Genomic DNA, 57671 nt, shown 5'->3' with positions numbered 1-57671 from the left:
ATTGTCAAAACCACAAGTTCAAGCGTGACTGCAGAAGAGGCTGAGCGGATCAGTGATTATGTGATGAATCAAGCAAGTGCTGCCCCAACAACCAAAAAAAGATCCAAAACCACCAAACCACCAGCAGAGGCAGAGCCAGAGAAAAAACCCAAAAAGAGCACAAAAGCAAAGAGTCCAAAACAAGAAGCACAACAAAAAACACCAGCAAGTGAGCCAAAAGAGGAGCCCAAACAAGAACAAACACAAGCCCCTCAATCTGTAGAGAACGAAGAGAAGCAGTTGAGTTCTAAACGCATAGGCTTGACTATCGTCAAAAAGGGGAGCAAAGCCACCCCTAAAACACCTCAAGAAACAGAAGGGACAAAAACAACTCAAGCAATGCCAAGTCTCAAAGATTTGTTCCAAGGAATCGGGCAACAAGATGAGGAGTATAAGCCAAAGTCAAAGAAAAAAGAAAAGCCCAAAGTCCATATTTCCCACAAGCAAAATGAACAAAAAATGGATTTTGAGCGGGAGTTTAGAAGTCTTGATGATGAACGCGATGATGATGAAGTGATGCTGTTTGATCTCAATGAGCAAGAGCTAGTCAATGAAGATGAAGAAAACAGAAAGCGACAGGCGATTGTCGATCGTGTGCAGATTCAAAAACGCAATAAGTGGGTCAATGAAGGGGGAATCAGGCGTGACAAGAAAAAGCGTAGGGCTCCTGTGATCCAGCAAGTTGTGAAACATACGCAAAATCAAATCAGTATTCCTGAAGAAATACGCGTATATGAGTTTGCAGACATTTCAGGTCGCGAGCTCAAAGAGGTCATCGGGGCATTGTTTAAGCTTGGCGTGTTGGTGACAAAAAATGATTTTCTAGATCGTGATGCGATTGAAATTTTGGCAGAGGAATTTAGCATTCAAGTCTCTTTTACCAATATTGTTCCAGAGTTGGAGAGTGTGGAGGAAGAGGAGGATTGGGAGTTGTTTGAACGCCCAGCAGTTGTCACGATTATGGGGCATGTGGATCACGGGAAAACCTCATTGCTAGATTATATTCGCAATTCTAGAGTGGCAAGTGTTGAAGCAGGCGGAATCACTCAACACATCGGTGCATATATGGTTGAAAAAAATGGAAAAATGATTTCTTTTATCGATACTCCGGGACACGAGGCTTTTACGCAGATGAGAATGCGTGGAGCACAAGTGACAGATATTGCTGTGATTGTCGTGGCAGCTGATGATGGGGTCAAGCAACAAACGATTGAGGCACTCAACCACGCAAAAGCTGCAGGGGTGCAAATCATCATTGCAATCAACAAAATGGACAAAGAAAGTGCCAATCCAGACAAAGCAAAAGCAGAGTGTGCAGAGCTTGGATTCACTCCGAGTGAGTGGGGCGGGGAGTATGATTTCATCCCATTGTCTGCTAGGACAGGAGAAGGGGTGGAGGCTTTGCTAGAAACGATTTTGGTGCAGGCTGAATTGATGGAATTGAGGGCAAATCACGCTCCACGAGCCAAAGCTGTGGTGTTGGAGGGAAGCTTGGAAAAAGGGCGAGGTCCTGTAGCCACAGTGATTGTGCAAAATGGAATCTTAAAAGTGGGGGATTCGATTGTGGCAGATACGGCTTTTGGGCGTGTTAGGGCATTGCTTGATGATAGAGGAAATCAAATCAAAGAGCTTTATCCATCGGGCGTTGCGGTGGTGACAGGACTATCAGAGGTGCCAAGTGCTGGTTCTAGCTTGATTTGTGTGGAGAACGATGGGATTGCGCGCGATCACGCAATGCAAAAGGCAAGTTATTTGAGGCAAAAAGAATTGAGCAAAAGCACAAAAGTCAGCTTCGATGAGTTGGGCGAAATGGTTGCAAAAGGTCAGATCAAATCCCTCCCTGTCATTGTCAAAGCAGACACGCAAGGCTCCCTTGAGGCAATCAAGGCAAGTTTGCTGAAACTCAATAACGATGAGGTGGCGATACATATCATTGGCTTTGGTGTCGGAGGCATTTCTGAGAGTGATATTTCTTTGGCGAGTGCCTCAGAGAATTGTGTCATTTTGGGATTCAATGTGCGTCCAACAGGTGTTGTCAAAAACAAAGCCAAGGAATTGCAAGTTGAGATCAAAACTTATTCCATCATTTATGCTTTGATTGATGATATGGAGGCATTGGTTGGAGGAATGATGTCGCCAGTCTTTGAGGAAGAAAACACGGGACAAGCTGAAGTTAGAGAAACTTTCAGTATTTCCAAAGTTGGCACGATTGCAGGGTGCTTTGTCGTAGATGGAAGTATCCAGCGTGGAATCAAAGTGAGGCTAATCCGCGATGGAGTGGTTGTGCATACAGGCTCCATCTCCTCGCTCAAGCGTTTCAAAGATGATGCAAAAGAAGTCAGCAAGGGATATGAGTGCGGGATTATGCTTGAGGGCTACAATGATGTGAGGGTGGGTGATGTGTTTGAGACATACCGAGAAGTTGCCAAAAAGCAAACAAAATGACAGACATCAAACTTGCACGCTCACAAGCTTTGCTCCAAGAGCTTTTGACAGAGGCTTTGGGGACTTTGAGCAATCCCAATCTCAACACTTTGAGCGTCACTCAAGTGAGATGTTCAAAAGGGAAATACCACGCAGAGGTTTTGTTGCACCCTAGTGATTTCACAACGCAAGAACAGGCTCTAATCCTTAAAGAGCTCAATAAAGCAAAGGGGATTTTGCAAGAATATGTGCTGAATGCAAGTGGTTGGTTTAAATGCCCAAATTTTGCTTTTGGATTTGATGAGAGCCTAGAGGGGTTAAATCGTTTGGATCAGATTTTTGCTCAACTCGCACAAGAAAAAGACAAAAGCTAGCAGCTTGCACAATGCTGGCATAATCCATAAAAAATAATAGACAAATCAGAGTATTGAAAATGTTGGGGTAGATTTTGATTGAAAATCAAGTCGCGAGGGTTGCAGTCGAGGTCTGTAATCATTCCACATTGTGTGCATACAAGATGGGGGTGATTGTTGTGCAAAATTTCATAGCGCGCCTTGTTGGATGGAGTTTTGATTTCTTGCAAAACCCCAACTCCACAAAGCGTGCAAACATTTTTGTAGATTGTCGCAAGGGAGATTGATGGGTGTTTTTGTTGGATATGCTCATAAATTTCCTCTATCGTCGCGTGTCCTATGTTTTGTATGGTTTCAAGGATATTGAGGCGTTGCGGTGTGACTTTGAGATTTGTGTTTTTAAGAAGTTGTTCGTATTTTGACATTTTGCACCTTGTTTTGGATACTGAGAGTATTTAATTGCTTGTGTAAAGGTTACCAAAAGAGAAAAAATAAGGCAATAACTTAAGTAAAATATTTTTTATATTTTTTAGATAAAGGATAGATAATGTTTGAGGTTTTTAGTGATTCTTTTCGCAGTATTGCCAACAAGATCCGCTTCAGCGATGATCAGAAGGCTTTGAGCAAAGCTATTGATGAGCTAAAAAAAGCGATGCTCCGCAATGATGTGCATCACAAAGTGGTCAAAGAGATTTTGCAACAAGTTGAAAAGCAGACGATTCAAGAGGGAATCGGAAAACAAAATTTTTTGAAAGCCTTGCAAGATGCTTTGTCAGGAGTGTTGCAAACCAAAGGTAATCAGGGGTTTGTCTTCGCTCCAACTGCTCCAACAAAAATTTTGATGGTTGGATTGCAAGGAAGCGGGAAAACAACAACAACAGCAAAACTTGCCAATTATCTCAAAAACAAAAACAAAAAGGTTTTGCTCGTGCCTTGCGATTTGCAAAGAATGGCAGCGGTGGAGCAATTAAGGCAACTTGCCAAACAAATCGATGTTGATTTTTTTGAATCCGCTCACAAACGCCCTCAAGATGTGGCACAAGAGGCACTTAACTATAGTGCAAGTAGATTCTATGATGTGATTTTGTTTGATACCGCTGGGCGTTTGGCGATTGATGAGGAGTTGATGGAGGAGCTCAAAGAGGTCAAAGATATCGTGAAACCTTTTGAGGTGTTTGATGTGGCTGATAGTTTGAGTGGGCAAGAAGGCGTGAGAAATGCTGAAATGTTTAATCAAAAGATTGGAATCGATGGGGTGATTTTGAGCAAATTTGATAGTGATAGCAAGGGGGGTATTGCCCTATCAATCGCCTATCAATTAGGAATTGCTTTGAGATTTATCGGAAGTGGTGAAAAAGTAGCAGATTTGGACATATTTTTGCCCGATCGCGTCGTTTCAAGATTGATGGGTGCTGGTGATATTGCAGGATTGGCTGAAAAAACAGCAGAAGTGTTTTCAGAAAAAGAGAGCAAAAATATTGTCAAAAAGATTAAAAAAGGGCAGTTTGGTTTTGAAGACTTTTTGGCTCAGATTGAAAATGTCAAAAAGCTTGGGAATCTCGGCAATCTCGTGGGAATGATCCCCGGTATGGGGGGTATGGCTGGTGCATTGAAAAATGTGGATTTGGATAATTCTGCAGAAATCAAAAACATTCGTGCGATGGTCAATTCGATGACAAAAAAAGAACGAGAAAATCCTGATTTACTCAATGGTTCGCGTCGCAAAAGAATCGCGCTTGGCTGTGGGTTGGAAGTGGCAGACATTAATCGCATTATCAAGCAGTTTGACAATGCCTCAAAGATGGCTAAACGCCTTGGAAACAAGGGGGGAATGCAGGATTTGATGGGAATGATGCAACAAATGCGTATGAATGGCAGATTTCCAAAATAAATATAAACTTTGTTTTTTTGTGTAAAATAAAGAACCCTCACAAATTGGGAGTCTATCGCAAGGAGTTTGTATGCAATTCGATTTTTATTCGACTTTTGTCTGTTTGGTGATTGTGTTGTTTTTGGGACGCTTTTTGATTGCTAGAATCAAGTTTCTAGATGATTACAATATCCCTGAACCTGTCGTTGGTGGGTTGCTTGTAGCAGCAGTCATCGCGGTTTTATACAAGGTTTTTGATTTTCATATCACTTTTGCTCCGGAGTTGAAAAATTTTCAAAAAACAATGATGCTTTTTTTCTTTGCTGCAGTGGGCTTGAGTGCAGATTTTGCCTCGCTAAAAAAGGGTGGAATCACATTGGTGAAATTTCTAATCGTAGTGAGCGTGTTTTTGGTGGTCCAAAATCTTGTGGGTGTGGCACTTTCTATGGGAATGGGGCAAGATCCTCTGATGGGAATGCTTGGAGGCTCTATCACGATGAGTGGGGGACACGGGACAGGGACTGCTTGGGCAGGTATTTTTAAGGAAAAATATGGATTGTCTAATGGTCTTGAGATTGCTATTGCTTGTGCAACTTTTGGTTTGATACTTGGAGGTTTGATTGGTGGTCCTGTTGCAAGATATTTGATCAAAGCACATCGGCTCCAAACACCGGGAAATTCTAGTATTTCTGAAAATGTCTCAGGTTTTGAAACCCCCAAAAAACAAAGGCTCATCACTCCCTCAAGCTTTTTGGAATCACTAGCTCTCATTGCTATTGCTTTGTTTGTTGGAACAAAGATTGACACGGCAGTCAAGGGAACTTTTATGGAGCTTCCGACTTTTGTATGGTGCTTGTTTGTCGGAGTTGTTTTGCGTAATTTGTTGTCCTTTTTCAAAGTGCATCAGGTCTTTGATCGTGAAGTTTCTGTGATTGGCAATGTTTCTCTTTCTCTGTTTTTGTCTGCGGCATTGATGACACTCAAAGTTTGGGAACTTGCTGATTTGGCACTTCCGCTTTTGATATTGTTGATTGTCCAAACGATAGTGATTATTTTTTATACGATTTTTGTCACCTTCCGCGTAATGGGCAAAGACTATGACGCCGCTGTTTTGGCTGCTGGGCATTGTGGGTTTGGATTGGGGGCGACACCTACAGCAATCGTGAATATGCAAGCTGTGACACAGCATTATGGCTCAAGCCATGTGGCATTTTTGGTTGTGCCGATGGTTGGTGCTTTTTTTATTGATATTGCAAATGCCTTTGTGATCAATTTCTTTTTAGCTTTGCCAATTTTTGGTTGATATGCAGAAGCTTGTTATCACTGGTGGTGGGACAGGGGGGCATTTGGCAATCGCCAAAGCAATGTTGCAGGAATGTCAAAAAAGAGGGGTGGAGGTGTTTTATATTGGATCGACTTCTGGACAAGACATTGCGTGGTTTCAAAATGAAGAGGGGTTTGAGCAGAAGTATTTTTTGGAGACTTATGGCGTAGTGAATCAACGGGGGCTAAAAGTTTTTCAATCTTTGTATGCACAGATGAAGTCCATCTATCAAGCCTATAAGATTCTAAAAACCATCAAACCGGATGCTTTGATAAGCGTGGGGGGGTATAGTGCAGGACCCGCCTCGTTTGCTGCATTGCTGCATAGAATCCCGCTTTTTATACACGAACAAAATGCGATTAGGGGGAGACTAAATCGTATTCTCTCACCTGTTGCAAAGTGTATTTTTGGGAGTTTTGAAAGCAGTGAAAAGCACTTCATCAAGACTTCTTATCCTGTGAGAGAGGAGTTTTTTGCCAATATGCGTTTGCGTCAAGAAGTCAAATGCGTTTTGTTTTTGGGTGGATCACAAGGTGCTGTGGCAATCAATGATTTTGCACTCAAGATCGCTCCAATATTGGCACAAAGAGGGATGAAGATTTTGCATCAAAGTGGAGAGAAAGATTTGGCAAGAGTGCAAAAAGCCTATGCAGAACTTGGGATTTCAGCCGAAGTGTTTGGATTTAGTGCAGATATGGCGTCTTTGATGCAACAGGCGGATTTGTGTTTTGCAAGAGCGGGAGCTTCTAGTGTGTGGGAGATGTGTGCCAATGCTTTGCCCTGTGTGTATATCCCATATCCCTACGCTGCCGGCAATCATCAATACCACAATGCGATGTATTTTGTCAAACGAGGATTGGGAATGTTGTGTGAGCAACAAGATTTGAATGAAAGCGTAGTAGAACAAGCTTTCAATCTTCCCATTTCTACAATCTCTTCAAAACTTTCTACAGAGATATGTTTTGGCGGAGCAGATGAGATTTATACACATCTCAAGCACCTGTTGCAATGATTTAGGATTTGAGTAAGGATTTGATGAATCTATAGGGGGCATATAAGAATTGTAGAGTGTCTCTGATGAAGCTGATGTAAAGATTGGTGGTTTTGATTCCTCCCATTGCTAGAGCTTTGGCAATATATTGCTTAACAGGCTGTGTTTTGCGGGGGGGGGGGGTGAAATCTATAAAGTCACAGATAAACCCATCAGGTTTATCCACAAGCTCAAAGTGATTCTCATTCAAAGGAGCAAGTGGAACAAACTCAGTAAGAGGGCTTGTGGGTGAGAGATTGTAGATTTTGACTTCAGGCATTTGCAGGGCGAGCTTGAGTGCTTCTGCATCTACATTTTGTGTATGTGCAGGATCTTTAAAATCTTTTTGATCGAAAAATGGAAGTTTGGAGTTGATGTTTTTTTTTCCTTCAACTTCAAAAGCATAGCTAGTGCCACCATCTTGATAGAAATCAATGCCTGTAAGATAGATTTCTTTGTATCCTTGTGCTAGGGCAACGACCAACATCACAATAGCTGAAGTGAAACGCTTCTCATAATAGAGGGCATAGAATTTGTGGAGTGCATTGAACTCTTGCATTTTTTCAAGATAGGGATAGGTGTTTTTCACACTCGGATAATCATATCTTAGCCAACTCTCCAAATCTCTAGGTTTTCCATTGATTTCCCTATCCCAAAGCCCCATCGTGATATTGCAATAAACATCTTCTACAATATATTCTTGGCGTTGTTTGAGATGATGAAGTGTGAAAAACTGCTCTTTGAGAACAAAGGGATTGAAAAACACCCCTTTGATTCTTTTGCCCAAAAAATATTTGGGCTCAAAATAGAATTGATTGCATCGAAATACATCAAAATCTTTGGGCAGACGCATATAGTCAATCTGTGCCAAAGAGGGTCCATTGCCAGCAATGATGATGGGCTTCATCACCAGCACTCTGTATTTTGGATACCCAATTTTTTGGGATCAAAAACAGGTTCTTTGCCTTGGCGTCTTTGCGCTTGAAAATCTTTGAGAGTTTTATGCACAATGGGTGCCAAGAAAAAGATTGCAACGATATTGAGTGTCGCCATAATCGCCATCAGTACATCAGCAAGTTCCCAAGCAATTTCAAGCTTCATTTGTGAGCCAATATAGACAGCCAAAACTGCCAAAACATTGAAAAGAAACATCACGGCTTTAGAATCTGTGAGATATTTGATATTGGCTTGTGCATAGTAGTAGTTTCCTAGAAGAGAAGTGAGTGCGAAGCACACAACAGCAATGCTAACAAAATGCAATCCTATTGGACCAAAAAACCCTTCCATCGCTTTTTGGACTAGAGGCAATGCGGTGCTTCCTCCATCGGCATAGGCTTGAGAGAAGAGCACCAAGAAAGCGGTGCTAGTGCAGATGGTAACCCCAATAAGCACGCTGATGGCTTGCACTAGTCCTTGTTTGACAGGATGTGTTGTGTCAGCAGCAGCAGCAGCATTTGGAGCAGAACCCATTCCTGCCTCTGTCGCAAAAAGTCCTCTTTTGATACCAATCACAACAGCACTTCCAGCAAATCCTCCAAAGATGGCTTGAAAATCAAATGCTTTGGAAAAGATGTCTGCCAACACCGCAGGAAGTGAAGAGAGATTCATAAGTGTGACAATAAGAGCTAGAGCGATATAAAAGAGTGCCATTGCAGGGACGACATAGGCGTTGATTTTGCCAATGAGTGTGCTTTTGCTAAAAAACATAACCCCAGCAATGACAGAGGAAGCGATACCAATGACAATCGTCCAGTGACTATGTTCAAATGCGTTTGGATCGGGATAATACACTGCAAATGCAGAAGTCATTGTATAGGATTGCAAACCATTGAATCCAAAGGCATAAGTTAGAATGAGAGAGATTGCAAACAAAATGCCAAGCCATTTTTGGTTGAGTGCTTTTTGCATATAGTAAGCAGGACCCCCTTTGAAGCCATCGCCATCGCGTGTTTTGTAAATCTGTGCGAGCGTGGATTCTGCAAAAGCACTTGCTCCTCCAAAAAACGCCATCACCCACATCCAAAACACTGCACCAGCACCACCTGAAGCAATCGCTACTGCAATCCCTGCGATATTTCCGATCCCAACGCGAGAAGCTACAGAAATCGCAAGAGCTTGAAACGAGCTGATTCTGTCGTGATTGCCATCTCGTTTTTCCATAATCACTTTGAAGCCTTCTTTGAGCATACTCAATTGAACAAACCCAAGTTTGAAGCTATAAAATACGCTGACTGCAATCAGTAAAATAACCAAATAGTAACCATAGGCAAAAGTGTTGATACTTCCCAAAAACTCGATAATTCTTTCTTCCATTTTACAGATCCTCCATTTGAGATTTAGATTGGCAAATCATTTGCTAAACCTTTTTAGTTTAGCAATTTTTTATGCGAAAAATACAAAAAATTGAAATACAGAGTGTTTGTTGTATAAAATTACACATTTTAATCAAACGATAACAGGGAGTCATCAATGCAGGTTTTTGAGATTGCGAATCGAAAAATTGGGCTAGAGTATCCACCACTTGTGATTGCAGAGCTTGGGATCAACCACGGCGGGAGTTTGGAGGTTGCCAAAGAAATGGTGGATTCTGCTTTTAGGGCAGGTGTGGAGGTGCTCAAACACCAAACACATATCATAGAAGATGAGATGAGCAAGCGTGCGTTGGAAGTGATACCCGGAAATAGCCAAAAAAGCATTTATGAGATTATGCAGGAGTGTGCCCTTGGTGAAGAAGAAGAGTGGGAGCTAAAACATTATGTGGAGAGCAAAGGAATGATTTTCCTCTCTACGCCATTTTCGCGTGCTGGTGCAGATCGATTGGAAAGAATGGGGGTGAGTGCATACAAGATTGGTTCAGGGGAGATGAATAATTTGCCTTTGCTGAAGCACATCGCAAATTTTGGCAAACCTATGATTCTTTCTACAGGAATGAATGATTTGGAGAGTGTGCGTAGGAGTGTGCAGATTTTGCAAGAATATCGCGTGCCATACGCACTTTTGCATACCACAAACCTCTATCCAACCCCTCCACACCTCGTGCGTTTTGGGGCAATGCAAGAGATGATGGAAGAGTTTATGGGCATTCCAATCGGACTAAGTGATCATACTCTCAACAACAATGCGTGCAAGGGGGCAATGGCGTTGGGTGCAAGTATAGTGGAGCGTCATTTTACAGATCACAAAAACAGAGTGGGTCCTGATATTGTCTGCTCTATGGACGAGATGGAATGCAAAGATTTGATTGAGAGTGCTCAAGAAATTTTTGTGATGAGGGGTGGAAAAAAAGAAGTAGCAAAAGAGGAGCAAATAACGATTGATTTTGCATTTGCGACTTGTGTGAGTATCGCAGACATTGAGCCTGGCGAGGTATTGAGTGCCAAAAATGTATGGGTGAAGCGTCCGGGTGTGGGGGAGATCAAAGCAAAAGACTATGAGGGGATTCTAGGCAAAAAAGCCAAAGTTGCGATTGGGCGTGATACACATTTGACTTGGGAGATGTTTGATTGAGAAAAATTGTTTTTGTGAGTGGGACGCGTGCGGATTGGGGGAAAATCAAGCCACTGATACAAAAAGTCAAGGAATGCAAGAAGTTTGAATACAAGATTTTTGCTTGTGGTATGCACCTTTTGGAGCTTTATGGCAAAACTTTTATTGAGATTTTCAAAGATGGGTTTGATGAGGTGTTTTTGGCAAAACCTTATGAGGCAAATGAAAAGATGGATTTGGCTCTTGGGGATTGTATCAAGCAGTTTTCAAGGTTTGTATCAGATTATCAGCCCGATTTGATTGTGGTGCACGGAGATCGTTTGGAGGCTTTGGCAGGGGCGATTGTCGGTGCGTTTAATAATATCTTTGTTGCTCATATTGAGGGGGGTGAGTTGAGTGGAACAATTGATGAAAGCATACGCCATAGTATCAGCAAGCTTGCTCATTTGCATTTTGTGGCAAATCAAGTGGCTCAAAAGCGTTTGTTGCAGCTAGGGGAAAAGGAAGAGAGTGTGTTTGTGATTGGCTCTCCTGATTTAGATGTGATGTGTTCAGATTGTTTGCCTAGTTTTCAAGATTTGGAGGAGCGTTATTATCAGATTCAATCTTTTGGTGGGAAGTATGCGATATTCACATACCACCCCGTTACTACAGAAAATGCCTATTTGGAGGAGAAGCTAGAAGTCGTTTTTGAGGCAATAAAAGAATCAAAAGAAAACTTTGTCATCATTTATCCCAACAATGATTTGGGCTCTAGTCTCATTATCCACAAAATTGAGCAGTGCCGCAATACCCCACATTTTGTTGCATTTAGCTCGATTAAGTTTGAATACTTTTTGACTTTGCTCAAAAATGCAAGTTTCATCATCGGCAATAGTTCTGCAGGAGTGAGAGAGGCACCTTTTTTTGGCATTCCTTGTGTCAATATTGGGACAAGGCAAGAGGGGCGATTTGCCCCAAATGAGGGAATCATCGAAGTGGCAGAGGATAAACAAGAGATTCTCCAAGCAATCAAGAGGGCAAAAGTATTGCAATTAAGCCCTTCTCAAGAGTTTGGTGAGGGCAAAAGTGCCTCAAACTTTATGCAGATTTTGGAAAATGAGGATTTGTGGAATCTCCCATTGCAAAAGAAATTTGTGGATTTTTTATGAAAGTGTTGGCACTTATTCCTGCACGCAGTGGCAGTAAGGGAATCAAAGACAAAAACATCACATCATTTCAAGGAATGCCTTTGATGGCACATACGATTCAAAGTGCGATAGAGAGTGGGGTTTGTGATGAAGTGTTTGTATGCACGGATAGTCAATATTATGCTGATATTGCTAAGGATTATGGAGCGAGCGTGCCGTTTTTGAGAAGTCAAGAGAGTGCTACAGATGAGAGTAGAAGCATTGATTGTGTTTTGGAGTCGTTGCAACGCTACAAAGAAATGGGCAAAGAGTTTGATGTGCTTGTGTTGCTCCAACCCACCTCTCCATTACGCAACGCTAGACATATTCAGGAGGCATATAGGCTTTTTGAGCAAGAGGGCTTTAGGAGTTTGGCGAGTGTGTGTAGAGTGAGAGAGCACCCATTGTTTATGAGAACATTGCAAAATCATCGTTTGGAAGCTTTGCTAGATATGCCTAGCTCTGTGCGACGCCAAGATTTGCAAGAGGTTTATCGAATCAATGGAGCGATTTATATAAATCTTGTATCAATGATGACTTTGCAGACAAGTTTCAATGACAATCAAATCGGCTATGTGATGCAAGAAGCAGAGAGTTTGGATATTGATTCAGAGCAAGATTTGATGTGGGGTGCATTGTGTGTGACATCTCAGAAACAATCAGGAAAAATGTGAAATTAATTCCAAAAACAATATGTTTTTTGAAAAAAATGCTAAAAATACTCTATAATGCCGACTTCATTTCAAATATCTCTCATTAAGGATTTTTCTTGAATATCGAGCATTTTGCCAATCTCTTGGTCCCTATTAGTGTTTTTGTGTTGGTGTTTTGGACAAAACGCATCATCTTGTCTCTTGTGGTTGGAATCTTGGTCGGAGCGTTGATTGTAAATTGGGCGGATGTTTTGCATATACCTGTATATATTTTCCAAAAAGTCTTGTCTGTTTTTTATTTTCCTGCAGAAAATGGCGGGATTGAGATTAATTGGTATGCGATTTATATTTTTATATTTTTGATTATTCTTGGGATTTTGCCGCAGATGTTTATCCACTCTGGGGGTATTGATGCTTTTGTGGCGTGGGCAAGGAATAAAGTCAAGGATACACGGAGTTCGGAGTTTTTGATTTTTTTTGCCGGAATTGTGATTTTTATTGATGATCAATTCAATGCTTTGACATTGGGGCGTTCTGTGCGTCCATTGAGTGATGTGAGCGGGATTAGCCGTGAGCGATTGGCTTATATTATTGATAGCACTTCTGCTCCTGTTTGTATTTTGATACCACTCTCTAGCTGGGGGGCGTATATCATCGGCATTTTGGAGGGAAGTTTGCCCAAGGGAGTGGAGCAGATACCATTGATCGTGCTGATTGAGAGTATTGGCTTGAATTTTTATGCGTGGTTTGCTCTGCTGATGGTGTTTTTGACCATTCTTTGGAGAATCAATCTACCGGTTATGCACCGCAACATCAATGTCAATATTGAGCAGGGGCAAGTCGGAGAAATCAATCCTGATGGCTCGATTTGGGCACTTGTGATACCTATCATAGCATTGGCTTTTGGGACTTTGGCGATGATATTTCTCACAGGCTATCTCAATACACATAGCACCGAAATTTTTATGATTTTGAGCAACACCAATACTGCTTTTTCTGTATTTTTTGGGGGCATTTTGGCACTTTTGAGCAGTTTGGTGATTTCTAAAATCAAACGGAGCGAATACAAAAATATTTTCAAAAATGGCGTGCGTATTTCTTTGCCCTCTGTTGTGATTTTGATTTTGGCTTGGGCGATTGGAAGCATTGTGAGAGATGATTTGCAAACAGGAGAATATCTTTCAAGCTTGGCAAAAAGCTTTTTGGGTGGCGGGGGTATGGATTTTGTCCCATTGTTTTTGTTTGTTGTTTCTATTTTTATTGCTTTTATGACAGGAACTAGCTGGGGGTGTTTTGCAGTGATGATTCCTATTGGTGTGGATTTGGCTCTCTCCAATGGAGGCAATGTCTCACTTGCACTCTCAGCGGTTTTGGCTGGAGCAATTTTTGGGGATCATACTTCGCCTATTTCAGACACAACGATCCTCTCCTCTGCTGGAACTGGGTGTTCTGTCCAAAGCCATTTTATCACTCAGTTGCCTTATGCTAGTATTGGAATGTTTTGTAGTCTCGTGTCCTTTGTGGTTTTTGCAATCACACAAAGCCCGATTCTTTCTTTTGTCATCGGAGGGACACTTCTTGTGTTGGTTTGTTATGTTTTGAAACGCTGTTATGGTGATGAATTGAAGATTGGCTAGAAGGCAAGAGTTTAGGGTAAAATATGCCCTCTAAACAAAAAGGACAAAAATGATTATTGCCGGAAACTTCAAAACTCATCATACGCGTTCAAGCACTCTAGCCTATGCTCAAGAATTGGATTCTTTGTTGGTTGGGCATCGTAGTGAGGTTGTGCTTTTCCCCCCTAGCAGTAGTGTGCCATACAATCAGTTTGAGCATTTGCAGATTGGTGTGCAAAATGCTTATGGCGTTGTCAATGGTGCTTTTAGTGGAGAAATCGGACTAGAGCAAATACTAGAGCTTCAAGTCCAAACCTTGATGATTGGGCATAGTGAGAGGCGTAAGATTTTTGGTGAAAGCAATCAAGAATGTTTTGATAAGTTTAGGTTTTTTGCACAAAACAATATTAAGATATTTTTCTGTATCGGAGAGGATTTGCACACTAGAGATGATGGCAAAACTCAAGATATGCTTAGAGCTCAACTTGAAGGCATTGATTTGGATTATGCACATCTTGTCGTTGCTTATGAACCGATTTGGGCGATTGGCACTGGCAAAAGTGCCTCTGTGGAGGAGATTTGGCATACGCATAGTTTCCTCAAAAATCTTGGTGTGCGTGTTTTGCTTTATGGGGGGAGTGTCAAGCGGGACAATGTGGCAGAGATCTTAGATATTGATGGAGTGGATGGAGTGCTTGTCGGGGGTGCAAGTTTGAAAATAGAGGATTTTTATCCAATTATTCAAGAGGGAGAGAAAAGATGCTAATGCAAGGAAAAAAAGGACTAATCGTTGGAGTGGCAAATCAGAAATCTATCGCCTATGGGATAGCAAAGGCTTGTAAGGAGCAGGGGGCAGAACTTGCTTTTACATTTTTAAATGAAGCGATCCATAAGCGTGTGCAACCGATTGCCGAAGAGTTTGGCAGTGCCAAATATGTCTATGAGCTTGATGTGAGTCAGCCTGAACATTTCAAGAAGCTCAAAGAGGATTTGGAGGCTGATTTTGGAAAACTTGATTTTGTCGTGCATTCTGTGGCGTTTGCACCAAAAGAAGCTCTTGATGGAGAGTTTCTTGATACTTCCAAAGAAGCTTTTGGGACGGCGATGGAGATCTCTGTATATTCGTTGATTGAACTAACTCGAGAGCTCAAAACCTTGCTCAATGAGGGGGCAAGTGTTTTGACATTGAGCTATCTTGGGGCACAGAAGTACGTTACGCATTACAATGTGATGGGGGTGGCAAAAGCAGCATTGGAATCAAGTGTGCGTTATCTAGCTTATGATTTGGGTAAAGATGGGATTAGGGTCAATGCTATATCAGCTGGACCGATTAAAACTTTGGCATCTTCTGGCATTGGGGATTTTAGGATGATTCTCAAATGGAATGAAGCCAATGCTCCATTGCGTAAGAATGTCAGTATCGAGGAGGTGGGGAACTCTGCGATGTATTTGCTTTCGCCTTTGGCAAGTGGCGTGACGGGCGAGGTGCATTATGTGGATTGTGGCTACAACATTATGGGAACTTGTGCGATGGAAAAGAGGGATGGCAAACTAAAACTTGTATATGATGAGGAGACACATTGAGCAAAAAACTTCATTTAATCTCTCTAGGTTGCACCAAAAATCTTGTCGATAGCGAGGTGATGCTAGGTAGGCTCAAAGATTATGCTTTGACTGATGAGGTGAGCGAGGCTGATGTCATACTTGTCAATACTTGCGGGTTTGTTTCAGCAGCCAAGGAAGAGAGCATACGCGTGATTTTGGAGGCTAGTTCTAGGCGTAAAGAAGGGGCTTTGTTGGTAGCAAGTGGTTGTTTGAGTGAGCGTTATCGCCATCAATTGCTTGAAGAAATGCCAGAAATTGATTTGATTACAGGGGTGGGGGATTATGACAAAATTGATGAGCTAATTGCCCAAAAAGAAAATGCTGTTTTTAGCCCAAAGGTTTTTTTGTCTGATAATCATCAAAGGGTGATTACAGGATCAAATATCCATGCTTATGTCAAATTGAGCGAGGGGTGCAATCAAACTTGTAGTTTTTGTTCGATTCCAAGTTTCAAGGGCAAGTTGCATAGTCGCTCGATCCAATCTGTGTTGAAAGAAGTGGAGCAACTCTCATTGCAGGGGTATCAAGATGTTTCTTTTCTTGCACAAGATAGTAGCTCGTATCTGCGTGATTGTGGAGAGAAAAATGGACTGATTGGGTTGATACAAGCCCTAGAAGAGCAGAATCGTGTCAAGAGTGCAAGGATTTTGTATCTTTATCCCACCACCACTACACTTGAGCTGATCGAACAAATCGCAAACTCCAAAATCGTCCAAAACTATTTTGATATGCCAATCCAACACATCAGCTCCTCAATGCTCAAAAGAATGAAAAGAGGGGCAAGTAAAGATCGTCATATAGAGCTACTCAAAGCGATGAGAGAGACCAAAGATTCTTTTTTGAGGACGACTTTGATCATCGGACATCCACAAGAGAGCGATGAGGAGTTTGAAGAACTCTGTGAGTTTATCGAGGGATTCAGGTTTGATGCTGTGAATCTGTTTGCTTTTTCTAGCGAAGAGGGAACTTTGGCTCATCAAATGGATGGACATATTCCAAGCAAAATCATCAATGCAAGAATTGCAACAATCAACAAAATCATTCAGAAGCAACAACAAGAACACAGGAAGCACAATGTGGGCAAGGTGTTGCCTGTGATTATTGAGGGCAAAAGCGAAGTGAGCGAGTATTTTTATAGTGCTAGAGCCGTGCAGTGGGCACCTCAAATTGATGGGGAGATCCTCATCAATCAGATTGCAATCGATGGAGTTACGCAACTTCCAACGGGGTATTACCAAGCAAGAATCACAGAGACAAAAGGAGAGTATGTGTTTGCAGAAGTTGTGGGGGTTGGGATCTAAACCTCTCTGCCCACAACCACTTCAATCTCCACTTTTGCCCCTTTTGGCAGATCTTTGACTGCTATCGCACTTCTTGCAGGATAGGGTGCAGAAAAATATTCTTGATAAATTTCATTCATCGCCTCAAAATCCGCAATGTCTGCCAAGAATATTGTGGTTTTGATGATGTGTCGTAGATCTAGGTTGAGTTCTTGGAGGATGGCTTGAATGTTGAGAATAGATTGTCGCGTTTGCTCTTTGATTTCATCGCTGACTAATTGCATCGTGTCAGGATTGAGTGGTAGCTGACCGGAGACAAAGATTAGATTGTTGTATTCCCTATAGGTGCTGTAGGGTCCAATGGCTTTTGGGTAAGACATATTTAATTCCTTGAAATAAAATTTGTAAATTATAAAATGAAATTTTTTATGAAGGCATAAAATGAAGCATAAAATCAATGAACTTCCACAGGGGCGTTTTCTGTTGGGATTTTCTGGTGGAGTGGATAGCAGTGCATTGTTTTTTATGCTCTATCAATGTGGTATCGAGTTTGATTTGGCGATTGTTGATTATGGGGTAAGGGAGCAAAGTGCGTTGGAGGTGCAGTATGCTCAAGAATTGGCAAGGGTTTATCAGAAACGATGCTATGTGCACAAAGCTCCACAAATTGTTGGGAATTTCGAATCTGAAGCAAGGGCAATCCGCTATAGGTTTTTCCAAGAGATTGTTTTGGGGGAGGGATATGCTGGAGTGATTTTGGCTCATCAACTCAATGATCGTTTGGAGTGGTTTGTGATGCAGATGTGTAGAGGTGCTGGGCTAAATACGATTTTGGGGTTTGATTTTTTGGAGAAGTGGCAAAAGATCTCTATTTATCGCCCATTGCTTGAGGTGAGTCGGGCAGAAATTGAAGAATATTCTTGTCAAAACAGCATCAAAAGCTTCCAAGATGCAAGTAACCAAGATATGTCTTTTCAGAGAAATTATGTTCGCACGCTTTTGGCTCCGTTGATTCAAAAACACCACCATAATATCGCCCAAACTCTAGCTTATCTTTTCGAGGACAAAAAACGATTGTATCGTGAGGTGCAGACGCACAATCTAGGTGATATTGTTGCATTTGCACGCAGTGAGGTGGCTAATGATTTGCACTGCCTTGATCAGTTGCTCAAGCAGCGAGGATATGTGCTATCGCAAAAGCAAAGAGATGAAATATCGAGGTGTGATTTTGAGTGTGAAATCGCAGGGTGGGTGATTGCTTCTTGTGCGGAGTGGGTTTGGATTGCCCCAAAAATCAAGGTCGATCAAATGGAAAAAAAGTTTAGAGAATCAATGCGTCTAGAATCTATCCCATCAAGATTGCGTAAAAATATTTATCAACTGATACAAGAGGGAAAAATTGAGCTTGATGAGGTGAAAAAATTTTTCAAAATATAGAAATGTATCCTACCAAGCGTTAATTTGGAATTTAAGAAGGGCTGTGAAGTGGTATAATGAACGGCTATGCTTTAAATCAAAAATCGGAGGGATCAATGCAAGAGCATACATCAGTGAAGTATGATTATTCTATTGCAAGATTATTTGTTTTGACAATCTTGTTATTTGGGCTTGTTGGATTGCTTGTCGGTGTGATCATCGCATTTCAAATGGCATTCCCAAGTCTCAACTATTTGGCATCGGAGTATGGGACTTTTGGGCGTTTGCGTCCATTGCATACCAATGCTGTCATTTATGGTTTTACGCTAAGCGGGATTTGGGCTGGATGGTATTATCTTGGGCAAAGAGTTCTCAAGATTTCTTATGTTGAACATCCATTTTTGCGTTATGTGGGTTATGCACATTTTTCAGTGTATATTGTTGTGATGATTTTGGCGGTTGTGACATTGCTTGGAGGCTTCACACAATCCAAAGAATATGCAGAACTGATTTGGCCCCTTGATTTGCTAGTGGTAGTTGTTTGGGTGCTTTGGGGGATTAGTTTATTTGGAAGTATGGGGGTTAGACGCGAAAAAACCATCTATGTTTCACTTTGGTATTTCATTGCGACTTTTATTGGGATTGCCACGCTTTATATTTTCAACAATCTTGCGATCCCCACTTACTTTGTTGCAGGAGTTGGAAGCATTTGGCATTCTATTTCTTTGTATTCTGGCACTAATGATGCGATGATTCAGTGGTGGTGGGGACATAATGCTGTGGCGTTTGTTTTTACTTCAGGAGTTATTGGACTAATTTATTATTTTTTGCCAAAAGAATCAGGACAGCCTATTTTTTCTTATAAATTAACTATTTTTTCATTCTGGGCTTTGATGTTTGTGTATATCTGGGCTGGGGGACACCATCTGATTTATTCAACGATCCCTGATTGGATTCAAACTTTGGGATCTGTGTTTTCCGTGATTTTGATTTTGCCTTCTTGGGGAACAGGGATTAATATGCTTCTGACAATGAAAGGGCAGTGGCATCAACTTAGAGAATCCCCGGTGATTAAGTTTATGATTTTGGCTTCGACTTTTTATCTCCTTACAACGCTTGAGGGACCAATCCAGTCGATTAAATCCGTGAATGCTTTGGCTCACTTTACAGATTGGATTATCGGGCATGTCCATGATGCGGCTTTGGGATGGGTTGGCTTTATGGTTATTGCAGCCACTTTCCATATGGTGCCAAGAATATTCAATCGTGCAATTTATTCCAAAAAGCTTGTTGAAGCACAATTTTGGATTATGACTATTGGGATTGTTTTGTATTTCTCTAGTATGTGGATTGCTGGGATTACTCAAGGTATGATGTGGATTGATCGAGATGAGTATGGTGTTCTTTCTTATCAGTTTATAGATACGGTGGTTGCTATTGTTCCTTATTATGTGATTCGTGGAATCGGTGGCTTGATGTATCTAGTTGGTTTTGTGATGTTTGTTTATAATATTTTGATGACAATCAGTGCGGGCAGAGTGTTAGACAAAGAGCCTCGATATGCTACGCCTATGGATTCTTAGGAGGGTGTTATGTTTGGTTGGTTAGAAAAAAATCCATTCTTTTTTTCATTGGCTTTTATCTTTGTGTTTTCAATCGCAGGGCTTGTGGAGATTTTGCCAAGTTTTGCAAAAACTGCTAGACCCTTGGAGGGATTGAAACCTTATAGTGTGCTTGAGACAGCAGGAAGACAAGTTTATATTGAGGAGGGTTGCTACAACTGCCATTCTCAACTTGTGCGTCCTTTCAAATTCGAAACAGATCGCTATGGGGCTTATAGCTTGAGTGGTGAATATGCTTTTGATCGCCCATTCTTGTGGGGCTCTAAACGCACAGGTCCAGATTTGCATCGTGTGGGAGATAGTAGAACTACAGATTGGCATGCTTATCATATGTGGGATCCTACTAGCGTGGTGCCAGGTTCGATTATGCCTGCTTATCGCCATTTGTATTTCAATAATGCTGATTTTGATACAGCATACGCTGAAGCATACACACAGAAAAAGATTTTTGCTGTGCCTTATGATGTTGAGGGAGGCGTGAAGCTTGGCACTTTGGAAGAGGCAAAAGCAGAATATCTGAAAGAAGCACAGGTGATTGTGGATGATATGAACGCAATGGTGGCTAATCATCTCAAGAGTGTAGGAGACACTCAAGGCTCTGTAGATATGAGCGAAGCACTCAAAAAGGGAGAGGTGAGGAAGATTGTTGCATTGATTGCTTATCTCAATAGCTTGAGTCAATCTAGGCGTATGCACACAGAGGGGAACTAGTATGGACATAGCAATGATTCTATCCCTTCAAAAAATAATTTATTTGATTGTGACAATCATTTTGTGCGTATTTCTTTATTCCTATATTATCTATATGTATCGCATTGAAAAAAAGGGTGAGAAAAATTATGAAAAATATGCGAGATTGGCTTTAGATGATTCTATGGAAGATGAAATTATTGAAAGAAGATAAAAAAGGAGAGTGAAATGTTTGGTTTAAACCTAAGCGATCATGTTATTTTTGCCGCTTTGACCGCTGCTTTTGTGATTTTGGCACTGACAGCTTATGTGGTGAATTTGTATATCAAGAAAATGAAAGTTACAAGACCAGAGGGCAAATTGGCAGAAGAAGAATGGGATGGAATCCAAAAATTCAAAAACAATCTACCTCTTGGTTGGACAATTTGTTTTGTGGTGGCTATTGTTTGGGGATTTTGGTATATCTTTGTGGGTTATCCGATCAATGCCTTTTCTCAAATTGGGCAATACAATGCTGATGTTGCAGATTACAACAAACAATACAGCAAGAAACTTGCAAATTTGACACAAGAACAACTTGTGGAAATGGGGCAAAATATATTCCTAGTCCAATGTTCTCAATGCCACGGAGTGACTGCTAATGGTTTGGCAGGGAAGGCTCAAAACTTGACACAATGGGGCAAGGAAGAGGGGATTATGAATACTATCATGCACGGATCAAAAGGTTTGGATTTGCCACTTGGTGAGATGCCTCCTGTTGAAATGAGCGAATCTGATGCACGTGCTGTGGCTTCATATATAATGGCAGATATTTCAGATGTCAAGCATACCAAATATCCGACTGATGTGGCTAAAGGCAAGGAAGTGTTTAATACCGCAGGTTGTACAGGTTGTCACGGAGAAGATGGCAAAGGAATGGATGGAAGTGCTGCAGATTTGAGCACTTATGGCACTCCAAAGTTTTTGGCTTATATCCTCAATCACGGCAAAAAAGGCATGATTGGTCAAATGCCATCTTTTGCTTATGCTGGATTTAGCGAGATACAAATCAAAGCTTTATCTGCTTTTATTGAATCATTAGAGCCAAATGGGCAATAAGGAGAAAAAATGAATAGAATGTTTGGCATCAATGGAATTCTTGGGATGTTGATTTTGGTCGTAGTGTTGTTGAGTGTGGTTGCGTTTTTGGGCTTTCGAGCGTGGGAAACGCAAGTGGCACAAGTGAATAATCCTTATCGTTTGGAAACCCCCAATCAAATCCAAACAGAAAGCACTCAAAATGCACAATACTATCAACTTGTAAAATAGAGGAGGAATGCATGGAATACACATTTTTGGAAAAAGTTTTGGGTGGTTTGATTATCGCTTTGATCGTTGCAATGATTGTTGTCCCATTCGTGCCAAATCTATTATTGACTTTGTAAGATGCGTGTATTCAAAAGAATTTTCATAATTCTTTTGATGGCAACTCCATTGTTTGGCACCAATTTTGTGTTGTCCAATCAAGATGCTCTGCTTGTGCCAAAATCTAGTGATTTTGTACAGAAGCTTTCAGGAGAGCTGTTTGAAAAGACAGGTTTTGCTTTGTATGTTGTTGTGGCAAATTTGGAGGGTGGGGCAACCGCATCTCAAAAACGCAAACAATTCAAAGAGGAGTTTCTGCACAAGTTGCAGACACCTTATGGGGTTGTTTTTATGATCCCCTCTCATCAAAAAATAGACATCGTGCTCTCCCCACATTTTGCAGACATCGATACGCGTCGGATTATTTATCAATTTATGGTGAAGATTTTGATGCAACAAAAAGACCTCACACCTCAAATCATTTCTGCATCCTTGCTCAATGGCTATGCACAACTAGCCGATGAGATTGCACGTCATTATGGGGTGCAGTTGGAGGGAAATGCGATCGTTGATTCAAGTGGGGTGAGCGATTATGTCCATTATAGTCTTTATGTGATGTTGGGGTTGCCTATTATGCTGATTTTGTATATTTATTGCACAAGGAGAAGAGATGAATAGGTGGGTGCTAGGGATCACTTGTTTTTTGGGGATTGCTGTTTTTGGAATCATTTGGAGCGTCGTTGCAGCCATCAATAGTCCGATTATCGAGGATCAAAGCTATTTGATGAAAAAAAGCCTTGTAGATACAGAGATCAATCAAATCATCCAAAGAGAGAATCTATTTAGCACTAGATTTGTTTTGTATGCTAGTCTCAATACTTCTCCTGCTATAGAGACATCAAATCGCCTTGTGTTTCCTTACTACGCACACCAAGAGGGTGCGCATCAAATCCAAGCGCTCCCAAAAAACACAATGTTTGTCAGAGTGGTTGCCAAAGATGTGAAACAGGCAAACAAAGCGGATTCTCCAGCTTTGCGTTTGAAGCTTTTTTTGGATTATTATCAAGACAAAAAAGTGATTGAGGTTGGATCAATGCAGTTTGTGGGAGGGGAATACAAAAGCGGTGAGTTTGCATTGAAAAAGGGATTGTATAAAGCTATCTTTGAAGTTTCAGAGGCTGGAGATGAGAAAAAGGATAAGCTGTATTTCCAAAAAGAATTTATCGTCTATTAAAAGCGGCTTGGTTTTAATAGAGGCTTTGATTTGTCTTGGAATCTTTGGGCTTTGCTTGTTTTATGCGTTGTCGTGGTTGCAGATACCTAAAGCCATGGATCTATCTCCTCATTCTTTTGATTGTGCTTCTAGCGATGTTGTTTTGCAAAGCGAGGAGGGACTGAGCTTCCAAACACTTTTGCTAGAGTGTAGGACAAACAATGAAGTGTTTTATCAATACAAAATCAACTAGCAGTGCCTTTAGTTTGCTTGAGAGCATTGTCGCATTGTTGCTTTTTGTTGTCATTCTTTTTGGGGTGTTTTCCACAGCGTTAAATGTTTCCAAAAGATCCAATGCACAATATATAGATCAAATGGAAGAAATCGATGTGCAGAATGCTTTGGCATTGATTGCTGCAAGAATGCAGTTTGATGTCAGCGGCATAGCATCAAGCCTCAAAAGAGGAGAGGCATTTGTGTTTCAGGCATTGAATGGCGGGGGCGAAAAGTTTGTATTGCCACAATCTTGCTCTAGCAATCAGATCATTTTGCCCAAAAATCATTCTTTGCCCATCATAGACAAAATCTTTGTGTGTGGCAATGGAGGGTGCCACACAATGCGTATTTTGCAAAATATTGGTGGAGTGGTGCAGGTTGATGGTGTCGGGTTGAAGGAGTGCAAGATAGCGTTTGCTGTGCAGGATGTGACTCTTGGGCTAGAAAATGATGGGAGGCTTTTGCTTGATGGAGAGTTGATCGCTTCAGGGATACATACTTTGCAGACACAACGCATTGAAGAGGGGTTGTATCAAATCTTGATCTGCCGCAAACAATGCTTTTATAGGGATTTTAGGGCTGGAAATATTTATGAAAAACTCTAATGCCTTTTTCGCATTGCCCATTTTGGCTTTGTTGTTTTTGATTGTATGGGGGATTTATTCTAATTATTTAAGTTTGGGACACAATGTCGCACTCAAGACTTTTTTGCACATCAATAATCAAATGCAAAGATATGAGCAGTCTTTGTTTGACATTGTCGCAAAATGCCTCAAAAACGATACTTATAAGCAGTGTAAGCAATTGAGTTTCCAACTCAAGGGAGGGTATCGAGGTGTTGTGGTGGTCAAGGAGTTGGCTAGTGATTTGCTCAAGATTGATGTGATGATAGAGTATGGTCACCCTTTAAGTGCTCAATACATACGCCACTTCAAAACACAATTCCTAGAAAAGCTTAAATGAAGTGCTGATGATGGCAAAAAGATAGACAAACAATAATAAAGTTTTGTGCGTTTTTGAAGTGATTCTAGAGGCAATAGTTAGCCCAAGCAAAACCCCAATCGCAGAGCATAGTCCGATGATGATTCCTGTTTGCAAATGCACAAAACCTGAATGATACAAGCTTAATGCTCCAGAAATTGAGGATAGAGCAATAAAAAACAGACTGAGTGGCACGGCTTTTTTGGAATCAAGACCAAGAAAATAGCCAAGAATTGGCACAAGTATCAATCCTCCACCAATCCCAAGACTTGAAGAAAACATGCCTGTGAGAATACCTGCCAACCACAAGATGAGCAGTTGTGTTGGTTGGGACACTCTAGCGGTGGATGTGTGTTTGGGTTGTGTGAAAAAATATTTATAAAACGAAATAAAAGTGCAACACAAAAAAGCGATATTGAGCCAAAGAGAGCCGAGAAATTGCACGATAGGACCGCTTAGGCTTGAGCCAATCATTCCACCAAAACCCAAAATGATTCCATTGCGTAAAGGGATCAAGCCTTTTTTGTAATTGATGTATGATCCCACAAAACTTGCAAAAATCATTTGTACCATTGAAATGCCAATGGCATATTGAATGTCATAACCCATCAGCATTAGTGTGGGAAGAATGATTGTGCCACCACCTATGCCAAAAAGACCAGAGCCAATGCCTGAAACAATGCCTAAAGCAATCCAAACTAAGAACATAGCACTTGCTAGGATCTTCTAATTTTTGTGAGCAAAAATGCCCAACGCCCAAGTCCATAAATCACATAGCCACTCATAAAAAAGGTGAGGAACTCTATCGGACGATAGATGAGAATCCCACATAGCAAGAGAAGCACTATGAAGGTTTTGAGATTCCAAGTCATCGCTTTGAAAGATGGGTATCTAATATTGCTTACCATCAAAACCCCTACAAGCAAAACACAGCTTAGCGAAATGTAGCCCAGTGCATTGGGATTGCCAATGAGGATGTCGAGGCTATTATCCAAAGCATTATGCACGACTTTGGGTTGTTCAAAGATAGTGTAATCTTGATTGAACAAAATCCAAGTTACCAAAATCACAGCAGCAGAAGGAATGGGCAGTCCGATAAAAAAGTTTGGCTCTGAATGCGTTGTGATATTGAAACGGGCAAGACGGATCGCTCCAAAGATGACAAACAAAGCACAGACAACTAGTCCAAAACGCCCATAATATTGACCTATATAAAAATAAACTAGCATTGCAGGTGCAACACCAAAAGCCACAATGTCAGCCAAAGAATCAAACTCTACTCCAAACTTACTTGAAGTATTGGTGAGTCGTGCTACACGCCCATCAAGTCCATCCAAAATCATCGAGGCAACAATTGCCCAACACGCCAATGTAAAATCCTCTTTGGCTGAGGAGATAATACTAATAATGGCTAAAAAAATGCTCCCAGCAGTGAAGGCATTGGGCAAAACATAAAGGGGGTTAATTTTCATTGATGTATCCTAAAATGCTTTCTCCACCTCTAATTTTGTCACCAATATTGACTTGAATCTTGAGGTTTTTGACGCTAATGGTGCTAATCCCACATTTCAAAAACCCAATCCTCTCATTGCGTTCAAGTGTCGGCATTATTGGATCAAAGGGGATTGTGGATAGTAGCTCTTGTTGGACATCGATAGAAAAATTTGGAGTTTTGAGATAAAAGTGCGGAGCTAGGTGGTGTTTGGAAGTGGAAAAATAAAGTGGTATGCCATTGGTCTTGTTGATCTCATAGGTGTCAGAAGTATATGGTGCACGCACAACTCCTGCATCCAATATGCCAGTTTTGACCACAATGATTGTTTCTTGATTTTGACTCAAAATGTTTTCAATGATTCCATCGATGGGTGCAAGAAAAGCATCTTGTGAAATATGCTTATCAGAGCGTTCGGGGTTTCTAAAAATAAACAAACAAAACACAAGACATGTTGTAATCAAAAAAGCCAAGATATTGTATTCAAATAACAATGTCAATAATAGCGCAAAGAGAAGGGTGATGCAGATTTTGAAGCCACTTTGCGTAATGTAAAATGTCTGCAGATTCATTAGATCTCCTAGCTATTTTTCTTCAAGTATAACAAGTCTTGTGGGCAAAGAATATTTTTCTTCATAAGTTTTGAGAATTTCCCTCACCCTAGCACCATCAATCACCTCTTTTTCTAGCAATTCCTCAGTCATTATTTGAATCGCCTCTTTATAATCTCTCAATGTTTGCTTGACACTCTCAAAGCGTTCGTTGAGTGTTGTTTGGATAAAGTGATCGAGTTTTTCTGCAGTTTGCTCACTATATTCACTCTCGCCTCTTCCGCCACCCAAAAATTGATTCCTTGATTTTTCTAGCACCATTAGACCGCTCACATCAGTCATCCCATAATAGCTTGCCATTCTACGCAAAATATCTGTAGCGCGTTCCAAATCATTACTTGCACCTGTGCTAATCTCCTCAAGAAACACTTCTTCAGCCGCTCTGCCCCCCAAAAGCACATCAACTTCAGCCATCAGCTCGTGTTTTTGGTGTAGGTATTTGTTCTCATCTTGCGGAAAGTTGAGTGTATATCCAAGAGCCGCCATTCCTCGCGGAATGATTGATACTTTATTGACTTGATCTGCTCCCTTTGTGAGTGCTGCAATCACTGCGTGCCCACTCTCGTGATAGGCTACAATCTCTTTTTCTTTTTTATTGACGCGTCTAGATTTTTTCTCAAGACCTGCGATCCCTCTTTCTACAGCTTCTTTGAGTTCTTTTTGAGAGACTTCTGTTTTGTTCATTCTTCCTGCTAGAAGTGCTGCCTCATTGATGATGTTTGCCAAATCTGCTCCAGCAAGTCCAACGGTCATTTTGGCAATTTCATTGAGATCCACATCTCTTGCAGGTTTGATCGCTTTGATATGCACTTTGAGGATTTCGATCCTTCCTTTGTAATCGGGTCGATCCACAAGGACTTGGCGATCAAATCTTCCCGGACGCAAGAGTGCAGGATCTAGGATCTCAGGACGATTGGTGGCGGCTAGGACTATCACGGGTGCTGATTCGCTACCAAAGCCATCCATTTCTGCCAATAATTGATTGAGGGTTTGCTCTCTCTCATCATTTCCGCTCACAATGCCCCCCGCTGCACGACTTTTCCCAATCGCATCAATCTCATCAATAAATATAATGCTTGGTGCATCTTTTTTTGCCATCGCAAACAAATCACGCACACGACTTGCTCCCATTCCCACAAACATTTCAATGAAGCTACTCCCACTCATCGAGAAAAATGGCACATTGGCTTCACCTGCAACAGCCTTTGCCAAAAGCGTTTTGCCCGTTCCGGGAGGTCCCACAAGCAAAACACCTCTTGGGATCTTGGCACCCAAAAGCGTGTAGCGATCGGGATGTTTGAGAAAATCTACAATCTCCACCACTTCTTCTTTTGCCTCTTCATTTCCTGCCATATCATCAAATTTCACATTTGGCTTCTCTGCATTGACAAGTTTTCTAGCACTTCCCATATTGAAGATTCCATTGCCCATGCTTTTTTGCATACGACTTGAAATAAACATCCAAAACAAGATGAGCAACAAAAATGGCATCACCCAGCTCAATACATCACTGAATATATTTTCCTCGCTGAAGCCACTATAGGGAATGTGGTTTTCATCAAGGAGTCCTACTAGTGAGCTGTCTGCAACTTTTTTGGCGACATAGAGCGTTTTGGTTTGGCTAGATGCGGCTTTGATTAGGGTTTGACCAATGCTTACAGCATCCACCTCTTTGTTTTTGATCATCTGCTTAAGCTCAGAATAATCGACATCTTTTGTGGTTGTGATTTGCCCCACTTTGTCTGTCAATGCTCCATTGCTTGGAGAAAGATAGCGGAACACAATCATTGCAACTAGTGTAAGGATTGCAACTACAATGATGGGGTTTTTGCTCAAAGGTTTTTTGTCATTTGGTTGTTTTTGATTCATATCTATTTCCTTTGCTTTGTTTGTAAGTTAAGTGTGTTATCTTACTTAACTTTGGCAAGTTTTAAGGTTACCCACTCTTGTTTTTGTAGAATTTCTTGTATCTCAAAGTTACGAAAACATTCTAATACATTTTGTTTGTATTTGTCCAAAATCCCAGATAGTATCAAAATGCCTCCTATTTTGAGGTGTTGGTTGAAATCATCATAGAGATTGATGAGAATTTCTGCAACAATATTTGCAACAATGCAATCATAGCTTTTGGTGCTTTGAGAAATTGAACCCACCCAAGCGTGTGGAGGAGTTTGGGCGTTTAGCTTGAAATTTTTGAAACTTTCTTCAATGGCAAAGGGGTCTGTATCACAGATCTCAACTTCTGCTCCTAGCATACTTGCAGCAAGGCTCAAGATACCACTCCCACAACCAACATCAAGGAGAGATTGATCTGCTATATTCATTGTAGAGAGAAGCTCAAGGCACATTGAAGTACTTGCGTGATGACCAGATCCAAAAGCCAAAGCAGGATCAATCAGCATATCTTTTAGATCCAAGCCAAGCTCCTCTGCACTTTTGTGCCAAGATGGATGGATATAAAATGCACCTACACTCACCGGATCGACGCTTTGTTGGTATGCTCTAATCCAGTCCTGATCTCTGCACTTTTTGAATCCAAATCCAAAATCAATCTTTTCTCCCACTCTCTCTGATGTGAGTGTGCAGAAATTTTGCAAGGTTTTGAGAATGGATTGAGGATCTTGTGTGGTTCGTATGAGGATTTGGGTGAATTGTTGCTCTTGTGGAGCAAAAAAAGTAGCAAGATTAAATGAGGAAATATCCTCGTTTTGACTTACCAAGTGGTAAGGTGTTGCAAGTTGCTCAACACAATCTTGAATATGTTCGACGATAAAATCTACAAATATATCTTCAAAGCTATAAGGCTCAACTAGGATCTCAAAATAAAATGAGGAAGAGTTATGCTTCATTGATACCTAGAACTGCTTCTAGCTTTTCTTTCAAAACCTGTGGTGTGAATGGTTTTACAATGTAGTTATTAACCCCTGCTTTGATAGCAATAATCACTTCTGCTTTCCCACCTTCTGTTGTAATCATAATGATAGGAATGTCTGTGAATCTAGAATCTGCTCTTGTTTTTTTAACTAACTCTAGTCCGTTCATTTCTGGCATATTCCAATCTGTAATCAAAACATTAACAGACGGATTTTTATCCAAAAGATCCCAAGCCTCTACGCCGTTTTCTGCTTCCAAAATATCTTCGTAGCCCAATCTCTGCAAGGTGTTCTTGATGATTCTTCTCATTGTTGAGCTGTCATCTACTACAAGTAATTTCAATATTAACTCCTAATAAAAATCTCAAAATGAACTTCAAGTAGTTTTGGCACTGAAATCATAGCACAAACTATTCCAAACAATCAGAAATCTACCAGAGAGAACAACCATTCTTGATTGTTTTGGATTTCTTTGCCATTCCTAGCTAGCAGGCTTTCATAGATTGCGCCTAGAGTGTTCAAATCCAAATGAGCCACAATCTCTGGCGAGATGACACTTTGATGGGTATCATCGAATTGGTTGAGGAGGCGATGGATCCTTTCAACTAGCACATCTTGAGTGAGGATTTCACCATTAGAATCAATGTATTCTAAGCTAGACATCGCTCTATCTCATTTTGGATTTTTGTGATGAATATTTGCGAATAACCCTTGTCTTGCGGTAGCTTTTCTAGCCATAATTGCAAAATGTTTATGTAGTCTGCTAGTGTTAGGTTTCCTTTGAGGATTTCGTATTTCAAATAAATCCAATAAGTGTTGAGCACATCGCTTTGGCAATATTCGTCAATTTTTTGTAGTGCATTTTGCTGATAATAGAGATCATAAACATCCCCACCGCAGATGTCATATTTGCCGGGCAAACCACATAGAGAGGCAACATCATCGAGTTTCAAGCCCCTCACACTGCCATAGTGTCCTAGAGAATCTAGTAGATCTGTGTGGAATCTCTCGCTGTATCTTTGGCGATAATTTTCCCACTTGCTTTTGTTGTGCGTTGGATTGTCCTGCTCAAAATAAGCTAGAGATTCTAGGTTGTATTTCATTGCACGGAGCATTAGCGTGGGGATGTCGAAGTTTCTCCCATTGAAGCTCACTAGTTTGGGGTTGGCTTTGTTGAACCATTTCAAAAACTCTCCCAATGTAACCTTTTCGATATTTTCTTCGGTGATTTGGTGTTTGCGTCCAAAGACACCGATTTTTTCAAATTTGCCATAATCATCACAAAAGACTGCAGCAATGCTGATGATTTTGTGGAATGCGATGGGCAGAAATGTGCTACCTGTCCTCTCTTCTTGCTGTGCAAAAGCTTGATTGCAGATTTCTATGGGTGAGCCTTGAAATCCGAACTGCTCTTGGAGTAATTGAATGTCTGGAATAGTCTCAATATCAAAAACGCAAATCATTTTGCCTCCCTTCAAATCATTTCCCAATCTTTTTCTAGTGAATTTGAGTAGAATTGATTTTGTATCTTATCGTGATTGTGCAGGATTTGCAAAATTGCCTAAGAGATCGAATCAAATACAAGGAGTTACAAAGTGAATAAACTTTTGTGTGCGTTTGCATTGATTGCCAATCTGTGTTTGGCAGGTAGTTTGGATATGAGTGGGGCAAAGATTGAGTGGAAAGGGTTTAAGTTTGCCAACAAAACCGCTGTAAAGGGGAGCTTCTCCAATGTGAGCTTTGTGTTTCCAAAAAATGGTGCAACTCTCAAAGATGCGTTGGTGGGGGCAACGGCAAAAATCAATCTAAAGAATGTGGTAACAGGCAATCCTGCCTCTGAGAAAAATCTCACCGAAGCGTTCTTTTTGAAGTTTGAAGGTGCCAATATCACAGCAAAGATTGAAGATGTGATGGAGGGAGAGAAACAAGGCACATTGCTTTTGAAAGTCAGAATGAACAAAGCAACGCAATTTGTCCCAATGCAATATGTTTTGACAGATGATGGATTTGTGGCAAATGGTGTGATTGAGCTAAAAAACTTCAAGCTTCAGAAAGCTTTTGAGAGTTTGCAAGAAGCGTGTGGGGCAATGCACAAAAACTTCACTTGGTCACAAGTTGAGATTTCTCTAGTGATTCCCAACAAATAGACACATCGCACTTACTGGGAGATTTTCTCCCAGATTGTTGCAGTGGGGGTGTCTGATAGAATAATCCCTTGATTTTTTAATCGCTCACGAATCTCATCAGCAAGAGCGTAATTTTTGTTTGCTTTTGCTTCCTGTCGGAGTTGGATTTGTGTGGCAATCCATTCTTGTTGTTCTTGTGAGACCCCTAGTTGGAAATAGGCATCAGCTTGAAGTGTGCCAATCCCAATAACAAGTCCAATGAGTTCTAAGTTTGCCAATATGGTTGATTTGAGTTGGTTGTTTTTTGGGTTTTGATCTAGTGCGTCGTTGCTTTCTTTGATCATTTGTTCTATGAGGCTAAGAGCTTGAGAGATGTTCAAATCATCGCAGAGTGCAAGAAGCAAGGATTTACTAAAGTGTTCATCAGTCTTTGATGGCACAGAATCTTTGAGGCGTTTTTTGAGACGATAGATTTTGTCAAGTCTTTTTTTGCTTTGCAGTAAGTCATCACCATCAAAATCAAAATGCGCACGATAGTGAGTCCCTAGCAAATAATTACGCACAACTTCGCCGTGATGTAGCTTGAGGATGTCTTTGAGAAAAAAGCTATTGCCTAGACTTTTGCTCATTTTTTCTCCACTGATTCTAACAAAACCATTGTGTAGCCAATATTTGGCTAGTTCTCTTTTGGTCGCACAGCGTGTTTGTGAGGCTTCGTTTTCGTGATGAGGAAATAGCAAGTCCGCCCCCCCTCCGTGAATATCGATCCCATATTCTCCGATAGAGTATGCAAGATGTTCTTCAATCATCGCAGAGCATTCGATATGCCAACCGGGTCTTCCTTTGCCAAATGGGCTAGGATAACCAATATCTGTTGCGCCTTTGTAGCTTTTCCACAAAACAAAATCGCGTTCAGAGCGTTTGTGTGTGTCCGTTTGTAATCTTGATATGTTTTCAAGCTCTTGTGTGCGATGGCTGAGCGATCCATAAGAATCATCTTTGCTACTATCTAAATAAATATCTCCATTTTCTGTTTGGTAGGCATAGCCTTGATCAAGAAGGGTTTGTATCATTTTTTGCATCGCATCGAGATTTTGTGTCGCTTTGGGCTCAAGATCTGGAGGCAAAACGCCTATTTGTTGCATATCATCAAGGTATCTTTGGATGTAGTGGGATGTGATTTCTTGGACGCTTTGTTTGCTCTCAAGGTGTTTTTTGATGATTTTGTCATCAATGTCTGTGAAATTCCTAGCAAAAATGACTTTGTAGCCCATCGCCAAAAACAATCTACGCCACAAATCAAACACAATAGCACTCCTTGCGTGTCCCAAATGACTATCATCATAAACCGTTGGACCACACACATACATTTTGACTTGATCGGGCATTATGGGCTGGAAAGGGAGTTTTGTTTTTTTGACACTATCAAAAATCTTTATCATTGAATATATCCTTGAATGAGGAGCTTAAAACCATAGAGAATCAAACCTTCTAACAATAAAATTATGGGCAAAATCATCAGGGCTTTTTTGTGTGCGATTATACTCAAAAAGTTTTCTTTGCCAATGGCTTTGGCATTGAGAAACAAAAGTATAAAACCTGCACAAGAGCTAGAAAACGCGATCCCCAAAACCCCAAAGGTTTGGTATGAGGCAATCGCGATAGCCGTGCCAGAAGCCAATGCAATCACAGAAAATTTGGCAGCCTTGCCTTGTAGGTGGTGCGAATAGAGCCAAAGTGAGAATATCCTACTAAGCCCAAAGGGTAGCAGTCCGATGAGGTAACAGGCAAACACATTGGCAACGATTTGGGTGTCTTGTTTGCCAAATGATCCTCGCTCAAAAAGAAGCCAAATGATTTCATCTTTGAGCATAATGCCCCCCAAAGTGCAGACACAAAGCGTGATACATAAAAACCAAAAAGCATTTTTCATTGCTTTGAGTGCTTGAGTTTGCTCTTGATTTTTGATGGCTTTGGCGACAAGTGGAAAAAGTGCCGTTGAAATAGCGATCGCAAACAGGGCTAGAGGAAGCTGAAAAATACGATTGGCATAATACAAATATGAAATGCTCCCTGCCCCAAGTTGAGAGGCGATCGTGGTTTCAATGAATGAGAGGATTGGGATTGTGGAGCCTCCAATGATTGCGGGGATAAACTGCTTGAAAAAATGGCGTATCTCTTGTCTATAGGCTGCTGCTTGTGTTCTTGAAAATAGGATCTTGCTTTTTTTGAATCCAAGAGCAAGGAGTCTCAAAAGTCCGTGTGCGTAGAGTGGATAAAAATGCAATGCTATTTGTGCAACCCCACCGATTAGCACTCCATAGCTCAAAGTATAAATGATCATCAAATCCTCTTCATCTCTTGCATAAAACAAAGCCAAAATCATTGCAAGATTTAGCAAGGCACTGCTATATGAGCCGACCCAAAAGATATGTTTGTATTGCAAAATCACACTAAAAAAAGTCGCACAAAAAATCAAAATCAGATACCAAAAATTGATCGCAACAATGGGTGTGGCAATCGCAATCTCTGTATCGCTGAAACCTGAGGCAAGCAATTTGGTGATTGTTGGCGTGAAAACCATCACAATGAGGGAGAGAATCATAATGATTCCGCAGAAAATGACAAAAATTCCTGCGAGAAACACCCCCTTGTGTTTGGAGGATACAAAAGAAGGAAAAAAGCTTTGAGTGAATGCCCCTTCTGCAAAAACCCTGCGAAAAAGATTTGGAAGTCTTGAGGCTGTGGTAAAAATATCTGTATAGATTCCAGCACCAAGAATATATGCCATCATAATATCGCGTAAAAACCCCAATATTCTAGAGAGTAAAATCCCACTGCTATTTGTCAAAAATGCTTTTTTCAGCAAAAAGTATCCCTTAATTTGTGTAAAATTTAGTCTAATTTTACCTAAACAAACTTAGGCATTCAAAATGAAAGAATTAGAAATCAAAATCAGCAAGACCCTAGATATTGTGCGAGAGCTTGAAAAGGCAAGCATTTTGCATCAAATTGATGTCAAAAAACTAACTTTTGAAATCTTGGAAGTTTATACTTTCCTCGAAGAGGACGGGGTGAAAAGAGAGCTAACGGCTCAACAGGCTCAAGATTTTTTTCATTCCAAAGAATACGAAGAGAGCGAAAGTCGCGTTTTTCAAGCCTATGATATTTTGATACAAAAAATCTCCCCTGAGGAGGAAGAGCTTCAAATCGAGTTGCGTTTGGAGAGAGAAAAAAGCCAGTTGTTTTTGATTTGTCATCAAGATGTGTTGGCGAAGTTTCGAGAGCATTTGGGGCTTTTACATAAGAAGATCAATGCAGAAAAAGGAATCTTGAGGATTATTTTTGAAGATTTTTCACTAGGATTTAATAATGCCACCCTTCAAAAAATGATCAAATCGGCAACGGATGCTTATGGGGGATATCGAAAGATTTTGCTTGCACAAAGTGCATTTTATCGTCCTGTGCGTGATGCGGAGTTTGTTTTTATCCTCAAAGATCGTTGGGAGTTTGAAAATCAGACTTCTTTGGAAAATTCTTCATTTGCAGCCAAAGAAAACGAAGAGGTGGGACGACTCTATTGTGTTGATGATGGGAGTCGCGGCAGAAATCTTTTGGGCGAAATGGTGCGTCCAGAGAAACGCGAAACAATCCCTATTAGTTTTTCTATCTTAGAAGAAGATTTTACAATCAAAGAAGACAAAGAGTTTATCTCGTATATTGCCAACAAAGAGGGCTATGTGGGGATGAACAATAGTGGATTGTTTTTGATCAAAGAGTTGAATCTTGGAGAAGCAAATCATCGCAATATTGGCAATCTTTTGGGTGGATTGGAAAGCAATCTGTGCATTAGCATTATCTATGACAACGAGCAAAAAGATGCTGTTGGGGCAGGAATGGTGCTAGAGGCTCAAAAAATTGAGATCAAAGGCAGTGTGGATCAAGGGGTTGTCTTGCGTGCCAAGGAATGCAATATCCAAGGGGCGATCCATCAGGGAGCAGAAGTGTATGCAGATGTGGCACAGCTTGGGAATCATAAGGGCAAATTTGAAGGAGATCGCGTCATAATCAAATCTTTGGAGGGTGGAGTGGTGTTTTGTGAAGATGGGGAGTTTGGTGATGTGATTGGGGGCGAGGTGTATGGCAAAACAATCAACATCGCAAGATTGCACGCCAATGCTAAGATTTGTATCTCCAACCACCTCAAAATCGGTGAAATGATTGCTGGGGATAATTGTTTGAGGGTGGATAGTTCGGCATTTTGGAAATACCAAAAAGACATTGATGCGATTTTGCTGAAGTGCCAAAAGTATCAAGACAAAATCGATGTGTTGGAGGGAATGTATAAGGCAGGGCTTCTGAAAGCAAGAAAAATCAAGCCGATGGTGGATCAATTTCGAGTCATTTATGCACAAAATAATCAAAAGGGGATCAAAACTCAAGATTATATTTTGAACACGATGAGCGAATATTTGAAACTTTCCAATCGCATCAAGGCAATCCGCACAAAAATCCAACAGCTTCAGCAAGAAAAATCCGCAGTCAAAAAAGAGCTTGAGCCGATTGCAGACTTGACGCTTGGGGCAAGGATTGAGTGCGAGGGGCATTGGACATCACAAAATCAGGTAGAGTATATTAATGTTGCCAGAGAGATCAAAGAAAGTATGGTGATTGATGAAGGCGAGAGGGTTTCGATTCTGATTGATCCTCAAAAAATGAAAATTACAAAAACAAGGCGATAGCAATGATTGTTGGTTTGCGTGGTCGTATTGAGCAGATTGAGGGGGGAATGGTGGAGCTAGAAGTTGGTGGGGTTTTTTATGGTGTTTGCGTCTCTTTGTTGGTTGGATTGGAATTGCAGAGAAATCAAGAAGTGCGTTTTTTGATCAGTGAGATTATTCGCGAAGATGCTCATCTGCTCTTTGGCTTTTTGCATAAAAATGAGCAAAATATCTTTGAACGCTTGATCAAAATCAGTGGTGTGGGACCAAAGGTGGCGATGGCGATTTTGAGCACTTATTCTGCTCAAGAGTTTGCACAAGTGATTGAGGGCAAAAATCTCACTGCCTTGCAAAAAGTCCCCGGGATTGGTGCAAGAGGTGCGAGTAAGATTATGGTGGATTTGGCTGGATTTTTTGAGATGGATACCAAGAAAAATACTCCAGAGCAAAGTGAAGCGGTTTTGGCTCTAGAGAGTTTGGGATTCAAAAAAACAGACATTCAAAATGTGCTCAAAAAGATCAAAGCCACCAATACGGCAGACATCATCAAAGAGGCGTTGCAATACTTTAGGTAAAACTTCAGCTTTTTTTGCTAGAATTGCAAGCTTATTTCAAAAAAATATTAAGGATTGCTCTATGAAAAAAGGTATTCACCCAGAATATGTTCCTTGCAAAGTCACTTGTGTGACAAGTGGAAAAACTATCGAAGTGATGAGTAACAAAAGTGAAATGAGAATCGATATTTCAAGCTTTTGCCACCCATTTTATACAGGAAGCGACAAGATCGCTGATGCAACAGGACGCGTCGAGAAGTTTAGACAAAAATACAATATGAAATAATCGTGCTATACCTCCTCCCAAGCCCACTTGGCAACCTTTCGGATACGACTTTTAGGGTTTTGGAGGTTTTGCAAAAAAGCACGATTTTGCTTTGTGAAGACACAAGGATCACTCACAAGCTCATCTCTCTTTTTGAGCAAAGAGGTTGGCTCAAGCCCTTTGAGCGTGAATATATCAGCCTCCATTCTCACAATCAAGATGCTTTTTTGGATTCTATCACCCCGGATTTTTTTCAAAACGAAGTTGCTTTTTTGAGCGATGCAGGGATGCCTTGTATCAGTGATCCCGGCAGTGCTTTGGTGCGTTATGCGTTGCAACATCAGATTGAATATGAGGTGTTGCCCGCAGGCAGTGCAAGTGCTTTGGCTTATAGTTATAGTGGCTTTTCTGATGATGGGTTTGTTTTTGATGGATTTTTGCCTCACAAAAGTCGCGAACGCAAGGAGCGTTTGGCGTTTTGGAAACGAGTGCTTGCTGAAGCTAAGCGTGTGTTGGTGGTGTTTGAAAGTCCGCATCGTATCGTTGAGAGCGTGGAGGACTTGCAAGAAGTTGATTCTACTTGCAATGTTTTTTTGATCAAAGAAATGACAAAAATGCATCAAAAATCTTTTCGTGGCTGCGTTGCCAAAGCACTTGAATGGCTAGCAGAGAGCAATTTGAGCGGTGAGTGGTGTATGGTGGTTGCATTTGGCACATATCAAATCGAAAACAGGCTTGGGTGTGTTGAGATCGCAGGGCTAGACATTCCTCCAAAAATCAAAGCAAAACTTCTTGCCAAAATCACAGGAAAAACTCCAAAAGAGTGTTATGCACAATATTTTGATGAAAAACTTCAATAGGTGAGAGGAAAGATCGATGATTATTTATGGGAAGCAAGCGGTGCTTTATGCTGTGCAAGAGATTCCTCACAATATCGAAGAGTTGTATTTGGCTAAAGACATCGAGGCTAAGCAGTTTGCAAGTTTGCAAAAGGTGGGGGCAAAAATCTTGCGTCTTGATACCAAAAAGGCTCAAGCAATGGCACGAGGGGGGAATCATCAAGGATATTTTGCCAAAATCACTCCTCCTCAAAGCGGGGGACGCAAAACCCTTTTGGGCTTCAATAGGATCGTGGTTTTGTGCGGATTGAGTGATGTGGGCAATATCGGTAGCATTGTGCGTAGTGCGTATGCTATGGGAGTGGATGGAATCGTGTTTGATCGATTACTTGGAGAAAAGGCAATGAGTGGCATTGTGCGTGCAAGCAGTGGTGCAATGCTCAAGATGTTTTTTTATGAGAGCCCAAAGATATTGGAATTGATCAATGAGATCAAAATGTCAGGTATCGTGTGCTATGGCACACAGGCAAATGCTCAAGAGATTAGCGAGGTCAAGACACAAGGGCGATGGGCATTGTTTTTGGGGCAAGAAGATGTGGGCTTAAACAAAAAAATAATGCAAAAAATGGATAAAATGGTTTCTATTGGTATGTATAATCATTTTGATTCTTTGAATGTGGGCGTTGCTGGAGGAATTTTGATACATAGGTTGGTGTTTAATGACTGAAGAAAAAGTGTCATCACAAAACAAGCAAGATTCAAAGCTTGAAGATACTTTGAATCAACTAAGACAAATCGGAATCGAGCGTATTGGTCAAGAAACTCGAATGGATAGGACAAAAATCCAAGATATTTTGGACAAGCGTTTTGATCGTTTGGATTATGTCCGAGCGAGAGGATTTGTGCATATTTTGCAACGACAATATCATCTTGATTTGTCTGAGTGGCTAGAGGAGTATGTCGCCGCAACCAAAGAGCAGGAGCCTATTGAGCCTTCACCCAAACAAGAAACCTCAATGCAAAAAAAGATATTGCAATGGGTGGGTGTGGCGTTGGTGTTGATTGGAGTGATTGTGATTTTTACCCTCACTTCCAAGCCTTCAGAAGAAAAGACATTTGCCCCAGATTTGTCCAATCTAACCCCACCAGCTACAACAAGTGAGGAGATACAGCTAGAGCCATTTGTGGAGCAAGAGGGGCAGGATGAAAAGAATGCAAACCCAAAGCCACAAGAGAACAAAAAAGAAGAAAAAAAACAAGATAAACAAACCTCAAAAACATCAGAATCTGCTAGTGAGTTGAGATTGGAGCCAACAAAAGCTTTGAGCGAGTATGGAGAGTTGGTGTTTGATATTGATGTAAGTTTGGGGGATTCTGTGATGCTTGATTCGCCCAAGCCTATGTGGGTTGGTATCGTGAATCTCAAAACACGCAAACGCATTGGGCGTATTCAGACAGAGTTCAAAATCCCCATCAGCGAACCAAGACTTGTTGTGACTTCAAGGGGTGGATTCAAATTGTATTGGCAGAATGAAATCAAAGAGTTCAAAAGCTACAAGCCTGTTTATTTGATTGTGACACAAGAGGGTGGATTGAGAGAAATCACGCACGAAGAGTTTGTTCAGATTAATGGTGGAGAATGGTAAGACAAATTTTTTGGTGCTTGGCACTTTGTCTTTTTGCTTTTGGTCAAAGCCTAGATGAAGTGGTGGAGAGCTTCATCGGCAAAGAGAGCTATCAAATCAATTCCAACTTCATCAAGAGGCTTTTTGCAAATCCTCAAGATTTTTATTCTAGTGAAGAAACATTGGATTATTATCGAATCGCCAAGGTTCTGAAAGACAATGGACTGCTTGAACTTGTTTTCCAAAAACCTAGAGAAATACGCCTCAATCTCAGTGCAAATACTAAGCCTATTTATTTGATTCGCACGATCAATAGTCTTTTGTCTTCGATTGGGTATTCTTATTTCACAATCGCATACGCAAGTTATGCCCAAGAGGTGACCAATCTCGTGTATTCAATGGTGACAGAGTACACTATTGATCCTGTTATTATGCTAAACGAGCTAGACAAAAGAGGCTTGATGGTGAGTGATATGCATAGAGAGGACACGGGACAATGGATCTATCATCTTACTTTGGTTAAGCCCGTATTGTCAGGTGCATATAGCTTGAAAGCCGATGAGCCTCTGGAGTTCAAAAATATATCAGGTGAATATTGGTTTGAAATCAAAGAGTTGGGCACGATCGAAGTGGGTTTGCAAAACCCCAAGCTCAAATGGAGCCCAAGGGTTGTGATGTATGACAAAGATTTGCAGATTGTGGAAGTGCTTGCCCAAACAAACTTGACAAATCTTTTTAGAATCGAGCTCAAAGAAAATGTTGCATTTGTTTTGGTGACAGATTTTTATAACGCTTCAAGGCTCAAAAGTGGAATCACCGCTGTTTTTAGTGCATATTAGGGAGGAATGTGGATGCAAAAGATTTATATTGGTTTGATTGGTTTGGGGACTGTTGGGGGGAGTGTGGCAAGGATTTTGCAAGAGCATACTGATCTGATTGCCAAAAGGGCTGGAGTTCAGATTTGTGTCAAAATGGCTGTTGTGCGTGATGTCGCCAAATATGCCAACTTCGGGATCCCTGTGAGTGCAAACATCGAGGATGTTTTGGAAGATGAGGCAATCAGTATCGTTGTGGAATTGATTGGCGGGATAGAATACCCTTTTGATCTTGCAAAGAGGGTTTTTGCCAAAAACAAAGCATTGGTGAGTGCCAATAAGGCAATGCTGGCACATCATATGAGGGACTTGATGGAGTGTGCCAAAAATGCACCCATTGGTTTTGAGGCGAGTGTGTGTGGGGGTGTACCTGTCATTGAGGTTTTGAGGGATTCTTTGGTGGCTAATCATATTGTGAGCTTTGAGGGCATCCTCAATGGCACGAGCAATTATATTTTGACACAGATGTTTGAGCAGAAAATGAGCTTTGAGCGTGCGTTGCAAGAGGCTCAAAGGCTAGGCTATGCCGAATCAGATCCGAGTTTGGATGTGAATGGTTTGGACGCAGGGCACAAACTTGTCATTTTGGCACAACTTGCTTATGGCATTGCCGTGCCGATGGGGGATGTGTTGGTGGAGGGGATTGAGGGCATAGTTTTGGAGGATTTGTGTTTTGCTGATGAGTGGGGCTATCGGATCAAACTCTTGGGGATTGCGACTTTGAGCAATGGCACACTTGATTTGCGTTTGCATTTGGCTTTGATCCCCAAAGACACATATCTTGCCAAAATCGATGGGGTCACCAATGCTTTGAGCGTGCGTGGGGATTGTGTGGGAGAAGTGAATCTATGTGGGCTTGGGGCAGGTGGCGATGCGACAGCAAGTGCTGTGATCGCCGATCTTGTCTCGATCGCTCGTTGTCGCAATGGGGCTTATCCTCTCCCTCCATTTGGTTTTTTTGAGTCCTCTGATTGCGCCACAATCAAACCAAAAGGGGAGATTGAGAGTGCGTATTATCTGCGTTTCATCGTTTGCAATCGCTCTGGTGTGCTAGCAAAGATTACACAGATTTTGGCAGATTGCAATATCTCTGTGAATGAAATCTTGCAAAAAGAAAAAGGGGGCGAGGTGATGATTGGGCTTATCACTTATCAAACGCAGGAACAACATATCTCCAAAGCCTTGTGTGCGTTGGCACAATTGGATTTTATGCAACAAGCCCCATACAAGATACGAATCCGATGAAAGCAAATCTTGGTGCCGTGTATGAGCAGATGGCTGCAGAGTTTTTGGCATCAAGGGGTTTTGAAATCATAGAACGCAATTTCCATTCGCGTTTTGGTGAAATCGATATTGTGGCAAAAAAAGATTCTGTTTTGCATTTCATAGAGGTCAAAGGCTCTCAATCTAGGTATCGTGCAGACGCAATCAGTCCATCAAAGCTAAGCAAGATTTTAAAGACTATTGAATTTTATTTGTATGTCAATGATTTGGAAGTGGCGTATTGTGTTGATGCGATTGTGATTGTGGATCAGCAAGTTGAGTTTTTGGAAAATGTGTTGTTGTAGTTTGCAGTGCCAAAGAGCATTGCTCTACAAAAGACAACAAATGGTTAAAACAAAAACATTGTATAATACACCAAATTTTTTAAGGAGTTAAAATGAGTCAATATGTCGAACTAACAAAAGAAAATTTTGCAGAGCATACAGAGAGCGGGGTGGCGTTGGTGGATTTTTGGGCGCCTTGGTGTGGTCCTTGTCGTATGCTATCTCCTGTCATCGATAAACTTGCTGACGAGTATGAATCAAAAGCAAGGATTTGTAAAGTCAATACCGATGAGCAAGAAGAGCTTTCGGCACAATTTGGTATCCGCAGTATCCCGACTATTTTGTTTTTCAAGGACGGCAAAGTCGTTGATCAGATGGTAGGAGCAAACTCAGAACAAGCCATCAAAGATAAGCTTGATTCTCTAATCTAAACACAAATGGGACAAAGTCCCATTTTGATTACCTATCCTTTACCTTCCTCAAATATAATCTAACCCAAATGATAATTTTTATTAATTAAGGAGTGACAAATGCTAGATTTGGCAATCATTGGTGGAGGACCTGCAGGACTGAGTGCAGGATTGTATGCGACTAGAGGGGGGTTGAAAGATGTGACTTTGTTTGAGATGGGGATGCCGGGGGGACAAATCACTGGCAGTAGCGAGATAGAAAATTATCCCGGAGTGGCTCAAGTCGTAAGCGGTCTTGATTTTATGCAACCTTGGCAGGAGCAGTGCTTCAGGTTTGGACTCAAACACGCGATGGTGGAAGTGACGCGTGTCCAAAAAAGCGGCGATGTGTTTGAAATCATTCAAGCTGATGGCACAAGCGTTGGTGCCAAAAGCGTGATTGTTGCAACAGGTGGCAAGCCCAAAAGAAGTGGAATCAAAGGTGAAGATGTGTATTGGGGGCGTGGGGTGAGCACTTGTGCGACTTGCGATGGCTTTTTTTACAAAAACAAAGAAGTTGTTGTATTGGGGGGAGGGGATACGGCATTGGAGGAAGCGGTTTATTTGGCAAGAATCTGTTCCAAAGTTTATCTTGTGCATCGTAGAAACGAGTTCCGTGCAGCACCTAGCACAATCAAGCATGTCAAAGAAAATGAGAAGATCGAGATCATCACCCCGGCAACTATTGAGGAAATCGGGGGCGATCAAAGTGGTGTGAGCTTCGTGACACTCAATGTAGAAGGGACACAAAGGCGTCTTGAAGTGCCCGGTGTTTTTGTGTTTGTCGGCTATGCAGTGAATAACAAGGTGTTGCAACAGGCAGATGGGACGATGCTGTGTGAGTGCGATGCGATGGGAAGTGTCGTGGTGGATCTCAGTATGAAAACAAATGTTGCTGGACTTTATGCTGTGGGGGATTTGAGAATACAGGCAGGGAAGCAGGTTGTTTGTGCTGCAGGAGATGGGGCGACAGCGGCTTTGAGCGTGTTGGCTTATTTGGAGGGGCATTGATGCTAAAAGTTGGTTTGTTGGGCTATGGGGGCAGAATGGGGCGATTGATTGATGAGGTGATTTTGGAAGATTCGCGTTTCATCTTGAGTAGTGTGTATATCCGTTCTGGATCGTCAGTTGATGCACCTAAGGGGGTATGTGTGACTAATGATTTTTCGGTTTTTTTGGAGCATTGTGAAGTTGTGGTGGATTTTTCTAGCCCGATTGCGACATCAGCATTGCTTGAGGCGCTTGAGAAAACGCCTAGACCTTTGGTGGTTGGGACAACAGGGCTATCACCCAAAGATCATAGCTTAATGGAGAGACTATCTCAGAGCATTCCCATCGTTTATGCGACAAATACAAGTCGCGGTATCGCCTTGCTCAATGAGTTGGCTTATCTAGCGTCGCAAAGATTGAGGGATGCGGATATTGAAATTATTGAAATCCATCATCATCACAAAAAAGACGCACCAAGTGGCACGGCGATGACTTTGGCTGAAACTTGTGCACAATCGCGAGGGTTGGAGTTGGACAAAGTGCGTGTGAGTGGCAGAGATGGTGCAGTGGGTGCAAGGGGGCAAGATGAAATTGGAGTGTTGAGTGTGAGAGGGGGCGATATTGTGGGGAAACATTGTGTCGGATTGTATTGTGATGGCGAATATTTGGAGCTTACACACAATGCAACAAGTCGCAAAACTTTTGCCAAAGGTGCTATTGAAGCGGTGCGGTGGGTGGTTACAAAACAAGCAGGGCTTTATAATATGAAAGATGTTTTGGAATGAGAGAAATCCTCACTCTGGGGCGTTATTTCAAAAAGGTATTTGGGCAAAGAGTTAGAAAAATACCTGTTTCTTTGCAAGGATTCACTTGCCCCAACATCGATGGGCGTGTGGCTAGGGGTGGTTGTATCTATTGTTGCAATGAAAGCTTTTCTCCTAGTTTGATCAAAATCAATCCTCTTGCGACAAGAATCAAAATGCACACAGATCTCAAAGAAAACCCGATTCTTGATATGCAGGTCAAGCAGCTCAAAGAGCAGTTTATTTGGCATTCAGACTTCCATAAAGAAAAATTTGAAATCCAAAAATATATGATTTATTTGCAATCTTATAGCAACACTTATGCGCCATTTGCGACGCTCAAAACGCTTTTTGATGAGGCGTTGGCATTGCCCAATGTTGTGGGAATGAGCATTGGGACAAGGATTGATTGTGTCAGTGAGGATATTTTGGATTTGCTTGAGGGGTATGTTCGGGCAGGAAAGGAGATTTGGCTTGAATATGGCATCCAGTCCGTTTTCCCCAAGACTTTGGAATTGATCAATCGCGGGCACGGAATCGATGGGGCACAAGATCTATTTGCCAAAACGCGTAAGCGTGGAATCAAAGTGTGCGCGCATTTGATTTATGGTTTGCCCCAAGAGAGTGAGGAGATGATGCTAGAATCTTTGCGTGCAGTTGTGGGTTGGGGGGTTGATGGATTGAAACTGCACCCCTTGTATGTTGTCAGAAATACGGCATTGGCAAAAATGTTCAAAAACGGGGAATACACCCCGATTTCTTTAGAGAGTTATGCCAATCTGATTGTGCGGTCCCTCCAAGAGATTCCACAAGATGTCGTGATGCATAGGATGAGTTCAGGAGCACACGATGAAATGCTATTGGCTCCGAAGTGGTGTTTTGATAAAAATATTCAAATGCGTTACATCCGCGAACGATTGAGGGAAGTCGGACTTGAGTATTGAGCAAAGAGAAAGCGTGGATGGAAGTCTCACGCTTTTTAATACGCAGTATCAAGAAAGCTACCACAATCTCGCCGATGGAGCAAAGACTGAAACATTGCTAAAGCATATTATGCCTCCTATTTGGTGCCAAAATCTTTTGGAGCGTGACAAAATATGCATTTTGGATATGTGTTTTGGATTGGGATATAACACATTTTGGACTATTTGGAAATATTTGTCTTTGAATTATCAAGGAAAAATTGAAATTTTTTCTCCGGAAAAAGACAAAGCTTTGGTTGAAGCTTTGCTGTGCTTTCCATATCCTCAGGAGCTTATGGTGCTTGATGGAGTGCCTATACAAGAGATTTTGAAAAGCTTGCAAAGCAAAGGTGAGTTTGAGCATCGTCAATGGAGGGTTGAAGTGTTTTGGGGTGATGCTTGCCAATATGTCCATTTTTTTCAAAAACAAAGTTTTGACATCATCTATCAAGACGCGTTTTCACCTGCAAAAAATCCAGAACTATGGAGTGCAGAATATTTTCAACAAATCTCTTCATTGCTAAAAGATGACGGAGTGATCACAACATATTCCCAAAAGGCAAGTGTGAGGGATATTCTCAAACAGCTCAATCTGTATGTGTATGAGATCAAACATCAAGGCATTCGTAATAGTCGCATCATTTCAAAAACCCCACTCGATTATGAATTTTTGCATCAAAAATAATTTCCTCTTGACTTTTGTTTAAAAATTCTATAGAATACACCTTTTATTTTCAAACGCTGGTTTAGCTCAGTTGGTAGAGCAGCTGCCTTGTAAGCAGCAGGCCGGGGGTTCAAGTCCCTTAACCAGCTCCATTTAATGTAAATATTTTGGTGTTTGACCGGTATAAGCTTTTTTGGTGAGATACTCAAGTGGCCAACGAGGGCAGACTGTAAATCTGCTGACTTTGTCTTCCGTGGTTCGAATCCACGTCTCACCACCACTTCATAGCCACAAGTGGTAGTCGATTAGCTTTTTTGAAGTTGCGGGAATAGCTCAGTTGGCTAGAGCATCAGCCTTCCAAGCTGAGGGTCGCGGGTTCGAGCCCCGTTTCCCGCTCCATTATCTGGGAGCCAATCTTCAGTTAGAAAGTCACCCAGTTTTACAAATTACTTATTGTTGGACAGATTAGGAGTTTGCCCATATAGCTCAGGGGCAGAGCACTTCCTTGGTAAGGAAGAGGTCGGCGGTTCAAATCCGCTTGTGGGCTCCAGTTTCACTCGTTGATGCTTTGTGTTAAGGCAAAATAATTTGTTTTATTTTTGCTATAATTTAAAGCATTTATTTTAATACAGCTAGGAGAAATAAAATGGCTAAAGAAAAATTTGTAAAAAGCAAACCACATGTGAATGTGGGAACAATCGGGCATGTCGATCATGGTAAAACAACGCTTAGTGCGGCAATTTCTGCTGTTTTGGCAACAAAAGGTTTGGCAGAACTCAAGGACTATGACAATATCGACAATGCTCCAGAGGAAAAAGAAAGAGGGATTACGATTGCAACTTCTCACATTGAGTATGAGACAGAAAATCGTCACTATGCACATGTGGATTGTCCAGGACACGCGGATTATGTTAAAAACATGATTACTGGTGCGGCTCAAATGGACGGAGCGATCCTTGTTGTTTCAGCAGCAGATGGTCCTATGCCTCAAACAAGAGAGCACATCCTTTTGTCTCGTCAAGTTGGTGTGCCTTATATCGTTGTGTTTTTGAATAAGCAAGATATGGTCGATGATGCTGAGTTGCTAGAGCTTGTAGAAATGGAAGTGAGAGAGCTTTTGAGCAGCTATGATTTCCCAGGCGATGATACTCCTATCGTTGCAGGTTCTGCACTCAAAGCTTTGGAAGAAGCAAAAGCTGGAACCGTTGGAGAGTGGGGAGAGAAAATTCTCAAATTGATGGCTGAAGTAGATGCTTATATCCCAACACCAGAAAGAGATACAGATAAAACTTTCTTGATGCCTGTTGAAGATGTTTTCTCAATCGCAGGAAGAGGAACTGTTGTAACAGGAAGGATTGAAAGAGGTGTAGTGAAGATTGGTGATGAGGTTGAGATCGTTGGAATCAGAGACACACAAAAAACTACAGTTACAGGCGTAGAAATGTTCCGCAAAGAGATGGATCAAGGTGAAGCCGGAGACAATGTTGGTATCTTGCTTAGAGGAACAAAAAAAGAAGAAGTTGAAAGAGGTATGGTTCTCTGTAAGCCAGGTTCAATCACTCCTCACAAGAAATTTGAAGGCGAGATTTATGTTCTTTCAAAAGAAGAGGGTGGTCGTCATACACCATTTTTCAACAATTATCGCCCACAATTCTATGTGCGAACAACAGATGTGACAGGTGCGATTGAATTGCCTCAAGATACTGAAATGGTTATGCCTGGCGACAATGTTAAGATCACTGTATCACTTATCAGTCCTATTGCTCTTGAAGAAGGAACTCGCTTTGCGATCAGAGAGGGTGGAAGAACTGTAGGTGCTGGTGTCGTAACAAAAATTATTGAGTAGTTGGAACGATTATGAAAGTAAAGATTGGTCTAAAGTGTTCTGAGTGTGGTGACATTAATTACAGCACCACCAAGAACGCTAAAACAAATATAGAGAAGCTGGAGCTCAAGAAGTTTTGTCCAAGGTTAAACAAACATACGCTTCACAAAGAAGTTAAACTAAAGAGCTAAGACTCTTTAGTCCTAGGTCAGTAGCTCCAATGGTAGAGCGTCGGTCTCCAAAACCGAGTGTTGGGGGTTCGAGTCCCTCCTGACCTGCCAATTTTGAGAAATGAGATGCTTAGATGATAAGAAAAATAAGAAATTACTATCAAAACGCAAAAATTGAGTGGGGAAAGGTGATTTGTCCAACTAAGCAACAAGTAAAGGTTGCTTTTTTTGCTGTGATGTTAGTTGTGGCTGTTGTTACGATTTTTTTGGCTTTGGCTGATTTGATTTTGTCAGCTTCTGTATCAAGCATTTTGTAGAATTTTACTTAATTAATTGAGAGAGGTGAGGTGATGGATTGGTATGCTATACAGACATATTCAGGAAGTGAGCAGTCTGTAAAAAAAGCAATTCAGAATTTATTTCGTGAGTGCAATATGCAATCTCGCTTGGAAGACATTGTGGTTCCAACTGAGGATATCATAGAAATCAAAAATAGCAAAAAAAAAGTTGTGGAACGCAGTTTGTATCCAGGGTATGTTTTTATTAAGGTGGATTTGGATACAAAGTTGTGGCATTTGATTCAATCTCTCCCTCGCGTTGGTCGTTTCATTGGTGAAAGTAAAAAACCTACACCATTGAGCGAATCAGATATTAAGAATATTCTAGAAAAAGTTGAAAATAGAGCAGCACCTAAGCCAAAAATATTCTTTGACACCGGTGAAGTGGTGAGGATTGTTGATGGTCCTTTTGCCAATTTTACAGGCATTGTTGAAGAGTATGATATGGAACACGAAAAGCTTAAACTCAATGTTTCAATTTTTGGTAGAAACACTCCAGTGGAGATTTTGTATTCTCAAGTTGAGAAGATTGTTTAAATTTTAGAAAGGAGCTAAAGATGGCAAAAAAAGTTGTTGGAGAATTAAAACTTCAAATTCCTGCAGGAAAGGCAAATCCTTCTCCTCCTGTAGGTCCTGCATTGGGGCAAAGAGGGGTCAATATTATGGAGTTTTGTAAGGCATTTAATGAGAAAACCAAAGATATGGGAGACTTCAATATTCCTGTTATCATCACGGTGTATCAAGATAAAAGCTTTAGTTTTATCACGAAAAAACCTCCTGTGACAGATTTGATCAAAAAAGCGATTAAGTTGCAAAAGGGTTCAGATAATCCTCTAAAAAACAAAGTTGGGCAATTAACTCAGGCACAACTTGAGGAGATTGCAAAAACAAAAATGGAAGATTTGAATACGACAGACATTGAGGCTGCCAAAAAAGTTGTAGCTGGAAGTGCAAGAAGTATGGGAATCGAGATTGTAGATTAAGGTTTGGAGATAAGTATGGCAAAGAAAATATCAAAACGATTGAAAGATTTGGCTCAAAAGGTAGATGTCAATAAAACTTATGATGTAGAAAGCGGAGTTTCTACGCTTAAAACTCTTGCTTCAACAAAGTTTGATGAGACTGTAGAAATTGCTTTGAGATTGGGTGTAGATCCACGCCATGCCGATCAAATGATCCGTGGTGCTGTGGTTCTGCCTCACGGAACAGGACGCACTGTAAGGGTTGCTGTTTTTGCAAAAGGCATCAAAGCAGATGAGGCTAGAAATGCAGGAGCTGATATTGTTGGAGATGAGGATTTGGCTGAAGAGATCAAAAATGGAAATACCAATTTTGATATGGTGATTGCAAGTCCAGATATGATGGCTCTAGTTGGAAAAGTTGGAAGAATTTTGGGACCTAAGGGTTTGATGCCAAATCCCAAGACAGGAACGGTGACTGCTGATATTGCAAAAGCTGTAAGCAATGCCAAAAGTGGGCAAGTGAATTTCCGTGTAGATAAAAAAGGCAATATCCACGCTCCAGTTGGAAAGGCAAGTTTCCCTGCAGATCAGATTAGAGAGAATGTTTTGGAATTTGTTCGTGCTATCAATAGGTTGAAACCAGCAACTGCAAAGGGAAAATATATCAGAAACTCCGCCATTTCTTTGACTATGAGCCCTGCTGTTAGACTTGATTCTCAGGAATTGTTAGAAGTAAAATAGATCCTTGATGGGACTTTATCTTAGACTAAGATTATTGGTGCCTTGCGGCTTAATTCCCAATATATGTCCTTAAGTCTGAAAGGAGGAAAAATGACAAAGCAAGAAAAAATACAGATTGTTGAAACACTTAGCACAGAATTTGCTCAAGCAACGGCTGTCATTGTTTGTGATTACAAAGGTCTTAAAACTAAGCAACTTGAAGAATTGCGTAATGCTTCAAGAACGCAAGAGATCAAAGTCCAAGTGATCAAAAATACTTTGGCAAAAATTGCGATGAAACAAGCAGATTTACCTGAGAGCGAGTTGAAAGAAACAAATATCTTTATTTGGGGTCAAGATCAGATTGCTTTATCCAAGATCGTTTGCAAGTTTGCTCAGAGCAACAAAGAGACATTTGCACTCAAGTTTGGATATTTTGATAAAGCAGTTGTGGATATTGCACATATTGAAGCGATTTCTAAACTCCCAAGCAAAGATGAGTTGATTGGAATGTTGCTTTCAGTTTGGACTGGTCCGGCAAGATATTTTGCAACGGCACTTGATAATTTGAAAAAACAAAAAGAACAAGAATAAGGAGAAAAAAATGGCAATTACAAAAGAAGATGTGTTGGATTTTATTGGAAATCTTTCAGTGTTGGAACTTTCAGAACTTGTAAAAGAGTTTGAAGAGAAATTTGGTGTAAGTGCGGCTCCAACTGTAGTGGCGGGAGCAGGTGTAGCAGCGGCTGCAGGAGCAGGAGCTGAAGAGAAAACAGAATTCAATGTTGTGTTGGTTGATGGTGGAGCGAACAAGATTAATGCAATTAAGGCAGTAAGAGAGCTTACAGGTCTTGGTCTTAAAGAAGCAAAAGAGGCAGTTGAGCAAACTCCTTACACCATCAAAGAGGGTGCAAACAAAGAAGATGCTGAAGCAATGAAGAAAAAACTTGAGGAAGCTGGTGCTAAGGTTGAGATTAAATAACTCTTTAGTTGTCGCAAACTCATTGATGCCCGCTAGATTTTTCTAGAGGGCATTTTTATTTTAAGTTTTCTAATTAGAGTTCTTTTGCTTGGAGGACTTTATTTAGAGTGCTTAACTCTTGAATGAATTTATCAAAATTAGAGGATATGCTATGAAAAATGATCTAAAAAGTAGGCTACGCATCGATTTTACAAAAAATCCACAAAATTTAGAAGTTCCAAATTTATTGCTTTTGCAACGCGATAGTTATGATTCTTTTTTGTCCTCGACAGAATCACGCGAAAGTGGCATTGAGAAAGTTTTCAAATCCATTTTCCCTATCCAAGATGTGCAAAATCGCGTTACTTTGGAGTATATGGGTTGCGAGTTTGGAAAACCAAAATACACAGCAACAGAGGCGATGATCCGTGGGATCACTTATTCTATTCCCCTCAAAATTAAGGTTAGATTGATTTTGTGGGACAAAGATGAAAAAACCGGGGAAAAAATCGGAATCAAGGATGCCAAAGAGCAAAGCATTTTTGTCCGCGAGATCCCATTGATGACTGATCGCACCTCTTTTATCATCAATGGTGTTGAGCGTGTAGTGGTCAATCAGCTCTATCGAAGCCCGGGCGTGATTTTCAAAGAAGAAGAGTCTAACACCGTTTCTAACAAGCTTATTTATACAGGACAAATCATCCCTGATCGAGGCTCTTGGCTTTATTTTGAATACGATGCCAAAGATGTCTTGTTTGCAAGAATCAACAAAAGAAGAAAAGTTCCTGTGACTATTATTTTTAGAGCGATGGGATATAGCAAACAAGAAATTATCAAGATGTTTTATTCCAATCTTACGATTCGCAATAAAAATGGCAAATATCTCACACTCTTTAATCCTCAAAATTTTGATGGTCGCTTAGAGTTTGATTTGAAAGATGAAAAAGGAAATGTCATCTTACAAGCCAACAAAAGATTGAGTGCCAAAAAAGCAAAACAACTACAAGATGAGGGCTTGACTTGGGTGGAATATCCTGCAGAAATTTTATTTACGCGTTATTTGTCAGAGCCGATTGTCGATGAAAGCACAGGTGAGATTTTGTTTGATACTTTGACTCAGCTTGATGAGGCTAAGCTCAAAAAAATGCAAGAACTCAAAGTTAAAGAGTTTCATATCGCCAATGATTTGGCAAGTGGATCTGATAAGTCAATCATTAATTCTTTTATCACAGATGCAGATTCGTTGAAACTGCTCAAGCAAACTGAAAAGATTGAAGATGAAAATGATTTGGCAGCAATCAGAATCTACAAAGTAATGCGACCTGGTGAGCCTGTGACAAAAGAAGTGGCTAAGCAGTTTGTCAAGCAGTTGTTCTTTGATCCTGAGCGTTATGATTTGACACGCGTTGGGCGTATGAAAATGAATCACAAGCTCGGTTTAAGTGTCCCAGATTATGTCACAGTCTTGACGCATGAGGATATTTTTGAGAGTGTGAAATATCTCATTAAAGTCAAAAATGGTCAAGGGCGTATCGATGATAGAGATCATCTAGGCAACAGAAGAATCCGTGCCATTGGAGAGCTTTTGGCAAATGAGTTGCATGTGGGGCTTGTGAAGATGCAAAAGGCTATCCGTGATAAGCTTACAACGATGAGTGGGCAGTTTGAAACAGTGATGCCTCACGATTTGATCAATTCCAAAATGATTACTTCCACTATTATGGATTTTTTCACAGGAGGGCAGCTCTCTCAATTTATGGATCAAACAAATCCACTTTCAGAGGTGACACACAAGCGAAGATTGTCAGCTTTGGGTGAGGGTGGTTTGGTCAAAGAGCGTGTTGGATTTGAGGCAAGAGATGTGCATCCTACGCATTATGGACGCATTTGCCCTATCGAAACTCCAGAGGGACAAAACATTGGTTTGATCAACACACTCTCTACTTTTACGCGTGTGAATGATTTGGGATTTATTGAAGCACCTTACAAAAAAGTCAAAGATGGCGTGGTGAGCAATGAGGTGGAATATCTGACTGCGACACAAGAAGAGGGCTTAGTCATTGCTCCTGCAAGCACAAAAGTCGATGAGAATGGACACATCGTGGAGGATCTGATCGAGGTGCGCAAAGATGGCGAGATTATTTTGAGCGAGAAGAGCAAGGTGGATTTGATTGACCTCAGTCCGCGTATGCTTGTGGGTGTGGCGGCTTCACTGATTCCATTCCTTGAGCACGATGATGCAAACCGTGCATTGATGGGTTCTAATATGCAACGCCAAGCTGTTCCTTTGCTCAAGCCTTCTGCTCCAATGGTTGGAACAGGGATTGAAAAAGTGATTGCCCGTGATTCTTGGGAAGCTGTAAAAGCAACGCGTGCAGGGGTGGTAGAAAAAATCGATTCTAGAAACATTTATATTTTGGGTGAAGATGAAAATGGGGCGTTCATCGATCACTACGGCTTACAAAAAAATCTTAGAACCAATCAGAATACTTGCTTTACACAGAAGCCTATTGTTGCCGTTGGAGATCAGATTGAAGCGGGGCAAGTGATTGCAGATGGTCCAAGTATGGACAATGGCGAGTTGGCTTTGGGGCAAAATGTGCGTGTGGCATTTATGCCTTGGAATGGTTACAACTTCGAAGATGCGATCGTGGTCAATGAAAATTTGGTGAAAGATGATGCATTTACTTCTGTCCATATCTATGAAAAAGAGATTGAGGCAAGAGAACTCAAGCACGGAGCGGAGGACATCACAGCAGATATTCCCGGTGTGAGAGAGGAAGAAATCGCACATCTTGACAAAAGCGGGATTGTGAGGATTGGAACATATGTCAAGGCAGGAATGATCCTTGTGGGCAAAGTCTCTCCAAAAGGCGAGATTAAACCAACACCAGAAGAGAGACTTTTGCGTGCCATTTTTGGAGAAAAAGCCGGACATGTTGTCAATAAATCATTGTATTGCCCACCTTCTCTTGAGGGAACCGTGGTAGATGTGAAGATTTTTACCAAAAAAGGCTATGAAAAAGACGAGCGTGCAATCAGTGCTTATGAGCAAGAAAAATCGATCCTAGATATTGACCACCACGATCGTTTGACAATGCTTAATAAAGAGGAGATGTTGCGTATTACTTCTATTTTGGCAAAAGAAAAACTTGCTCAAGATGCGACAATGGGTGAGAAAAAATTCAAAAAAGGCACATTGATTCCTAGAGAGGAGATTGCCAATATCAATCGTTTCGCCCTTAATTCTTTGATCAAAAACTATTCCAAAGAGATACAAGCTCAATATGAGCAAATCAAAAGCAATTTCTTAGAGCAGAAAAAGACTTTGGGTGAAGAGCACGAAGAGAAATTGGCAATTTTGGAAAAAGATGACATCTTGCCAAGCGGGGTGGTCAAACTTGTCAAAATCTATGTCGCCACTAAGCGTAAATTGAAAGTTGGGGACAAAATGGCTGGACGCCACGGAAACAAAGGTATCGTGTCCAATATCGTTCCAGCAGTAGATATGCCTTATACTGCCGATGGTGAGGCTGTGGATATTGTGCTCAATCCTTTGGGTGTGCCAAGCCGTATGAACATCGGACAGATTCTAGAAGTGCATTTGGGGCTTGTGGGTAGGAATCTAGGACATCAAATCCAAGCAATGTTGCAAGAGCAAACTACAGATTGGATCGAGCGTGTGAAAGAAAAGATTCTTGAAATCTCAATTCTTGTCACTTCAAAAAGTGCAGATGTCCAAAAATGGGTGCAATCTCTCACGCAAGATGAATTGATCGCATACGCCAAAGATTGGAGCAAGGGCGTCAAATTTGCGATCCCTGTGTTTGAGGGCATTGAGCAAGAAAAATTCAATCAGCTGTTTGATATGGCACAAATCGCATTGGATGGAAAATGTGAGCTTTATGATGGAAAAACCGGAGAAAAAATCAAAGAGCGTGTGAATGTGGGCTATATGTATATGCTCAAACTCCACCATTTGGTAGATGAAAAAGTCCATGCAAGAAGCACCGGTCCTTATAGCCTTGTCACCCAACAACCTGTAGGAGGGAAAGCCCTCTTTGGAGGTCAAAGATTTGGAGAGATGGAAGTTTGGGCATTGGAGGCTTATGGAGCTGCCCATACGCTCAAAGAAATGCTCACGATCAAATCCGATGATACAGAGGGACGCGTGAGGGCATACAAAGCGATTACGCGTGGTGAAACGGTTGGAGAATCTGACATTCCTGAAACTTTCTATGTGCTTTCTAAAGAGTTGCAGTCTTTGGGGCTTGATGTCAATGTGTATGGCAATGAGCTCGATGAGTTTGGCAACAAAAAACCTTTGGTGATCAAAGAAGACGATCGCCCCAAGGATTTCAATGCGTTTCAGTTGGTTCTTGCAAGTCCAGAGACGATTCTTGGTTGGTCACACGGAGAAGTCAAAAAGCCTGAAACAATCAATTATCGGACACTTAAGCCAGAGCGAGATGGATTGTTCTGCACCAAAATCTTTGGTCCGGTTAGAGATTATGAGTGCTTGTGTGGCAAGTATAAAAAAATGCGTTACAAGGGTGTTGTGTGCGAGAAATGTGGCGTAGAGGTCACAAGTGCAAAAGTAAGACGCTCTAGAATGGGGCATATTGAGCTTGTCAGCCCTGTAGCACACATTTGGTATGTCAATTCCTTGCCTAGTCGTATCGGAACGCTCCTTGGAGTGAAAGTCAAAGATTTGGAAAGAGTGCTTTATTATGAAGCATATATTGTCAAAGAAGCCGGAGAGGCTTACTATGACAATGAAAAAACAAAGCCTGTGATGAAATATGATGTCTTAAACGAGGAGCAATTCCAAAGCATCAATCAGCGTTTTGAAATGACAGGTTTTGTGGCTCAAATGGGTGGGGAGGCTGTCAAAGATTTGCTTGAGCAATTGGATTTGGTTGCATTGCTCTCTCATCTCAAAGAAGAAGTGAAAGTGACAACAGCAGAATCCAAAAAGAAAACCTTGATCAAGCGTCTCAAAGTCGTCGAGAGCTTCGTGGCTAGTGGCAACAGACCTGAGTGGATGATCCTCACAGTGTTGCCTGTGTTACCTCCAGATTTGAGACCTCTAGTGGCTCTTGATGGTGGGAAATTTGCCGTGAGTGATGTCAATGACTTGTATCGCAAGGTGATCAATCGTAATCAGAGATTGAAGCGTTTGATGGAGCTTGATGCCCCAGAGATTATTATCCGCAATGAAAAAAGAATGTTGCAAGAAGCTGTAGATGCGTTGTTTGATAATGGACGCAATGCAAATGCTGTCAAAGGTGCCAATAAGCGACCACTCAAATCCCTCTCTGAAATCATCAAAGGAAAACAGGGGAGATTCCGCCAAAACTTGCTTGGAAAGCGTGTGGATTTCTCAGGGCGTAGCGTGATTGTTGTAGGACCAAATCTGAGAATGGATCAATGTGGTTTGCCCAAAAATATGGCACTTGAACTTTTCAAACCTCATTTGCTCTCAAAGCTTGAGGAAAAAGGTTATGCCACAACAATCAAGCAAGCCAAAAAGATCATTGAGCAAAAATCCAATGAGGTTTGGGAGTGTTTGCAAGAAGTCGTAGAGGGATACCCAGTTTTGCTCAATCGTGCACCTACCTTGCACAAGCAATCAATCCAAGCTTTCCACCCCAAGCTAATTGATGGCAAAGCGATTCAGTTGCACCCACTTGTGTGTTCTGCATTTAACGCAGACTTTGATGGTGACCAGATGGCTGTGCATGTGCCGCTTTCTCAAGAAGCGATCACAGAGTGCAAGATTTTGATGCTTAGCTCGATGAATATTTTGCTCCCTGCGAGTGGAAAAGCTGTTGCAGTGCCAAGTCAGGATATGGTTTTGGGGCTTTATTATCTCTCCCTTGAAAAAGACGGCGTAAAAGGGGAGCATAAGCTATTCTCTGGAGTTGATGAGATAATGATTGCTATTGAGCTTGGAGCTTTGGACATCAATGCAAAGATCAAGGTTTCATATAAGCACAAGATGATTCATACCACTGCAGGGCGTATGATTTTGCACTCTGTCCTTCCTGATTTTGTTCCAACTGAGCTTTGGAATCGCGTAATGAAGAAAAAAGACATTGGCAATTTGATTGATTATGTCTATAAAGTCGGAGGGATTGGAATCTCTGCAAGATTTTTGGATGCTTTGAAAGATTTGGGCTTCAAATATGCGACAAAGGCAGGGGTGTCTATCTCTGCTGCAGATATTATTGTGCCTGAGAACAAGCACAAGGCGATTGAGGCTTCAAAAGCCAAAGTCAAAGAGATCCAAGCTCAATTTGAATCAGGACTTCTTACCGAGCAAGAGCGTTACAACAAAATTATTGATATTTGGACAGACACAAATAACAATATGAGCAAAGAGATGATGAGTCTAGTGGAGAGTGACAAAGGTGGATTCAACTCTATCTATATGATGGCTGATTCGGGTGCGAGAGGTAGTGCTGCACAAATCAGACAGCTCTCTGCAATGAGGGGCTTGATGGCAAAACCTGATGGGACAATTATTGAAACTCCGATTGTTTCAAACTTCAAAGAGGGCTTGAATGTGTTGGAGTATTTTACCTCTACGCACGGAGCGAGAAAGGGACTTGCAGATACCGCTCTCAAAACTGCAAATGCGGGATATTTGACAAGAAAGCTTATCGATGTGTCTCAAAATATGAAAGTCGTATCTGAGGATTGTGGGACACACGAGGGAGTGGAGATCGCAGATATTACCGTGGGAAGTGAGATGATTGAGCCTATGGAAGAGCGAATCTTGGGGCGTGTGTTGGCAAGAGATGCAATCGATCCTATCACCAATGAAATGCTTGTGAGTGAAGGCACGATGATTGATGAAGAAATGGCACAAAAAATCAAAGAGGCAGGGTTGAAGTCTGTCATCA

At 41.2% G+C, this 57671-nt stretch carries 61 protein-coding genes and 5 tRNA genes (2 of these 66 cut by a window edge); 52 read left to right on the top strand and 14 right to left on the bottom strand.

Translation table 11 applies throughout. The features are described 5' to 3' along the window. Together infB and rbfA are read left to right on the top strand one after the other, a co-directional pair. A protein-coding gene (gene infB / locus BBW65_RS04600; RefSeq protein ID WP_066340383.1) for a translation initiation factor IF-2 crosses the window boundary here: on the top strand, positions 1–2484 show its 3' portion. 87 nt of this gene lie to the left of the window's left edge; the window shows 2484 of its 2571 coding nt (coding positions 88–2571); its start codon lies off the left edge, out of view; it ends in the stop codon at positions 2482–2484. Beyond that, positions 2481–2837, top strand: a complete 357-nt coding sequence (gene rbfA / locus BBW65_RS04595; protein WP_066340380.1) for a 30S ribosome-binding factor RbfA — start codon at positions 2481–2483, stop codon at positions 2835–2837. The genes infB and rbfA overlap by 4 nt, the downstream gene beginning before the upstream one ends. Here rbfA and BBW65_RS04590 read toward each other — a convergent pair. Then, entirely contained in the window at positions 2834–3241 is a 408-nt protein-coding gene (locus BBW65_RS04590; protein ID WP_066340378.1) for a Fur family transcriptional regulator, read from the bottom strand. The genes rbfA and BBW65_RS04590 overlap by 4 nt on opposite strands. 122 nt (positions 3242–3363) lie before the next feature. On the opposite strand from BBW65_RS04590, the gene ffh reads away from it, so the two are divergent. From ffh to murG, 3 genes are all read left to right on the top strand, one after another. Then, on the top strand, positions 3364–4707 hold the full coding sequence (gene ffh / locus BBW65_RS04585; protein WP_066340376.1) for a signal recognition particle protein: 1344 nt from the start codon (positions 3364–3366) through the stop codon (positions 4705–4707). Between the two features lie 70 nt (positions 4708–4777). After that, a complete protein-coding gene (gene gltS / locus BBW65_RS04580) occupies positions 4778–5989 on the top strand; it encodes a sodium/glutamate symporter (RefSeq protein ID WP_066340374.1) in 1212 nt (403 codons plus the stop codon). A 1-nt stretch (position 5990) separates the two neighbouring features. Beyond that, on the top strand, positions 5991–7022 hold the full coding sequence (gene murG / locus BBW65_RS04575; RefSeq protein ID WP_066340372.1) for an undecaprenyldiphospho-muramoylpentapeptide beta-N-acetylglucosaminyltransferase: 1032 nt from the start codon (positions 5991–5993) through the stop codon (positions 7020–7022). Between the two features lies 1 nt (position 7023). Here the strand turns inward: murG and BBW65_RS04570 are convergent, their stop codons facing one another. Both BBW65_RS04570 and BBW65_RS04565 read right to left on the bottom strand, forming a co-directional pair. Further along, positions 7024–7947 (bottom strand): alpha-2,3-sialyltransferase, encoded by a 924-nt coding sequence (locus BBW65_RS04570; RefSeq protein WP_066340369.1) that lies wholly within the window; start codon positions 7945–7947, stop codon positions 7024–7026. Then, on the bottom strand, positions 7947–9353 hold the full coding sequence (locus tag BBW65_RS04565; protein WP_066340363.1) for an alanine/glycine:cation symporter family protein: 1407 nt from the start codon (positions 9351–9353) through the stop codon (positions 7947–7949). The genes BBW65_RS04570 and BBW65_RS04565 overlap by 1 nt, the downstream gene beginning before the upstream one ends. Positions 9354–9509: 156 nt before the next feature. Here BBW65_RS04565 and BBW65_RS04560 point away from each other — a divergent pair, with 156 nt between their 5' ends. The 7 genes from BBW65_RS04560 to rimO all read left to right on the top strand — a co-directional run bounded on the left by BBW65_RS04560 (position 9510) and on the right by rimO (position 16870). Then, positions 9510–10547, top strand: coding sequence for an N-acetylneuraminate synthase family protein (locus BBW65_RS04560; RefSeq protein WP_066340358.1), 1038 nt, complete (start codon positions 9510–9512; stop codon positions 10545–10547). Beyond that, on the top strand, positions 10544–11677 hold the full coding sequence (gene neuC, locus BBW65_RS04555) for a UDP-N-acetylglucosamine 2-epimerase (protein WP_066340356.1): 1134 nt from the start codon (positions 10544–10546) through the stop codon (positions 11675–11677). The genes BBW65_RS04560 and neuC overlap by 4 nt, the downstream gene beginning before the upstream one ends. After that, on the top strand, positions 11674–12369 hold the full coding sequence (locus BBW65_RS04550) for an acylneuraminate cytidylyltransferase family protein (protein WP_066341811.1): 696 nt from the start codon (positions 11674–11676) through the stop codon (positions 12367–12369). Before neuC ends, BBW65_RS04550 begins: the two co-directional genes overlap by 4 nt. A 95-nt stretch (positions 12370–12464) precedes the next feature. Beyond that, the gene (locus BBW65_RS04545; protein ID WP_083986064.1) at positions 12465–13985 is read left to right on the top strand and encodes a Na+/H+ antiporter NhaC family protein; all 1521 of its coding nucleotides are present in this window, start codon (positions 12465–12467) and stop codon (positions 13983–13985) included. 49 nt (positions 13986–14034) lie between these two features. After that, positions 14035–14730 (top strand): triose-phosphate isomerase, encoded by a 696-nt coding sequence (locus BBW65_RS04540; protein ID WP_066340355.1) that lies wholly within the window; start codon positions 14035–14037, stop codon positions 14728–14730. Continuing rightward, positions 14724–15548, top strand: coding sequence for an enoyl-ACP reductase FabI (gene fabI, locus BBW65_RS04535; protein ID WP_066340348.1), 825 nt, complete (start codon positions 14724–14726; stop codon positions 15546–15548). The genes BBW65_RS04540 and fabI overlap by 7 nt, the downstream gene beginning before the upstream one ends. After that, on the top strand, positions 15545–16870 hold the full coding sequence (rimO, locus tag BBW65_RS04530; protein WP_066340347.1) for a 30S ribosomal protein S12 methylthiotransferase RimO: 1326 nt from the start codon (positions 15545–15547) through the stop codon (positions 16868–16870). The genes fabI and rimO overlap by 4 nt, the downstream gene beginning before the upstream one ends. On the opposite strand, the gene BBW65_RS04525 is transcribed toward rimO, so the two are convergent. Next, positions 16867–17229, bottom strand: a complete 363-nt coding sequence (locus BBW65_RS04525; protein ID WP_066340344.1) for a Rid family detoxifying hydrolase — start codon at positions 17227–17229, stop codon at positions 16867–16869. The genes rimO and BBW65_RS04525 overlap by 4 nt on opposite strands. Before the next feature lie 61 nt (positions 17230–17290). Between BBW65_RS04525 and tilS the strand changes: the two genes are divergently transcribed. From tilS to BBW65_RS04470, 11 genes are all read left to right on the top strand, one after another. Next, entirely contained in the window at positions 17291–18286 is a 996-nt protein-coding gene (tilS, locus tag BBW65_RS04520) for a tRNA lysidine(34) synthetase TilS (RefSeq protein WP_066340341.1), read from the top strand. Positions 18287–18381: 95 nt separating this feature from the next. Continuing rightward, positions 18382–19848 (top strand): cytochrome-c oxidase, cbb3-type subunit I, encoded by a 1467-nt coding sequence (gene ccoN, locus BBW65_RS04515; protein ID WP_066340337.1) that lies wholly within the window; start codon positions 18382–18384, stop codon positions 19846–19848. Positions 19849–19857: 9 nt separating this feature from the next. Beyond that, positions 19858–20598 (top strand): cytochrome-c oxidase, cbb3-type subunit II, encoded by a 741-nt coding sequence (gene ccoO / locus BBW65_RS04510; protein WP_066340334.1) that lies wholly within the window; start codon positions 19858–19860, stop codon positions 20596–20598. Position 20599: 1 nt separating this feature from the next. Further along, a complete protein-coding gene (locus BBW65_RS04505; protein ID WP_066340333.1) occupies positions 20600–20791 on the top strand; it encodes a cytochrome c oxidase, cbb3-type, CcoQ subunit in 192 nt (63 codons plus the stop codon). Between the two features lie 14 nt (positions 20792–20805). Beyond that, a complete protein-coding gene (gene ccoP / locus BBW65_RS04500) occupies positions 20806–21675 on the top strand; it encodes a cytochrome-c oxidase, cbb3-type subunit III (protein WP_066340331.1) in 870 nt (289 codons plus the stop codon). A 9-nt stretch (positions 21676–21684) separates the two neighbouring features. Then, on the top strand, positions 21685–21885 hold the full coding sequence (locus BBW65_RS04495; RefSeq protein ID WP_066340329.1) for a DUF4006 family protein: 201 nt from the start codon (positions 21685–21687) through the stop codon (positions 21883–21885). A 165-nt stretch (positions 21886–22050) separates the two neighbouring features. Further along, positions 22051–22599 carry a hypothetical protein gene (locus BBW65_RS04490; RefSeq protein ID WP_199919384.1) on the top strand — a complete coding sequence of 183 codons (549 nt, stop codon included), beginning with the start codon at positions 22051–22053 and terminating at the stop codon, positions 22597–22599. Further along, entirely contained in the window at positions 22592–23155 is a 564-nt protein-coding gene (locus BBW65_RS04485; RefSeq protein WP_066340328.1) for a hypothetical protein, read from the top strand. The genes BBW65_RS04490 and BBW65_RS04485 overlap by 8 nt, the downstream gene beginning before the upstream one ends. A 7-nt stretch (positions 23156–23162) precedes the next feature. After that, positions 23163–23387, top strand: coding sequence for a hypothetical protein (locus tag BBW65_RS04480; protein ID WP_066340325.1), 225 nt, complete (start codon positions 23163–23165; stop codon positions 23385–23387). Beyond that, entirely contained in the window at positions 23356–24015 is a 660-nt protein-coding gene (locus BBW65_RS04475) for a PulJ/GspJ family protein (RefSeq protein WP_066340318.1), read from the top strand. Before BBW65_RS04480 ends, BBW65_RS04475 begins: the two co-directional genes overlap by 32 nt. Next, a complete protein-coding gene (locus BBW65_RS04470; protein ID WP_066340315.1) occupies positions 24002–24373 on the top strand; it encodes a hypothetical protein in 372 nt (123 codons plus the stop codon). The genes BBW65_RS04475 and BBW65_RS04470 overlap by 14 nt, the downstream gene beginning before the upstream one ends. Here the strand turns inward: BBW65_RS04470 and BBW65_RS04465 are convergent. From BBW65_RS04465 to BBW65_RS04430, 8 genes are all read right to left on the bottom strand, one after another. Continuing rightward, entirely contained in the window at positions 24356–25099 is a 744-nt protein-coding gene (locus BBW65_RS04465; RefSeq protein ID WP_066340312.1) for a sulfite exporter TauE/SafE family protein, read from the bottom strand. The genes BBW65_RS04470 and BBW65_RS04465 overlap by 18 nt on opposite strands. A gap of 8 nt (positions 25100–25107) precedes the next feature. Then, positions 25108–25863, bottom strand: coding sequence for a CDP-diacylglycerol--serine O-phosphatidyltransferase (pssA, locus tag BBW65_RS04460; RefSeq protein ID WP_066340308.1), 756 nt, complete (start codon positions 25861–25863; stop codon positions 25108–25110). Next, positions 25853–26455 (bottom strand): phosphatidylserine decarboxylase, encoded by a 603-nt coding sequence (locus BBW65_RS04455; protein WP_066340298.1) that lies wholly within the window; start codon positions 26453–26455, stop codon positions 25853–25855. Before BBW65_RS04455 ends, pssA begins: the two co-directional genes overlap by 11 nt. 12 nt (positions 26456–26467) lie before the next feature. Further along, on the bottom strand, positions 26468–28363 hold the full coding sequence (ftsH, locus tag BBW65_RS04450) for an ATP-dependent zinc metalloprotease FtsH (RefSeq protein ID WP_066340295.1): 1896 nt from the start codon (positions 28361–28363) through the stop codon (positions 26468–26470). A 41-nt stretch (positions 28364–28404) separates the two neighbouring features. Beyond that, entirely contained in the window at positions 28405–29343 is a 939-nt protein-coding gene (prmA, locus tag BBW65_RS04445) for a 50S ribosomal protein L11 methyltransferase (protein WP_066340292.1), read from the bottom strand. Next, positions 29333–29710, bottom strand: coding sequence for a chemotaxis response regulator CheY (locus BBW65_RS04440; protein ID WP_066340289.1), 378 nt, complete (start codon positions 29708–29710; stop codon positions 29333–29335). The genes prmA and BBW65_RS04440 overlap by 11 nt, the downstream gene beginning before the upstream one ends. An 80-nt stretch (positions 29711–29790) precedes the next feature. Beyond that, on the bottom strand, positions 29791–30030 hold the full coding sequence (locus tag BBW65_RS04435) for a hypothetical protein (protein WP_066340286.1): 240 nt from the start codon (positions 30028–30030) through the stop codon (positions 29791–29793). Continuing rightward, the gene (locus BBW65_RS04430) at positions 30018–30830 is read right to left on the bottom strand and encodes a 3'-5' exonuclease (protein ID WP_066340279.1); all 813 of its coding nucleotides are present in this window, start codon (positions 30828–30830) and stop codon (positions 30018–30020) included. The genes BBW65_RS04435 and BBW65_RS04430 overlap by 13 nt, the downstream gene beginning before the upstream one ends. A gap of 132 nt (positions 30831–30962) precedes the next feature. Here BBW65_RS04430 and BBW65_RS04425 point away from each other — a divergent pair, with 132 nt between their 5' ends. Then, positions 30963–31514 (top strand): YceI family protein, encoded by a 552-nt coding sequence (locus BBW65_RS04425; RefSeq protein WP_066340276.1) that lies wholly within the window; start codon positions 30963–30965, stop codon positions 31512–31514. 11 nt (positions 31515–31525) lie between these two features. Here BBW65_RS04425 and cysS read toward each other — a convergent pair whose 3' ends face one another. Then, a complete protein-coding gene (gene cysS, locus BBW65_RS04420; RefSeq protein ID WP_066340274.1) occupies positions 31526–32935 on the bottom strand; it encodes a cysteine--tRNA ligase in 1410 nt (469 codons plus the stop codon). After that, positions 32932–34362: a murein biosynthesis integral membrane protein MurJ gene (murJ, locus tag BBW65_RS04415; protein WP_066340272.1), complete on the bottom strand. Its 1431-nt coding sequence runs from the start codon at positions 34360–34362 to the stop codon at positions 32932–32934. Before murJ ends, cysS begins: the two co-directional genes overlap by 4 nt. 64 nt (positions 34363–34426) lie before the next feature. Here murJ and BBW65_RS04410 point away from each other — a divergent pair, with 64 nt between their 5' ends. The 28 genes from BBW65_RS04410 to BBW65_RS04275 all read left to right on the top strand — a co-directional run. Further along, complete coding sequence (locus BBW65_RS04410; protein WP_066340269.1) at positions 34427–36235, top strand: hypothetical protein; 1809 nt, start codon at positions 34427–34429, stop codon at positions 36233–36235. Positions 36236–36237: 2 nt separating this feature from the next. Beyond that, on the top strand, positions 36238–36789 hold the full coding sequence (ruvA, locus tag BBW65_RS04405) for a Holliday junction branch migration protein RuvA (RefSeq protein WP_066340268.1): 552 nt from the start codon (positions 36238–36240) through the stop codon (positions 36787–36789). Positions 36790–36850: 61 nt separating this feature from the next. Further along, on the top strand, positions 36851–37054 hold the full coding sequence (gene rpmE / locus BBW65_RS04400; RefSeq protein WP_066340266.1) for a 50S ribosomal protein L31: 204 nt from the start codon (positions 36851–36853) through the stop codon (positions 37052–37054). 2 nt (positions 37055–37056) lie between these two features. Further along, on the top strand, positions 37057–37893 hold the full coding sequence (gene rsmI, locus BBW65_RS04395; protein ID WP_066340257.1) for a 16S rRNA (cytidine(1402)-2'-O)-methyltransferase: 837 nt from the start codon (positions 37057–37059) through the stop codon (positions 37891–37893). A gap of 16 nt (positions 37894–37909) precedes the next feature. After that, positions 37910–38599, top strand: a complete 690-nt coding sequence (gene rlmB, locus BBW65_RS04390; RefSeq protein WP_066340255.1) for a 23S rRNA (guanosine(2251)-2'-O)-methyltransferase RlmB — start codon at positions 37910–37912, stop codon at positions 38597–38599. Continuing rightward, positions 38592–39518, top strand: a complete 927-nt coding sequence (locus BBW65_RS04385; protein ID WP_066340252.1) for a hypothetical protein — start codon at positions 38592–38594, stop codon at positions 39516–39518. Before rlmB ends, BBW65_RS04385 begins: the two co-directional genes overlap by 8 nt. Next, positions 39512–40336, top strand: a complete 825-nt coding sequence (locus BBW65_RS04380; RefSeq protein WP_066340249.1) for a hypothetical protein — start codon at positions 39512–39514, stop codon at positions 40334–40336. Before BBW65_RS04385 ends, BBW65_RS04380 begins: the two co-directional genes overlap by 7 nt. Positions 40337–40342: 6 nt before the next feature. Further along, entirely contained in the window at positions 40343–41617 is a 1275-nt protein-coding gene (locus tag BBW65_RS04375; protein ID WP_407645222.1) for a homoserine dehydrogenase, read from the top strand. Then, entirely contained in the window at positions 41614–41940 is a 327-nt protein-coding gene (locus BBW65_RS04370; RefSeq protein ID WP_066340244.1) for a YraN family protein, read from the top strand. Before BBW65_RS04375 ends, BBW65_RS04370 begins: the two co-directional genes overlap by 4 nt. A gap of 92 nt (positions 41941–42032) precedes the next feature. After that, complete coding sequence (gene trxA / locus BBW65_RS04365; RefSeq protein ID WP_066340235.1) at positions 42033–42350, top strand: thioredoxin; 318 nt, start codon at positions 42033–42035, stop codon at positions 42348–42350. Positions 42351–42449: 99 nt separating this feature from the next. Further along, positions 42450–43379 (top strand): thioredoxin-disulfide reductase, encoded by a 930-nt coding sequence (gene trxB / locus BBW65_RS04360; RefSeq protein ID WP_066340233.1) that lies wholly within the window; start codon positions 42450–42452, stop codon positions 43377–43379. Then, entirely contained in the window at positions 43379–44143 is a 765-nt protein-coding gene (dapB, locus tag BBW65_RS04355) for a 4-hydroxy-tetrahydrodipicolinate reductase (protein WP_066340231.1), read from the top strand. Before trxB ends, dapB begins: the two co-directional genes overlap by 1 nt. Beyond that, positions 44140–45105, top strand: coding sequence for a TIGR01212 family radical SAM protein (locus BBW65_RS04350; protein WP_066340230.1), 966 nt, complete (start codon positions 44140–44142; stop codon positions 45103–45105). Before dapB ends, BBW65_RS04350 begins: the two co-directional genes overlap by 4 nt. After that, positions 45095–45808: a tRNA (5-methylaminomethyl-2-thiouridine)(34)-methyltransferase MnmD gene (locus tag BBW65_RS04345; protein ID WP_066340227.1), complete on the top strand. Its 714-nt coding sequence runs from the start codon at positions 45095–45097 to the stop codon at positions 45806–45808. Before BBW65_RS04350 ends, BBW65_RS04345 begins: the two co-directional genes overlap by 11 nt. Before the next feature lie 55 nt (positions 45809–45863). Then, positions 45864–45939: transfer RNA gene (locus tag BBW65_RS04340), tRNA-Thr, on the top strand. A 43-nt stretch (positions 45940–45982) separates the two neighbouring features. Further along, positions 45983–46067 (top strand) — tRNA-Tyr (locus BBW65_RS04335). Between the two features lie 42 nt (positions 46068–46109). Then, positions 46110–46186, top strand: a tRNA-Gly gene (locus tag BBW65_RS04330). A 76-nt stretch (positions 46187–46262) separates the two neighbouring features. Further along, positions 46263–46337, top strand: a tRNA-Thr gene (locus tag BBW65_RS04325). 96 nt (positions 46338–46433) lie between these two features. Then, complete coding sequence (gene tuf / locus BBW65_RS04320; protein WP_066340225.1) at positions 46434–47633, top strand: elongation factor Tu; 1200 nt, start codon at positions 46434–46436, stop codon at positions 47631–47633. Positions 47634–47644: 11 nt separating this feature from the next. Next, positions 47645–47803 (top strand): 50S ribosomal protein L33, encoded by a 159-nt coding sequence (gene rpmG / locus BBW65_RS04315; RefSeq protein ID WP_066340223.1) that lies wholly within the window; start codon positions 47645–47647, stop codon positions 47801–47803. Positions 47804–47817: 14 nt separating this feature from the next. Next, positions 47818–47893, top strand: a tRNA-Trp gene (locus tag BBW65_RS04310). A 23-nt stretch (positions 47894–47916) separates the two neighbouring features. Continuing rightward, positions 47917–48099, top strand: a complete 183-nt coding sequence (gene secE / locus BBW65_RS04305) for a preprotein translocase subunit SecE (RefSeq protein ID WP_066340222.1) — start codon at positions 47917–47919, stop codon at positions 48097–48099. A gap of 33 nt (positions 48100–48132) precedes the next feature. Further along, on the top strand, positions 48133–48657 hold the full coding sequence (nusG, locus tag BBW65_RS04300; RefSeq protein WP_066340219.1) for a transcription termination/antitermination protein NusG: 525 nt from the start codon (positions 48133–48135) through the stop codon (positions 48655–48657). Positions 48658–48677: 20 nt separating this feature from the next. After that, on the top strand, positions 48678–49103 hold the full coding sequence (gene rplK, locus BBW65_RS04295) for a 50S ribosomal protein L11 (RefSeq protein WP_066340217.1): 426 nt from the start codon (positions 48678–48680) through the stop codon (positions 49101–49103). Positions 49104–49118: 15 nt separating this feature from the next. Continuing rightward, positions 49119–49823, top strand: coding sequence for a 50S ribosomal protein L1 (gene rplA / locus BBW65_RS04290; protein WP_066340209.1), 705 nt, complete (start codon positions 49119–49121; stop codon positions 49821–49823). 90 nt (positions 49824–49913) lie between these two features. Further along, complete coding sequence (gene rplJ / locus BBW65_RS04285) at positions 49914–50396, top strand: 50S ribosomal protein L10 (RefSeq protein WP_066340206.1); 483 nt, start codon at positions 49914–49916, stop codon at positions 50394–50396. 10 nt (positions 50397–50406) lie between these two features. After that, complete coding sequence (gene rplL / locus BBW65_RS04280; protein ID WP_066340203.1) at positions 50407–50784, top strand: 50S ribosomal protein L7/L12; 378 nt, start codon at positions 50407–50409, stop codon at positions 50782–50784. 151 nt (positions 50785–50935) lie between these two features. Beyond that, positions 50936–57671 carry the 5' portion of a DNA-directed RNA polymerase subunit beta/beta' gene (locus BBW65_RS04275; protein ID WP_066340200.1) on the top strand. 1910 nt of this gene lie beyond the right edge of the window, so only the first 6736 of its 8646 coding nucleotides appear in the window; its start codon is at positions 50936–50938; its stop codon lies off the right edge, out of view.

The sequence above is a fragment of the Helicobacter enhydrae genome (genome assembly GCF_001693335.1).
In the GTDB taxonomy this organism is placed as follows: Bacteria; Campylobacterota; Campylobacteria; order Campylobacterales; family Helicobacteraceae; genus Helicobacter_G; species Helicobacter_G enhydrae.
This window is presented reverse-complemented; position numbering and strand designations above follow the sequence as displayed.

Coding starts and splice junctions, on each gene's coding strand:
- BBW65_RS04410 (WP_066340269.1), top strand. CDS start 34,427: ATGAAAGAATTAGAAATCAAAATCAGCAAGACCCTAGATATTGTGCGA.
- BBW65_RS04475 (WP_066340318.1), top strand. CDS start 23,356: ATGAAGTGTTTTATCAATACAAAATCAACTAGCAGTGCCTTTAGTTTG.
- rpmE (WP_066340266.1), top strand. CDS start 36,851: ATGAAAAAAGGTATTCACCCAGAATATGTTCCTTGCAAAGTCACTTGT.
- rpmG (WP_066340223.1), top strand. CDS start 47,645: ATGAAAGTAAAGATTGGTCTAAAGTGTTCTGAGTGTGGTGACATTAAT.
- dapB (WP_066340231.1), top strand. CDS start 43,379: ATGCTAAAAGTTGGTTTGTTGGGCTATGGGGGCAGAATGGGGCGATTG.
- BBW65_RS04375 (WP_407645222.1), top strand. CDS start 40,343: ATGTGGATGCAAAAGATTTATATTGGTTTGATTGGTTTGGGGACTGTT.
- BBW65_RS04350 (WP_066340230.1), top strand. CDS start 44,140: ATGAGAGAAATCCTCACTCTGGGGCGTTATTTCAAAAAGGTATTTGGG.
- trxB (WP_066340233.1), top strand. CDS start 42,450: ATGCTAGATTTGGCAATCATTGGTGGAGGACCTGCAGGACTGAGTGCA.
- BBW65_RS04485 (WP_066340328.1), top strand. CDS start 22,592: ATGAATAGGTGGGTGCTAGGGATCACTTGTTTTTTGGGGATTGCTGTT.
- BBW65_RS04385 (WP_066340252.1), top strand. CDS start 38,592: ATGACTGAAGAAAAAGTGTCATCACAAAACAAGCAAGATTCAAAGCTT.
- BBW65_RS04560 (WP_066340358.1), top strand. CDS start 9,510: ATGCAGGTTTTTGAGATTGCGAATCGAAAAATTGGGCTAGAGTATCCA.
- BBW65_RS04565 (WP_066340363.1), bottom strand. CDS start 9,353: ATGGAAGAAAGAATTATCGAGTTTTTGGGAAGTATCAACACTTTTGCC.
- pssA (WP_066340308.1), bottom strand. CDS start 25,863: ATGAAAATTAACCCCCTTTATGTTTTGCCCAATGCCTTCACTGCTGGG.
- BBW65_RS04430 (WP_066340279.1), bottom strand. CDS start 30,830: ATGATTTGCGTTTTTGATATTGAGACTATTCCAGACATTCAATTACTC.
- BBW65_RS04380 (WP_066340249.1), top strand. CDS start 39,512: ATGGTAAGACAAATTTTTTGGTGCTTGGCACTTTGTCTTTTTGCTTTT.
- ccoP (WP_066340331.1), top strand. CDS start 20,806: ATGTTTGGTTTAAACCTAAGCGATCATGTTATTTTTGCCGCTTTGACC.
- rbfA (WP_066340380.1), top strand. CDS start 2,481: ATGACAGACATCAAACTTGCACGCTCACAAGCTTTGCTCCAAGAGCTT.
- BBW65_RS04590 (WP_066340378.1), bottom strand. CDS start 3,241: ATGTCAAAATACGAACAACTTCTTAAAAACACAAATCTCAAAGTCACA.
- cysS (WP_066340274.1), bottom strand. CDS start 32,935: ATGATAAAGATTTTTGATAGTGTCAAAAAAACAAAACTCCCTTTCCAG.
- nusG (WP_066340219.1), top strand. CDS start 48,133: ATGGATTGGTATGCTATACAGACATATTCAGGAAGTGAGCAGTCTGTA.
- tuf (WP_066340225.1), top strand. CDS start 46,434: ATGGCTAAAGAAAAATTTGTAAAAAGCAAACCACATGTGAATGTGGGA.
- BBW65_RS04455 (WP_066340298.1), bottom strand. CDS start 26,455: ATGAATCTGCAGACATTTTACATTACGCAAAGTGGCTTCAAAATCTGC.
- BBW65_RS04540 (WP_066340355.1), top strand. CDS start 14,035: ATGATTATTGCCGGAAACTTCAAAACTCATCATACGCGTTCAAGCACT.
- ftsH (WP_066340295.1), bottom strand. CDS start 28,363: ATGAATCAAAAACAACCAAATGACAAAAAACCTTTGAGCAAAAACCCC.
- BBW65_RS04525 (WP_066340344.1), bottom strand. CDS start 17,229: ATGTCTTACCCAAAAGCCATTGGACCCTACAGCACCTATAGGGAATAC.
- gltS (WP_066340374.1), top strand. CDS start 4,778: ATGCAATTCGATTTTTATTCGACTTTTGTCTGTTTGGTGATTGTGTTG.
- prmA (WP_066340292.1), bottom strand. CDS start 29,343: ATGAAGCATAACTCTTCCTCATTTTATTTTGAGATCCTAGTTGAGCCT.
- rplA (WP_066340209.1), top strand. CDS start 49,119: ATGGCAAAGAAAATATCAAAACGATTGAAAGATTTGGCTCAAAAGGTA.
- BBW65_RS04550 (WP_066341811.1), top strand. CDS start 11,674: ATGAAAGTGTTGGCACTTATTCCTGCACGCAGTGGCAGTAAGGGAATC.
- ccoO (WP_066340334.1), top strand. CDS start 19,858: ATGTTTGGTTGGTTAGAAAAAAATCCATTCTTTTTTTCATTGGCTTTT.
- BBW65_RS04465 (WP_066340312.1), bottom strand. CDS start 25,099: ATGTTCTTAGTTTGGATTGCTTTAGGCATTGTTTCAGGCATTGGCTCT.
- BBW65_RS04495 (WP_066340329.1), top strand. CDS start 21,685: ATGAATAGAATGTTTGGCATCAATGGAATTCTTGGGATGTTGATTTTG.
- BBW65_RS04570 (WP_066340369.1), bottom strand. CDS start 7,947: ATGAAGCCCATCATCATTGCTGGCAATGGACCCTCTTTGGCACAGATT.
- fabI (WP_066340348.1), top strand. CDS start 14,724: ATGCTAATGCAAGGAAAAAAAGGACTAATCGTTGGAGTGGCAAATCAG.
- ruvA (WP_066340268.1), top strand. CDS start 36,238: ATGATTGTTGGTTTGCGTGGTCGTATTGAGCAGATTGAGGGGGGAATG.
- rlmB (WP_066340255.1), top strand. CDS start 37,910: ATGATTATTTATGGGAAGCAAGCGGTGCTTTATGCTGTGCAAGAGATT.
- rplK (WP_066340217.1), top strand. CDS start 48,678: ATGGCAAAAAAAGTTGTTGGAGAATTAAAACTTCAAATTCCTGCAGGA.
- secE (WP_066340222.1), top strand. CDS start 47,917: ATGATAAGAAAAATAAGAAATTACTATCAAAACGCAAAAATTGAGTGG.
- ffh (WP_066340376.1), top strand. CDS start 3,364: ATGTTTGAGGTTTTTAGTGATTCTTTTCGCAGTATTGCCAACAAGATC.
- BBW65_RS04470 (WP_066340315.1), top strand. CDS start 24,002: ATGAAAAACTCTAATGCCTTTTTCGCATTGCCCATTTTGGCTTTGTTG.
- BBW65_RS04435 (WP_066340286.1), bottom strand. CDS start 30,030: ATGTCTAGCTTAGAATACATTGATTCTAATGGTGAAATCCTCACTCAA.
- BBW65_RS04505 (WP_066340333.1), top strand. CDS start 20,600: ATGGACATAGCAATGATTCTATCCCTTCAAAAAATAATTTATTTGATT.
- rplL (WP_066340203.1), top strand. CDS start 50,407: ATGGCAATTACAAAAGAAGATGTGTTGGATTTTATTGGAAATCTTTCA.
- ccoN (WP_066340337.1), top strand. CDS start 18,382: ATGCAAGAGCATACATCAGTGAAGTATGATTATTCTATTGCAAGATTA.
- trxA (WP_066340235.1), top strand. CDS start 42,033: ATGAGTCAATATGTCGAACTAACAAAAGAAAATTTTGCAGAGCATACA.
- BBW65_RS04370 (WP_066340244.1), top strand. CDS start 41,614: ATGAAAGCAAATCTTGGTGCCGTGTATGAGCAGATGGCTGCAGAGTTT.
- rplJ (WP_066340206.1), top strand. CDS start 49,914: ATGACAAAGCAAGAAAAAATACAGATTGTTGAAACACTTAGCACAGAA.
- tilS (WP_066340341.1), top strand. CDS start 17,291: ATGAAGCATAAAATCAATGAACTTCCACAGGGGCGTTTTCTGTTGGGA.
- murG (WP_066340372.1), top strand. CDS start 5,991: ATGCAGAAGCTTGTTATCACTGGTGGTGGGACAGGGGGGCATTTGGCA.